This is a genomic window from Mesorhizobium calcicola (assembly GCF_042682105.1).
Classification (GTDB): Bacteria; Pseudomonadota; Alphaproteobacteria; order Rhizobiales; family Rhizobiaceae; genus Mesorhizobium; species Mesorhizobium calcicola.
Genome location: NZ_JBHUGY010000009.1, coordinates 1 through 56146, shown reverse-complemented (window position 1 = coordinate 56146; position 56146 = coordinate 1). Strand labels below are relative to the sequence as shown.

Here is a 56146-nt window from a genome sequence, read left to right as displayed (position 1 = left end):
CCCGTCACTATACGGGGAGAAGTGCCCGGCAGGGCGATGAGGGGCAGCGCTAACTTCGACAATTGGTAGCCTCCGCTACCGGCGGCACGATTATTTTCCTGTAGCGATTGTTTGGTCAGGCCCGTTCGAGCGCGATCGCGATGCCCTGGCCGACGCCAATGCACATGGTCGCCAGCGCATAGCGGCCGCCGCGTTCGCGAAGCTCCAGCGCTGCCGTGCCGGATATGCGGGCGCCCGACATACCCAAGGGATGGCCGAGCGCGATGGCGCCGCCATTCGGGTTGACGTGCTCGGCGTCCTCGGCGATGCCGAGCTGGCGCAGCACGGCGATGCCTTGCGAGGCAAACGCTTCATTGAGCTCGATGACATCGAACTGTTTTGGCGTCAGGCCAAGCCGCGCGCACAGCTTTTGCGTCGCCGGCGCCGGGCCGATGCCCATGATGCGCGGCGCCACACCGGCGGCTGCACCACCGAGGATGCGGGCAATCGGCGTCAGGCCATATTTTTTCACCGCAGCCTCGGAAGCAACGATCAGCGCCGCCGCCCCGTCATTGACGCCGGAGGCATTGCCGGCGGTCACCGTGCCGCCTTGCCGGAACGGCGTCGGCAATTTGGCCAGCGACTCGACCGTGGTGCCGGCACGGGGATGCTCGTCCTTCGAGACGACCACCGCTTCGCCCTTGCGCTGCGGGATCGTCACCGGAGTGATTTCCTTGGCCAGGCGGCCATTGGCCTGTGCCGCGACAGCCTTGTCCTGGCTGCGCACGGCAAAGGCATCCTGGTCGGCGCGGGACACCGAAAAATCCTCGGCGACGTTCTCGCCGGTCTCCGGCATCGAATCGACGCCATACTGCTTCTTCATCAGCGGATTGACGAAGCGCCAGCCGATGGTGGTGTCGTAAATCTCGGCGTTGCGCGAGAACGCGGTGTCGGCCTTGGGCATGACGAAGGGCGCCCGGCTCATCGACTCGACGCCGCCTGATATCATCAGCTCCGCCTCGCCGGCCTTGATGGCCCGCGTAGCGATGGTCAGCGCATCCATGCCCGAGCCGCACAGGCGATTGACGGTCGAACCCGGGACCTCCTTGGGCAGCCCGGCCAGCAACAGCGCCATGCGCGCCACATTGCGGTTGTCCTCGCCGGCCTGGTTGGCGCAGCCATAGACGACATCGTCGACCGCCTGCCAGTCGATGCCGGGATTGCGCTCGACCAGTGCCCTCAGCGGGATGGCGCCGAGATCGTCGGCGCGCACCGAGGACAGCGAGCCGCCAAAGCGGCCGATCGGCGTGCGGATGTAGTCGCAGATATAGGCCCCGGCCATGTCATGCAGCCTTTGCTTTTCCGGTTCCCTCATGCGCCGCCTTGGTGCGGGCCTGGAGGTCGCGCAACGTTGTCAGTTCGAGTTCGCTTGGCGCCGGTGTTTCGTCAAGCGCCTCGGCGAACTTTACGATCCAGCCACAGGTCTCCTGCACCTGCTGGCGCGTGACGCCTGGATGCAGCGACACCACCGTGAATTCCTTGGTCACCGGGTCCGGCTTCCAGATGGCAAGGTCGGTGATCAGCAAGGTTGGACCAGCGGTGTCGATGCCGAGCCGCTGTCGATGATCGCCGCCGTCGCCATGGCCGAAAGAGGTGAAGAAATCGATCTTCTCGACCATGCCGCGCCTGGTCTGCGCCATGGTGATGTAGATCTCCTTCGACGATGTCGCGATCTCCGGCGCGCCGCCGCCGCCGGGCAGCCGGGTCTTGGGATGGAAATAATCGCCGATGACCGTGGTGTTGATGTTGCCGAACTTGTCGAGTTGGGCCGCACCGAGGAAGCCGATCGAAATGCGGCCGCCCTGCAGCCAATAGCGGAACATCTCCGGCACCGCGACGGTGGTGACCGCGGTCTCGCACAATTCGCCGTCGCCGATCGACAGCGGCAGCACGTCAGGAGCGGTTCCGATCGTGCCGCTCTCGTAGATCAAGGTGATATCAGGCGCATGCGTCAGCCGCGCGACATTGCAGGCGGCGGACGGCGCGCCGATGCCGACAAAGCAGACATCCTCATTCCGCAGCGCGCGGCTGGCGGCGATCGTCATCATCTCGTTGGGGGTAAAGCCCAGTGGATTGTCGCTCATGCCGCTTTCCTCAAATGTTCGACACGGGCCGCGAAATCGTCGGCGCTCTTCTCGATGACGTTCGCCTGCATCCACGCCTGGAATTTGTCCCGGTCGGCGGCGATCTCGTCCCATTCCAGATAGGCGGCATTGTCACGCGCATAGTAGCCATGCGCGTAGGACGGATGCGAGCCGCCGGGCACGACGGATATCGCCGCGATCGTCCAGCGCGGCAACACGGTCAAATTGGGGTGCAGATCGTCGAAATTGTCAACCACTTCCTCGACCGTCACCACCGCGCGCTTCGCCGCCAGGACTGCTTCCTTCTGGATGCCGACGATGCCTTCGACCAGCACATTGCCTTTCCGGTCGGCCTTCTGCGCATGGATGAAGGTGACATCGGGCCGGATCGAGGGAACGGCCGCCAGCACCTCGCCGGTGAACGGACAGGTCACCGACTTGATGTTCAGATTGACCGCTGCCAGCCCGGCGCCGCGATAGCCGCGAAACACCGCGCAGGGCAGGCCGGCAGCACCCGCCTCATAGGCGTTGGCCATGCCGGCATGGCTGTGTTCCTCGATCTCGATCGATCTGGGAAAACCGTTCTCGATGGCGTCGCGGGCGCGCCGCAGCAGGCCGACGCCGGGATTTCCGACATAGGAGAAGACGATTTTCTTCGCCATGCCCATGCCGATCATCTGGTCGTAGATCAGGTCCGGCGTCATGCGGATCAGGGTCAGGTCGCGAAAACCCTGGCGGATCGCCTCATGCGCCGCCGCCGTCGGGATCAGATGGGTGAAACCCTCGAAGGCGACCGTATCGCCATTGTTCAGGTTCTCCGCAACGGCCTGTTTGAGTGGCAGGAACTTGACCATCGCATCGGCTCCGCATTGCAAAAAGTTCGTATTGCGAACATATGTTTTCTATGAGATACTTTCTACGCTAAGTGACGGCATTGAGTCAATCCAGGCGACGATGCCGCTCTGCGGAGATGAGATGGACGAAGAGGCTGCTTCCCGTGACCATGTCGGCTCGCTCGAGCGCGGCCTTGCCGTCATGGAGATCCTGGCCCGGCATCCCGCGGGCATGACGCTGACCGAGATGGCCGAGCAAGCGGGCCTGACCCGCGCCGGCGCCCGCCGCTTCCTGCTGACGCTGACCGCGACCGGCTACGCCACGCAGGCCGGCCGCGTGTTTTCGCTGTCGCCCCGCCTGCTGACGGTCGCCCGCACCTGGCTCGGCGGCGCCTCGCTGTGGAGTTTCGCCGCCCCCATCATGCGCGCAGTGGCGGCGCAGCTGAACGAGGCCTGCTCGGCGGCGATCCTGTCGGGGCAGGATGTCGTCTATGTCGCCCGCATTCCCGGCCGCCGCATCCTCAGCGTGTCGCTCGATGTCGGCACCAGGCTGCCGGCCTATTGCACCTCGATGGGACGGATCCTGCTTGCCGGCCTGACGCCCCAGGAATTGGACGCATTTCTCGGCCAGGCGACGATCGAGAGAAGGACGCCGAGGACGATCACCGACAAGCGGTTGCTAGCCGAAGCCGTCGGCAAGGCGAAGGCGGATGGCTTTGCCATCGTCGACGAGGAGTTGGAACTCGGCCTGCGCTCGATCGCCGTGCCGATCCGCGACCGGGCGGACCGCACGGTCGCGGCCATCAACGTCTCGACCCAGTCGGCCCGTTTCACCGTCGAAGAGATGGAACGGCAGATCCTGCCGGCACTGCGTGAGGCCAGGCAGCGCATCGAGGATTTCTTTGTGGTGTAGTCAGGTACTCTACCCGCTAAATCGCAACTGCCGTGGCGGCGTAAATCCATGCGTTGGCGGGACAGCACCCCCCTCTGGCCTGCCGGCCATCTCCCCCGCAAGGAGGGAGATCCGCTTTCATCCCGCCTTTCGCCAAGCTCCACCGTTGCAGGGATGAGCGCAGCGCCGAAACCGCCAATCTCCCCCCTCGCGGGGGAGATGTCCGGCAGGACAGAGGGAGGTGGGAAGGATCGCGACAGAACTATTCTTCATGTTCCATAACGATGGTCCTTTTCCCTCAATGCTTGATCCTATCGCGCATCGCGTACCACAACATGCCGAGCACATAGAGCGGGCCGCGCAGCGCCGTGCCGCCGGGGAACGGCATCGGCGTGAGTGTCGAGAACAGGTCGAGCCGTGAGGCGTCACCGGTGATCGCTTCGGCCAGGAGCTTACCCGACAGCGTCGACAGGATGGCACCCTTGCCGGAATAGCCATGCGCGAAATAGACCTCTCCGTAATGCCCGACATGCGGCAGCCGCGACGTCGTCACCGACACCAATCCGCCCCAGGCGTGATCGATGCGGCAGCCCCGAAGTTGCGGAAAGGTCTTTTCCATGTGCGGCCGCACGAACCCGGCAATGTCGGCCGGCGGCGTCGGCGTGTAGCGCTCGCCGCCGCCGAACAGCAGGCGTCCGTCCGCCGACATCCGGTAATAGTTGACCACGAAGCGGGTGTCGGACACCGCGACATTGGCCGGGATGACATTGCGTTTGCCCTCCAGCGGCTCGGTGGCAACGATATAGTTGCCGACCGGCATGATCCGGCTGTTGACCCGCGGCTCCAGCCCATGAAGCAGCGCATCGCCAGCCAGCACGACATGCTTGGCCCGGACCGAACCCTTTGATGTCGAGACCCGGATCGAAGGCTCGCGCTCGAGCCGCACCGCTACAGAGTTTTCGTGGATGGTGACGCCGGCCGCGACCGCCGCGCGGGCAAGGCCGAGCGTGTAATTCAGCGGATGCATGTGGCCGCCAAGCGGCTCGTACATGGCGCCATGATAGGGCGTGTCGACCTTGCGGCGGGCTTCCGCCGCCGACAGGATTTCGGCATGCGGGAACTTCATCACCCTGGCCAGGCACTCAGCCTCTTCCTCGAGATCTCTGAGATCGGAGCCGTTGACCGCGCCGACCAGATGACCGGTCAGCCGAAGATCGCAATCGATGGCGTGGCGCTCGATGATGTCGAGCACCAGGCCCCGCGCCTCGAAGGCAAGGTCGAACAGCGCCTTCGCCCGTTCGGGCCCGTAGAGCTTGACCAGACCCTTGGCGCCCTTGCGCAGGCCGGGGATCATCTGGCCGCCATTGCGCCCCGATGCGCCCCAACCGATCTTGCCGCCTTCGAGCAGCACCACCTTCAGGCCGCGCTCGGCGGCGTGAAGGGCGGCGGACAGGCCGGTGCAGCCGCCGCCGACCACCACCAGGTCGGCGTCGACGTCGCCCTGCAGGGCGGAATGGTCCGGCGACGGATTTGCCGTCGCGACATAGTAGGATTTGCCGATATCCAGGCCGGAATTGAAGCCCCCAGAATTCAAACTCATTTGTCACACCTTCAGCAGCAGGTGGTCGCGTTCCCAGCTCGTCACCACGCCCTGGAACAGGTCGAGTTCGACGTTCTTGACGCGCAGGTAGGTCTGGAAGAAGTCCTCGCCGAGCAGCGCCCGTACGGCGTCGCATGCGGTGAAACGATCCAGCGCCTCCTCCATGGTTTTCGGCAGCGTGCTCTTGATCTTGTAGGCATTGCCCGACGCCTCGGGCGACCGCGCCAGCTTTTGCTCGACGCCGAGATAGCCCGCCAGAAGCGACCCGGCGATCGCCAGATAAGGGTTGGAATCGGCACCGGGCAAGCGGTTCTCGACCCGCCGCGCGGCGCGGCCACCGGCCGGCACGCGCAGGCCGCAGGAGCGGTTGTCATGCGACCATTCGATATTGGCCGGCGCGCTGTGGTTCGGCCGGATGCGGCGGAACGAGTTCACGTTGGGCGCAAACAGCGGCATGATCTCGGGGACATATTTTTGCAGGCCGCCGATGAAGTGGCCGAACATTGCGGTGTCGGCATCGTCAGTGCCGGCAAACAGCGTCTTGCCGGCTTCGTCGATGACCGACATGTGCAGATGCATCGAGCTGCCCGCCTGTGCCGCGATCGGCTTGGCCATGAAGGTGGCATGCATGCCGCTTTGCTGGGCGGCCTGGCGGGTCAACCGCTTGAACAGCAGCACCTTGTCGGCCAGCGGCAGCGCATCGCCATGCAGGAAGTTGATTTCCAGCTGCGCCGTGCCCGATTCATGGATCAGCGTGTCGAGCGGCAGTCCGGATGCCGCAGCATAGTCATAGATGCGGCGGACCACCGGCTCGAACTCCTCCAGTGCCGCCATGTCATAGGGGTGCTGCACGCTCTCGGCACGGCCATTGCCGCCGACCGGTGCCGTCAACGGCCGGTCGGGGTCGGGATTGGGCGCGGTGAGATAGAATTCGAGCTCCGGCGCCACCACCGCCCGCCAGCCGCGCTGACGGTAGAGATCGAGCACCGCCCGCAGAACATGGCGCGGCGAGGCCATCCATGGCCGGTCGTCCATGTGGAAGGCATCGGAGAAGACATAGGCCTTGCCCGCACCGGCACCGGGCGCCAGGGTGAGCGTCGAAACATCCGGCACCATGCGCATGTCCGGGTCCGAGTAAGCAAAACCCTCGTCGATCGAGCCGGAATAGCGGCCGTCGATGCTGACCAGGAAGGCGCTGCTCGGCAGATAGAGCGCGCGGTCTTCCAGCGCCTTGAGGAATTTGGCCGTCGGCAAGGCCTTGCCGCGCAGGACGCCGTTCAAGTCCGGCACCAGGCATTCGACCTCATTGATGCCATGCTGGGCCAGCCAGGCCTTGGGGTCGTTTCCGTTGAAAAGCGAGGTGTTCGTCGTGTTCATGTCAGGCATTTCGTTCATGTCCGTATCAGAGAGAGTATGGCTTGCGCGGCCACGTCCGTTCCGGGTGTCAGCGCCATATGGGCTGCATTGTCCCTGAGGCGGGCGCGCATTGCGTCATCGGCCAGCAGGCCGAGAATGGCTCTCTCCAATACTCCTTCGGTCCAGCCATCACGGCCGATATGGTTGCCGACGCCGGTCTCCTCGGCGCGTCGGGCATTGTCGTGCCCGTCCCAGCAATAGGGCATGATCAGCGACGGCACGCCGAAGCGAAGCGCTTCGCAAAAGCTGTTGTTGCCGCCATGGTGGATGAACAGGTCCGACTTCGCCACCACCGAGGGCTGCGGAAACCAGGCGTCGAGATAGACATTGTCCGGCACCGCGCGATAGGCGTCGCGCAGCCCGCCGGCATTGACGATGAAGCGCGCCGGCAGCCTGTCGAACACGGCCAGCATGCGCTCGATCAGGCCGACATCCATGGCGCCGAGACTGCCGAAGCTGAGATAGACCAGCGGACCGCCATTGCGCGGAAACACCGGCACTTCGAACGGCCCTTCCGAACGCACGCAGCCTTCGAGATAGACGAAGCGGGCCGGGTCGAGCGGCTCGGCGCGCTCGCGGCGCACGATCGTCGGCGTCAGCAGCAGGTTGAGATCGGGAGAGGTTTCCAGGAACAGGCCCTTCGGCAACGGCGCCAGGCCGGCATCGGTCCGGAAGCGGTTGAAGCGATCATGCGCCGGCGCCGAGGCCCTGAGATAGCGGGCCTCGAACGCCGCGCGTTGCGGGTCATCGGCGCCGAGGCCCGACAGATACGGTGGCACCCGCGCGTCAGGAAGCTCGGTCTCGGCGCAAGAGACGGCACGCACCCACGGGCAGCCGGCGGCAGCTATCGCCGGGAACATGATGACATTGTCGAGCACCACCGCATCCGGCTTCAACCGCGCCAGCAATTGGCGCAGCGGCGCCTCGGCGTTGACCGCGGTATCGACGATCGCTTGCCAGGTCGGCGCGACATAGGTTTCGAGCTGGTCGATCGGGCTCAGCCTGAAATGCGGCAGATGCCTGCGCACGAACGCCTGCCAGTAGCTCTGGCGCTCGCTGTCGGACAGCGGCTCGTCGGTCGGCAATTGGTATTCCTGGAAACCATAGTCGGCAAACACGCCGGAAAAACCGGCATGGCAGATGAAGACCGGCCGGGCGCCTTTGGCACGCAAGGCCTGCGCGATGCCGACGCAATTCAACGCCGCGCCGAAACTGGCTTCGGGAAACAGCGCGATGGTCGGGCTGGCTTTGCGCGTCAATTAATCCTCGTCAATCCGGCCGGCTGATCATGCCGAACAGGGCGGGAGCCCCGCGACTGGCCGCTTGCGGTCGCTGGTTGCGGGAGAGCCGCAGGTGAATGCGAAGCAGATCGGCCGCCACCTCATACTGCCGGCTTTCAAGATGGTCGAGTATATTCAGGTGCTCGCGCAGCGACTGCCGCAACCGGAAGACGTTGACGCCGGCATAGATGCCCGGCAGCCGGCGCAGCCTGAGGTGATCGGCCAGCGCGTCGGTGATGAAGCGGTTGGCGCAGCCTTCCGCCAGCATGCCGTGGAAGTCGATGTCCAGCCGCTGGAACTCGCGCGTGTCGAATGCGGCGTCCGGCAATGCCAACAGCGCTTCCATACCCAGGCGCAACGTCGCCGCGCGTGCACCGTCCAGCCGGAAGCCTGATGTCAGGATAGCGGCGGGCTCCAGCAGCAGGCGAAATTCATAACTTTCGCCTTGCGCCTCCGGATCATCAGGCGTGCGGCGGAAAAGCCAGGACTGGCCGGGCGCGCGATCCAGCAGATTCTCTTCCGTCAGTTTGTTGAGCGCTTTTAGTACCGTCTTTCGTTCGGCACTGTACCGCCGCATCAGTCCCGCGACGGTCACAGTCTGGTCCAGCCGCCGCGCTGAGCGGTCACGCAGGATCGCCTCGGCAAGCTCGTCCTCCTCGGTAAGAGGCAATTCAGCGGCAATAGCCGGCTGGGTCGTGAGGTCGATGGCCAGGTGATAACCGGAATCCGCCTGCCAACGCACGACGCCCTGTTCCGCGAGCAGGCTGAGTGCTGCCCGCACCGGCGTGCGCGAGACATTGCACAGCGAGGCGATCTGCTGCTCCGGAAGGCGTGCGCCGGGCTCGAAGCCGCGCTGCCGCGCCACATCCAGGATGCGCTGCGCCAGATCGAGATGGTTGGTGCGAGGTCGTCGGGCTGCGGCTTGCATGACAATGCTCGTGAACGGACGTGACCTATATGCTTTGACCGATCGGCCTGGCGGACGCAATCGGCCAGATTCCTCTTGCCTGGCAAATTATGGATTGACGTACTTTTTTCTGCAATAGTACTGTCAGGATAATCGGCGATAAAAAGACCGAGGGAACAGGATCGAGGCCAGCGGCATGGGTCGCGGCCGGCGAATGAATTCGACGATCAACCAGAATGGGAACCTGTCATGACCGCCACGACCTTCCTGCGGCACCGTTGCCTGAAGATGCCGTCAATCGCACTCGGCCTGGCCTTGGCGCTGTCGGCGCCGGCGGCCGCAGCCGACCTCGTCATTTCCAACTGGGACGGCTACATGGCGCCCGACGCCATGGCCGCTTTCAAGACCGCCACCCGGGTTTCCGGCGAAGTGGTCGTTCATGCCACCAATGAAGAGATCATGGGCAAGCTCATCGCCGCCGGCGGCAAGGGCTATGACGTGGTCTTCGTTTCGTCGCCCTTCGCCGAGGTGCTGAACAAGCTCGGCCTGACCGAGCCGATCGACCACGCCAAGGTCCCCAACCTCGCCAACCTCTATCCCGAAGCGACCAAGCTGCCGCATGATGTCGGCAACAATTTCTCCGTCCCCTACACCTGGGGCACGACAGGCCTCTGCTACCGCTCCGACCTGGTCAAGGTGGCGCCGACCAGCTGGAGTGACCTTCTCGCCCCCTCCGACGACCTCAAGGGCAAGACCACCATGTTGGCGACCGACCGCTGGCTGCTGGCCGCCGGCCAGCTCGACAAGGGCTTTTCGGTCAACGAGACCGATCCGGCCAAGCTGGCCGAGGTCAAGGACCTGCTGATCTCGGCCAAGAAGACCCTGCTCGCCTATGACGACACCACCTTCTATTCTAAGCTGGTTTCGGGCGAGGCGCTGATGGTGCAGGCCTGGGACGGCTGGTGCAATTACGGCATCGCCGAGAAGCCCGAGATCAAATACGTCATCCCCAAGGAAGGCTCCGACCTGTGGGTCGACACGATGGTGGTGATGAAGGCCTCCGCCAACAAGGACGCCGCCTTCCAGTTCATCAACTTCATGCTCGACGCCAAGAACCACGCCTGGGCGGCGCAGAACATCGACTACAAGGTGCCGAACAAGCCGGCGATGGAAAGCCTGCCTGCCGATTTCCTGGCAAAATTCCCCAATATGGCGATGCCGGTGGCCGACCTCGTCAAGTTCGAGCAATTGCGTGACGTCGGCGACGCCCAGCGCGACTATTCGAAGATCGTCAGCGAGATCAAGGCCGCGCAGTAAACGGCGTCAAACCAGACATCACGGCCGGCGGCGCTTCTGCTGTCGGCCTTGAGTGGTCCCCGAAAACATTGTCCCAGACCCGACTTCGCTCCTCACTCCTGATGGCCCCGGCGCTGGTCTGGCTGACCGCGCTGATGGTGGTGCCGTGCGCGCTGGTGCTGGCGCTCGCCTTCTTCCGGCGCGGCATCTATGGCGGCATCGAATACACCTTCACGCTGGAGAATTTCGGGCTGGTGTTCGATCCACTCTATGCCGGCATCTTCCTCAACTCGGCACGTATCGCCAGCACGGCGACGCTGATCGCGGTGGTGATCGGCTATGCCGCCGCCTATGCCATATCAGCCACGCCACGCCGTCTGCAGCCGGTGTTCCTGTTCTTCGCCGTGTTGCCGTTCTGGTCCAACTACCTGATCCGCACCTATGCCTGGATCGTGCTGCTCAACCGCGAGGGCCTGATCACCCAGCTGTTGCGCTGGTTCGGCTACGCCGGCGAGCCGCCATCGATGCTCTACACCGAAGGCGCGGTCATCGCCGGCCTGGTCTACAACTACCTGCCCTTCGTCATCCTCGCCTGCTACGCGCCGCTGTCGCGGCTCAATCCGGAACTCGCCGAAGCCTCGCGCGACCTCGGCGCGTCCGCCCTCACCACCTTTCGCCGCGTCATCCTGCCGTTGACCGTGCCAGGCATCGCCGCCGGCGCGGTCTTCGTCTTCGTGCTGTCGATCGGCAATTTCGTTACGCCTGCGCTGCTCGGCGGCGGCCGCTTCCAGATGATCGGCAATCTCGTCTACGACCAGTTCCTGACCGCCAATGACTGGCCGTTCGGCGCGGCACTGGCGATGGCGCTGATCGCTATCATGCTGCTGGTGCTGATGGCACAGGCGCTGGCCGCCGACCGCGCCGCGGGCCGCGCCGCACAGACCGCAGGAGGCGCCGATGGCTGAGCGCTCTCCCGCCACGCGGCGCACGCTCTGGCTCGTGTTGAGCCTCGTCTTCGCCTTCCTCTATATCCCGATCGCCGTGCTGGTGGCGCTGTCGTTCAACGAAGGCGGGCTGCCGACGGCATGGTCCGGCTTTTCGCTGAAATGGTATGTCTCGCTGGCCGGCAATTCCGCGATCCTGTCCGCCGCGCTCAACACGCTGATCGTGGCGCTGGTCTCGACCGCCATCGCCACGCTGCTCGGCACGCTGCTGGCGATCGGCGTCGAGATGCGCCGGCACCATGGCAAGGGCCTCGAGGCGCTGATCTTCGCGCCGATGATCATCCCCGACATCGTGCTGGCGATCGCGCTGCTCTCGTTCTTCTCCATGCTCAACCTGACCATGGGCCTGCACACCATCATCCTGGCCCATGTCGTCTTCAATCTCGCCTTCGTCTGTTCGGTGGTGCGTGCCCGGCTGAAGAGTTTCGACTGGTCGATCGTCGAGGCCTCCGCCGACCTTGGCGCCTCCGCGCTCACCACCTTCCGGCGGGTGACATTGCCGGTCATCGCGCCGGCGGTGATCGCCGGCGCGCTGCTTGCCTTCACGCTCTCCGTCGACGAGTTCATCATCGCCTTCTTCACTGCTGGCGCCGGTCGCGCCTCGACCACGCTGCCGATGCAGATCTACGCGATGATCCGCTTCGGCATCACGCCGGAGATCAATGCGCTGGCAACCATCGTCATGGCGGTCTCGATCACCGCGCTGACCCTGTCGCAGCGGCTTAACAGGGGAATCATCGGCCAATGAGCGAACCGCGCACGCTGCTGGCCATCGATCAAGTGTCGAAGAATTTCGGCCAGGTGACGGCTGTCGACGGCATCTCGCTCGATATCCGCGAGAACGAATTCTTCGCGCTGCTCGGACCGTCCGGCTGCGGCAAGACCACGCTGCTGCGCATGCTGGCCGGCTTCGAGACGCCCAGCGACGGCCGCATCCTGCTCGACGGCCGCGACATCGCCAGGACCCCGCCCAACAAGCGGCCGGTCAATCTGATGTTCCAGTCCTACGCGCTGTTTCCGCATATGAGCGTCAGGGCCAATGTGTCCTACGGCCTGGAAATGGAGCGTTTGCCGGCTAGCGAAATCCGCTCGCGCGTCGATGCCATCCTGGCGACGACCGAACTCGTTTCCTTCGCCGACCGCAAGCCGGAGCAATTGTCGGGCGGCCAGAAGCAGCGCGTCGCGCTAGCTCGCGCGCTGGTCAAGCGGCCGCGCCTGCTGCTGCTCGACGAGCCGCTCGGTGCGCTCGACAAGAAATTGCGCGGCGCCATGCAGCTGGAGCTGAAGCGCCTGCAGCACGAGGTCGGCATCACCTTTGTCATCGTCACCCACGACCAGGAAGAATCGCTTGTCATGGCCGATCGCATGGCGGTGCTGAAAGACGGCAGGCTGCTGCAGTGCGACACGCCGCATGCGATCTACGAGCATCCCGCCGACCGTTTCGTCGCCGACTTCATCGGCGTGATGAATTTCGTCCCGGGCAAGGCCGCCGCCGATGGCGTCATGGCAAGCAATGGCTCTCGGATCGCCGGCAAGATTCGCGCCACGCTGACGCCTGGTGCGGCCGCTGTGGCTTCGGTGCGGCCCGAGCGCATCCGGCTGTTTCCGTCCGCGGAGACCGCCAATCGGACTACCGGCACGGTCGAGGCACTGGCCTATCAGGGTCTCGACCTGCAGCTGCATGTCCGCACCCCCCTGTCGCCGAAACCGTTCCTGGTGCGGGTCACCGCCGACGCCGCCGACCGCCGGCCGGTGTCGTCAGGCGATCAGGTCGAACTCGGCTGGGACGCCGCCGATGTCAGAATTTTCGCAGAGTGAAGGAGACGCCTGATGGCGCAGAAGACGATCGCGTTTTTTCCCGAAGCGGCTTACGGCCCGGCGCTCAATTCCGTCGGCATCGGCCAGGCGGTCGAGGCGCGCGGCCACAAGGCGGTGTTCCTGTCCGATCCCGGCTTCGTCGACGTCTACAAAAGCTACGGCTTCGAAGCCCATCCGGTGAACCTGTCCGAACCGATGCCGCCCGAGCAGATGGCCAAGTTCTGGGAGGACTTCATCAACGGCCACATCCCGAACTTCCGCAAATCACCCTACGACCAGGTCGACAACTACGTCAAGGATTGCTGGACGGCGATCGTCGACAGCGCCAAATGGGCGCAGAAGGACCTGCCGCGCGTTCTGGCCAGCATCAAGCCGGACGTGATCTGCGTCGACAACGTGATCCTGTTCCCGGCAATCAAACAGTTCGGCAAGCCTTGGGTGCGCGTCATCTCCTGCTCGGAAAACGAGATCGAGGACGAGGACATCCCGCCGCATCTCTCCGGTTGCGGCGAGAACGACCATGCCGGCCACGAGCGCTACCGCGACCATTTCAACGCGGTGATCAAGCCGATCCATGACGACTTCAACAGCTTCCTCACCGCCAACGACGAGGCGCCCTATCCGATCGGCCAGTTCTTCGAGGCCTCGCCCTATCTCAACCTGCTGCTTTACCCCGAGGCGGCAAAGTTCAAGCGCCGCCATCCGCTCGACCCGGCAAAGTTCCAGTATCTCGAAGGCTGCGTGCGGCAGGAGAAGCCTTATACGGTGCCGGCCTTCGCGAAAAACAATGACGGGCCGCTGCTCTATGTTTCCTTCGGCAGCCTCGGCGCCGGCGATGTCGATCTGCTGAAGCGCATCATCGCGACATTGGGCAAGACCCGCTACCGCGCGCTGGTCAATGTCGGTGGCTACAAGGACCAGTACACGGACGTGCCGGGCAACGTCATCGTCGAAAGCTGGTTCCCGCAGCCCTCGGTCATCCCGCAGGTCGATGCGGTCATCCACCATGGCGGCAACAACTCGTTCACCGAGTGCCTCTACTTCGGCAAGCCGGCGATCATCATGCCCTATGTCTGGGACGGCCACGACAACGCCACCCGCGTCGAGGAAACCGGCCACGGCTTCGGCATGCCGCGCTACGACTGGAACGATGCCGAGCTGGTCGCCAGGATCGAAGCCTGCCTGACCGATCCGAAGATGAAGGCCAAGCTGGCGAAGACCTCGGCGCAGATGCACGCGCCGAACGGTCCGGAGAAGGCGGCTGGACTGTTGGAGAAGCTGCTATGACCTCCTCCGCACCGCACCTCCACCAGGCCTCGACCCGCACCGACCTCGTCGACTGGGGCGCGCAGCCGGATGCCTTGGAGGGCGCGTCCCACTCCACCGGCAGGCTGGTGCACAAGGGACCGAACAACCAGCCGGAATCCGGCATCTGGGTCTGCACGCCCGGGCGCTGGCGTCTCAGCATCCCGCGCGATGAATTGTGCCATTTCGTCGCCGGCCGCGCGACCTACCGGTCGGATGTCGGCGAAGTGATAGAAATCTCCGCGGGAACCGTGGTCATGTTCCCCGCCGGCTGGACGGGCGAATGCACGGTGCACGAGACCATGCGCAACGTCTACATGCTGGCCTGACACTTCATAGGAGCAAGACATGTCGACACCGCATTGGCCGAAGGCCTCGGCCGTGGAACTGGAGGATTGGGGCGCGGACAGCAACACGCTTGCCGGGGCACCGCGCGCCTCCGGCAAGATCCTGTCGCAAAACCCGGACGGATCGAGTGAATGTGGCCTGTGGTCGTGCACGCCGGGCACCCGCAAGGTCACCTTTGCCGCCGACGAATTCTGCCATTTCCTGTCGGGACGCGGCAGCTATATCCATGAGAACGGCGAGCAGATTCCGGTCGAGGCCGGCACGCTGGTGTTCTTCCCCGCCGGCTGGACCGGCATCTCCATCATCACCGAAACGCTGACCAAGGCCTTCATGTGCCGGTGAGCACCAAGGCCATTCTAAGGAAATCGATATGACAACGCCCATCATGAAATCGCCGCTCGCCATGTCAGACCTCGTCGACTGGGGCGTCATCCCGACGATGATCGAGGGCGAATCCCACACCTCGGGCAAGCTGCTGTACAAAGGGCCTGAGGGTCGTTCCGAATGCGGCCTGTGGGTCTGCACGCCAGGCAAATGGCACTGCCACGTCACCCGCGACGAGTTTTGCCACTTCCTCGAGGGCCGCTGCACCTATGTCCATGAATCCGGCGAGGTCATCGAGATCGAGCCCGACACCGCGGCCTTCTTTCCGCAGGACTGGAAAGGCGTCTGCACCGTCCATGAGACCATCAAGAAGGTCTACATGATCCGCTGAGCCTTTCCGACAATTCTACCCTGCCGGACACCTGACGCGGCTTTCTGCGCTCCGATTCTCGAAATCCGCGCCATTTGGCTCGGCAGGGCGAATTCTCAAAAGGCTCCATCCGTGGAGAGGACAAAAATGCATTTCTCCCCTGACCGGCCGGCGTTCTTCGTCAATCCGGACTACCAACCGATGGCCGGCGCGACGAAGCCGGTGATCGATCCGGCGACGCTCGAAACGGTCGGCGCGATCGCCACAGCAAGTGATGGTGAGATCGATGCCGCGCTGACAGCGGCGACCAAGGCGCAGGCCGCCTGGAAAAAGCTCGACGCCAAGAGCCGGGCAAGGCATCTGCATGCCGTCGCCAACGCCATCGAGGTGGCCGACTTCACGCACTGTGCCGAGCTGATGGTGCGCGAGATGGGCAAGCCCTATCCCGAAGCCATCGGCGAGATCGCCAATTGCGCCCCGATCTTCCGCTACTACGCCGAGATGGCGCGCGACGATGCCGGCAAGATCGCCGGCGCGACGCAGGCCGGCTCGTTCCAATACGCGCGCTACGAGCCTTACGGTGTCTCCGTCCACATCATGCCCTTCAACTTCCCGATCCTGCTGATGTGCTGGACGGTCGCCGCCTCGCTTGCCGCCGGCAATGCCTGCATCATCAAGCCGGCCGAGGCGACGACGCTGTCGACATCAGACTACATGACCGTCTTCCGCTCGCTGCCCGAGGGCCTGGTCTCCTGCCTGCCCGGCGGTGCGGCCACGGCGCAGGCGCTGATCGCTTCCGAACGCACCCATGCCGTCGCCTTCACCGGCTCGGTCGCCGCCGGCAAGGCAGTGGCGGTGGCCTGCGCCGAACGCATGAAGCCGTGCGTCATCGAGGCCGGTGGCAGCGATCCGCTGATCATCAGTCAACATGCCCCGCTCGATGTCGCGGCAGCCGGCAGCGTCACCGCTGCCTTCCACCTCACCGGCCAGGTCTGCACCTCGGCCGAGCGCTTCTTCGTCGTCGACGCCGTGCATGACCGCTTTGTCGACCTGTTCGCCGAAAGGACACGCGCGCTTCGCATCGGCAACGGGCTGGACAAGACCGAGATCGGCCCGCTGGTCAGCGAGGCGGCCCGCGCCAAAGTCATGCGGTTGGTCGACGATGCGATCGCGCATGGCGCCCGGGCGGTTACCGGCGGGCGCATCCCGCCGGCGCACAACACAGGCTGGTTCTACGAGCCGACCATCCTCACCGGCGTCACTCCTGACATGGCGATCGTGCGCGAGGAGTGCTTCGGCCCCGTCGCGGCGATCTGCCGGGTCAGGGACTTCGACGAGGCGATCCGGCTTGCCAATGACAGCCCGTTCGGGCTCGGCGCCTCGGTGTTCACCACCGATCTCGCCGAAGCGCATGAAGCGGCCGAACGGCTCGAGGCCGGCATGGTCTGGGTCAACAATCCGCTGATCGACAATGACGCCCTGCCCTTCGGCGGCTGGAAAGCCTCGGGCCTCGGCCGCGAGCTTGGACGCCAAGGGCTCGATGCGTTTCGCCGCTCGAAGATGGTCATCATCGACCATAGGCCGGCCATCCAAGGATGGTGGTACCCCTACCCCGACAGCTGGTTCCGCGAAACCGGCGGTCGCAAACATGTCTGACAGGAGCGGCGCGCGGCAACGCCGCGCGCTTCACATGCCCTTGTGCTTCGAATGGCGCAATCAGGCTGTTGCGGCACCTTCCCAGGAACCGGTCTCGGCCATTTGCCTGAGCAGCGGAGCCACCTCGAAAACGGGCTTGCCGGTGCGCTGGTGCCAATACTCGAGCCGGTCGATGATCTTGGCCACCCCTTCAAGTCCGGCCCAGAACATCGGGCCGCCCTTGCCGACGGGAAAGCCGTAGCCGTTCACCCAGACGACATCGATGTCTGACGCGCGGGCGGCGATCCCTTCCTCCAGAATCTTGGCGCCCTCGTTGACCAGGGGGTAGAGCGTGCGCTCGATGATTTCTTCCGCGCCGATCGCCCGCGGCGCGATGCCCTTCTCGGCCGCCTTGTCGCGGATCAGCGCCTCGACTTGCGGATCGGCGACCGGCGTGCGCGCGCCAGCCTCGTAGAGATAGAAACCACGGCCGGTTTTCTGGCCGAAACGCCCTTGTTCGCACAGCGTATCGGCGATCACGGCCGTCTGGCCGCGCGCCTTGCGGTTGCGCCAGCCGATGTCGAGGCCGGCGAGATCGCCCATCTGGAACGGACCCATCGGCCAGCCGAAATCGGTGAACGCCTGGTCGATCTGGCGCGGCGTCGCCCCTTCGAGCAGAAGCGCCTCGGATTCGGCGCCACGCGCGGCCAGCATGCGGTTGCCGACGAAGCCGTGGCAGACGCCGACGACGACAGCCACCTTGCCGATCCGCCGCGCCAGGTCGACGACGCTCGCCAGCGCATCGGGCGCGGTCTTGGCGGCGCGGACGATCTCCAAGAGCTTCATGACATTGGCCGGCGAGAAGAAATGCAGGCCGAGCACATCGCGCGGCCGCGAGATCGAGGCGGCGATTTCGTTGATGTCGAGATACGAGGTGTTGGTAGCGAGGATGGCGCCGGGCCTGGCCACCGCGTCGAGCTTGCCGAACACGTCTTTCTTCACCGCCATGTCCTCGAACACCGCCTCGACGATCAAGTCGCAATCGCCGAGATCGGCATAGTCGGTGGAGCCCTTGAACTGGGCGAGCCGCTGGCGCCTGGCAGCTTCGGTCAACGATCCCCGCGTGACGGAAACGGCATAGTTCTTGTCGATGGTCGCCAGCCCGCGCTGCAGCGCTTCCTGGCTGGTTTCCAGCAAGATGACGGAGTAGCCGCCATTGGCGAACGCCATGGCGATGCCGCCGCCCATCGTGCCGGCGCCGATGACGCCGACGCGGGCGATCCTGCGCTTGACGATATCCTTGCCGGGAACCTTTGCCGCCTCACGTTCGGCGAAGAACAGATGGCGCTGCGCGCGCGATTGGTCGCCGGCGACGAGCTTCATGAACAGCGCACGCTCCGCGGCGAGCGCCTCATCGAAGTGCAGCGTGACGGCATTGCGCACCGCCTGCGCGCAGGCGATCGGCGCTTCGAGGCCGCGTGCCTTCCTGGCAAGGTCCGCCGCCTCGGCGTCGAAGGCCGCCAGGTCGGTTGCCTTGAGCCCTTCATCGCGATCGCGCACCGGCGTGAAGGGACCACCCTTGCGGGCTATTTCCCTGGCGAAGTTCACGGCATGCGTGGTCAGAACTCCCTCGAAGACGGCATCGACCAGACCGGTGGCATGCGCCTCTTCAGCACCGATCGGCGAGCCGGACACGATCATCTGGAGCGCCTTCACCGCGCCGACCAGGCGCGGCAGCCGCACCGTGCCGCCACCGCCCGGCAGCAGCCCGAGTTTCACCTCGGGAAGGCCGAGCTTGGCGCCGGCGTCAGTAACGCGAAAATGGCAACCAAGCGCCAGTTCAAGGCCGCCGCCAAGCGCGGTGCCGTGAATGGCGGCGACGGTCGGCTTGGCGATGGTCTCCAGCATGGCAACGAGGGCACGCAGTTCGGGCTGCTGCACCGGCTTGCCGAATTCGGTGATGTCGGCGCCGGCAACGAAAGTCCGGCCGGCGCAAGCGATGATGATTGCCGCGACCGACGCATCATCCCGCAAGTCGAGGAGAGCCTGCATCAGCGGCTCGCGGACGTGGAAGCTCAGCGCGTTGACCGGCGGATTGTCGATGGTGACGATGGCGACATCGCCGTCGCGGCTGACCTGCAGGAAATCGGACAAACAAAAACCTCCCAGCAATGGTGAGCGGCTAGAGCATGATGCCGAAAAAGCGGTTTTCGGACGACATCATGCTCTATGTCTTTGAGTCAGACCGCGCGAACGGGATTTACAGCGCCAGGACACGGATTGGAACCGGATGCTGGCCTGGCACAATGATTACCGACCTCGATGTGCGTGGCGTCAGCGCAGCGCCTTCTGCCCGCCCGCGGCGGTGATGACGCCGACGATGATCAGCCCCGTCAGCAGCAGCCGCACGCCAGCACTGACGCCGAACGTGTTGAGCATGGTCAAAAGCAGCACCAGGAACAGCGCCGCGCCCCAGACACCGGGCACATTGGCCTTGCCGCCGGCCACCGACGTGCCGCCGATGACGACGACCGCGATCGAGGCCAGCAGATATTCGTTGCCGATATCGACATTGGCGCCCCGGAAATAGCCGGCGAGCAGTGCTCCGTCGATGCCGCCGAGCGCGCCCGACAGCGTATAGGTGAGGAAGCGGATGCGGCCGACATTGACGCCGGCGAGCCATGCGGCGCGGATGTTCTGGCCGATGGCCAGCACCGAACGGCCATAGATCATCCGCTGCAGCGCGATGGCCGCACCGATGGTGAACAGCACGGTGAGGATCGCCAGCACCGGAATGCCCAGCAGCTGCCGGTTGGCGAAATCGGCGAAGCCGGGCGGCGGCTTGATCTGCAGCCCGCGTCCGTAGCTGATGTCGATCGACTGGATGATGAAGCTGGCCGACAAAGTGGCGATGATCGGCGGGATGCGCAGTGCCCAGATCAGCAGATAGTTGGCGGCGCCGATCGCCGCACCCGTGGCGAGGGCCGCCAGCAGCCCGACCGCGATCATGGCATCGCTGCCGTCCATCACCTTCATGGCGACGGCGCTGGCAAGGCCGATATTGGCCGGCAAAGACAGGTCGACATTGCCCGGCCCGAGCGTGATGACGAACATCTGGCCGACGCCGACGATGACGGTGAACACCGCAAGCGAGAGCGCTGCCGTGACCATGCCGCCGGCGCCATAGCCGCCGGTGAAGGCGATCGTCGCCAGCCACACCAGCAGCGCGCCGAGGAACGACCAGATCCAGGGTTTGGCAAGCAGTGGTTTCAACGCGGCCATGGCTACCTCTCCCTGCGGCTGATCAGGACGCGGGCCGCCAGCACGATGATCAGGATGGCGCCATTGGCGGCGACCTGCCAGTCGGGCGGAATGTGCATGAAGGTGAGCAGCGGCGAGGCGGCGAGCGCCAGCGTCAGCGCGCCGATCACCGCGCCGATCGGCGACACCCGGCCGCCGACGAACTCGCCGCCGCCGAGGATGACGCCGGCGATCGCCAGCAGCGTATAGCCATTGCCGATATTGGCATCGGCCGAGGTGGTGATGCCGATCAGCGCCATGCCGGACAGCACGCCGAACAGGCCGGCCAGCGAAAACAGCACGATCTTGGTCCTGAGCAGCGACCAGCCGGCGCGCCCGAGCGCCGCCGGATTGCCGCCGGAGCCGCGCAGGATCACGCCATAGGACGTACGCATCAGGCCAAAATGGACGATGAGGCCGATCAGCAGCGCGGCGATGATCGGGAATGGCACGAAAGGCGGCTTGAAGGCCATGAACGCCAGCAGCCAGTCCGGCGCCTTGCCGCCCGGTTTGGGCAGGACGAGGATGGCGAGCCCCTGCCAGACGAAGCTCATGCCCAGCGTCACCACGATCGAAGGCAGGTTGCGCAGATGGATCAGCGCGCCGAGCAGCGCATAGACGCCGATCGACCCCAGCAGGATGACAACACCGACAAGCGGCGCGTCCTTCAGCCATGTCGCGGTGACGCAGCCGACAAAGCCGACGAAGGTGCCGATCGACAGGTCGAGCTCGTTGCCGGCGATGACGAACATCTGCGCGATCGTCGCCAGCGCGATCGGGATCGCCAGGTTCAGCATCAGGTTGAAGCCGAAATAGCTGATGGCGCGCGGGTTGAGCCAGGCGATGGCGAGCAGCACCAGCGCCAGTGACAGCGCCGGCAGCAGGCCGCGCAGCAGGCGGGCACGCGCCAGCGCGCCACGCTCGGCGGAGCTCTTGGCGGCGGTATCGAGGCTGGCGGCCGTCATCTCAGGCCGCATCGCCGAACGAGGACTGGATGATCTTCTCTTCGGTCAGTTCGTCGCGGCGCAGATTGGCGACGATACGGCCGTTCTTGAAGACATAGATATGGTCGCAATTGTCGAGCTCTTCGGTTTCCGTCGTGTACCAGAGGAAGGTGCGGCCGCGGCTGGCCTCTTCGCGGACGAGCTCATAGACCTCGAGCTTGGTGCCGATATCGACGCCGCGCATCGGATCGTCCATCAGCACGATCCCGGCGTCGGAGCCAAGTGCGCGGGCAAACAGCGCCTTCTGCTGGTTGCCGCCCGACAGCGAGAAGATGTTGTTGTTCATGTCCGGCGTGCGGATGCCGATCTTCTTCTGCCAAAATGAAGCAAGCTCGGCCTCGCGCTGCGGCGAGATCAACAGCCCGTTGCGCAAACGCGCCAGCGAGCGGATGCCGATGTTCTCAGTGATCGACCATTGCGGAAAAATGCCATCCGCCTGGCGGTCGCCGGCTACCAGCGCCACCGGCGCGGTGACCTCGATGCCGGCCTTGGCGCGCGATGCAGCGGCGAAGATCGCCAGCAGCAGGTCGGTCTGGCCGTGGCCAGCCAGTCCGGCAAGGCCGATGATCTCGCCGCCACGGGCGACAAGGTCGGTGCCGTCCTTCTGCCCGGCAGGACGCGCCCGAACCCGCAACGGACTGGCCCCAGGCTTGGCGTCGGCGACCTGCGCCGCGATCTTCTGGCGCGCTTCCGCTCCGCCCATTGCTGTCACCAGCCGGTCGCGGTCGAACGCACCGGCAGCGTCGGCGACAACCACCTTGCCGTCGCGCATCACCACGATGCGGTCCGCATTCCGCAGCACCTCGCCCAGCACATGCGAGATCAGGATGCAGCTTTTGCCGCCGGCGACGAAGCGGCGCACGAAGGCCAGCAGCTGGCCGGCCGTATGGGCATCGAGCGACGAGGTCGGCTCGTCGAGGATGACGAGGTCGAGCCGGTCCTGCGTCACCGTGAAGGCGCGCGCCACCTCGACCATCTGGCGGCGGCCGATCGACAGGTCGCCGACAATGTCGGCCGCCGAGATGCTGTGGCCCGGAAAGATCTCGTCGAGCTTGGCGGCGATCAGCTCGGCCGCCTTGCGCCGCCAGCCGAAGCCGCGCAGCGAAGCGTGGTTGATGCGCGTGTTCTCGGCGACGCTGAGATTGGGGCACAGCGACAGTTCCTGGAACACGCAGCGTATGCCGAGCTGTTGCGCCCGCGACACCGAGTAATTGTCCTCGACGGTGCCATGCACGCCGATCTGGCCGCTGTCGGGCATCAGCGTGCCCGCCACCATGTGCATCAGCGTCGACTTGCCGGCGCCATTGTGGCCGACGAGGCCGACGCACTCGCCGGGTCCAACGTGAAAATCCACGCCGCCCAGCGCGCGAACGGCGCCGAAATGTTTTTCGGCGCCGTTCAGTCTGAGGATGTCAGCGTTCCCTGCAGCCATGCTCAACGATATCCGCTCGGCGATATGGACGGCAACGCTTTTGCCACGCTCACTTGATGTTGGCTTTGATGGCCGCGATCGCGTCCTCTTGCGTGTATTCATGGCTGGCGACGCCGCCCTTGGGGATCTTCGGCAGTGCGGCCTCGAAATCGTCCTGGGTGAAGGCCAGATACGGCACCAGCAGATCGTGCGGGATGTCGGTGCGGCCGTCGAGCACCTGCTGCGCCACCCAGAAGGCCAGCGACGACACGCCCGGCGCGATCGACGCCGACCAGGTCTTGTAGCCGTCCTTGTCCTTCTGTTCCTTCCACCACTGCAGCTCATCCTGGCGGTTGCCCATGATGATGGTCGGGCGCGGCTTGCCGGCGGCGGCGAAGGCCTGTGCCGCGCCATAGCCGTCGCCGCCCTGATCGACGATGCCGACGACGTCAGGCAGCGACGGCAGGATGGTCGCGACCGCCTTCTGCGCCGTCGTCTGGTCCCAGTCGCCGGTCACCGAACCGACGATCTTGAACTCGGGATGGGCGGCGACGCCTTCGAGGATGCCGGCATGGATGGCATCGTCGATCGAGGTGCCGGCAAGGCCGCGGATTTCCAGCAGATTGCCGCCCTTGGGCTGGAACTTGGCCATCTGCTCGACTTCCTGCTTGCCCATGTCCTTGAAGTCGACGACGACACGGTAGGCGCAAGGTTCGGTGACGGTGCCGTCGAAGGACACGACGGTGATGCCGGCGTCGCAAGCCTGCTTGATGGCGCCGTTGAGTGCGTCCGGCGACGCGGCGTTGATGACGATGGCGTCATAGCCTTGCAGGATCAGGTTCTGCACCTGTGCTGCCTGCGTCGGCACTTCCTTGTCGGCGGTGGTGAAGATATCGGCCGCTGCGACGACCTTGTCCGCGACCGCTTTCTTGGTGACGATGCCATAGCTGTCGAGCATCGCCTGCCGCCACGAATTGCCGGCATAGTTGTTGGAGAAGGCGATCTTCTTGCCACTGGTGTCGGCAAGTGCGGTGCCCGAGGCGAGCATTGCCGCCAGAGCGCCCAAGACGAACAGTTTCTTCATGTCGTAATCCTCCCAGATGTTGACTGCTGCAAGTTCCTGCCGGCTTTTACCCCGGCCTCAATCTGATTTGAGCACGGACGGTCCCGGACTCAAAACAGTCTCAATCCCGGCACGCGCACCCGGAGCCGGTACAGCGACGTCGATGCGGTGATGTAGAGGCTCCTCAGGTCGTCGTCGCCGAAGGTGAAATTCGCGCAGTCCTCCGGTGTCCGGATGACACCCAGAATGGCACCTGACGCGTCGAAGACATGGATGCCGCCGGGGCCGGTGCAGTAGACATTGCCGCGGCTGTCGATCTTCATGCCGTCCGGCGCTCCCGGCCCGTCGCCCTCGGTCACCGCCCACACCGCACCGCCATTGAGGTCGCCATCCGCCTCGACGCCGAACACCCTGATGTGTCCGCGCTCGGTGTCGTTGATGAACAGCCGCGATTCGTCCAGCGAGAAGCAAAGCCCGTTCGGCTGCACGAAATCGTCGGCGAGCAATGTCAGCCGGGCGCCGTCGCCGTCGATGCGGTAGACGCCCTGGAAAGACAATTCTTGACGACGCGGCACGCCGTAGAATTCCACCCTGCCATAGCCGGGGTCGGTGAAGTAGATCGATCCCCCTGTGGCAACGACGATGTCGTTCGGGCTGTTGAGCTGTTTGTCCTGGTGGTGTGTGGCGAGCACCGTCACGCTGCCATTGGGCTCGGCGCGGGTCACCCGGCTCGTCGCGTGTTCGCAGGTGACCAGCCGCCCCTGGCGATCCAGCGTGTTGCCATTGGCCTTATGGCTGGGCTCGCGGAACAGTTCGATCTCGCCCGCGGCGCTGCGCCGGTACATGCGGCTTTCCGGAATGTCGGAGAAAACCAGCCATTTCTCGTAGGGGTGCCACACCGGCCCTTCGAGGAAGCCGAACCCGCTCGCCAGCGTTTCGATCGTCGCATCGCCGACGACATCGTCGAAGCCGGAATGGCGGGGGCGCGCCGACACCGCCATCACTGGCTCCCGGCAGCGTGAATCCGCATGATGACGAATGGCATGAGCGCTTTTCCCGATATGGTCTTTTTATGCGGTCGAGCGTAGTTGCGGCGCCGGTGCGGCGATACGGGTCAAAGCGCACGGCCGACTGTGCATTTGCACAGTCGGGCAAGACCAAAATTAGAGCGTGCTGACGATCTGATATCTGTTGCGCGGCGACATAGGGATGTTGATCTCGGTCGGTGCCCTTTCGCATCTTTTGCGCTCCTGAAGGCAGACCATGTCGGACTTTAGGTCCCGGCGAAGACCCAGCAAAAGCGCGGTCATCGTCGCGCTCGCGCATGCCACCGCTATCAGCGCGACGACGCCAGCGGAGTTGGACTTTTGCTTCGCGCGAAATGGGACATGTTTTGCAGGCAAATCGCTATGCACCAGCGCGTCCAGATCCGACCGGCTGCCATGTCGAACGGAATAGGCGCGAGTGAACTCGGCACCGAGAAGAAAAATTTCCGATGAGTAGTAGACCCAGAGGAGTATGACGAGCAGTCCACCGGCGGCACCATATGAGGATGCGATGGCGCTGGTGCCGATGTACCAGCCGATAAGTGATTTTCCCAGTGTGAACAGGGCAGCGGTCGCAACAGCACCAATGGCCACATCGCGCCATTCGAGCCTTCGATCGGGCAGAACTTTGTAAATGGCTGCGAACAACAAAGAGATGAGGGCAAACGAAACGACGGCGTTGATCGTGCTGAGGATGATCGTTCCGAACGGCAGATGGGCGTTGATGAGATTACCCAGTGCCGAAATCACAGCACTCGCTATGAGAGAGACCAGCAACAGGAAACCGAGCGCGGCCACCAATCCCAGACTGGCGGCGCGTGCCCGCATCAAACGTGACAAGGAACTGCCATGCGGTTCGACCTTCCAAATTGTATTCAGCGACTGCTGCATTTCACCGAAGACGCCAGACGCGGCCACCAACAAGGTGACGAGCCCGATTACCGCGGCCCAAGTTCCGTATAGCTTGCTCGATGCACTCTCCAGCGCAGCCTGAAGGAGATCGGCGCTTTCTGGTCCCATCAGCCCCGATATCTGGGCAGACAAAGCCAATTGTGCGGCATCGTGACCGAAAGCGAGCCCTGCGATAGCGACCACGATCAGCAAAATCGGCGCAAGCGACGTGGCGGCATAAAAAGCCATCGCGGCGCCATGACTAAGAGCATTATCGTTGATGAAGCCGACTGCGCTTTCTCGCACCAAGTCCCATGAATTTGTGATTGAGGGTCGCACCATGAGTCCGCAGGCCGTGAGATGGAATGGCGTTCACTAGCAATGCGCCAGAACTTCCGATGTTCCGGTGCCATGCCATTGGGTTCAGGAATTGGATCCAAACTCTGGCGCTGAAAACCTCAACAATGAAGCTGAAGGCCCACTAGAGCAATTCCAGGAAAAGTGTGAAATGGTTTTCCGTCCGGAATTGCGTCAAAACGAACAGATAGAGCGGTTCGGCGTTTCCGTGAAACGGTGAACCGCTCTAGTGCTCGGGTGGAACCTGCGCCAGCCATGCATCGAGCCGGTCCTGCTCGCGGCGCAGCGCGTCGATGTTGATCAGGCCGCGCGCCATGGCGAGATAGATCGCCCGCGTCCGCGAGTTGAACACCGAGGCATCGCTGGCGCCGTCCTCCGCCGGCACGATGCCGAGCTTGTCGTAGACATGCTTGATGCGGCTCTGCGCGCCGCGGATCGACAGGCCGCGACGCGCCGCGATCGCGCGGTCGGTCAGGCCGAGCGCGATGTCGATCAGGCTTTCATATTCGCCGTCGGTGATACCCTCGAACTTGTCCTGGACGCGGTGCTGGATACCGCGTATCTCGCGGTCGATGATGCAGTGGCCTTCGCGGAAAACGCCGCGCAGGGCCGAGCGCATGCCTTCCTCCGTCGCCGATTTGAGCACATAGCCATAGACCGAGCCCGGCGGCACGATGCGCGCCACGCCGCGCACATAAGCCTCGTCGGCAAAATTCGACCAGAACAGGATGTGCGTGCCGGCGCGGCGGTTCCAGATCGCCCTGGCAACCTCGATCCCGGTCGCCTTCGGCATCTGCAGGTCGAGAACGACATGCGGCGGCTCGCGCTCGGCCGCCAGGGTGATGGCGTCCTCGCCGTCGCTCGCTTCGATGACCTCGACGTCGCCGGGCCACAATTGCTCGACGGTGCGGCGCGCGAATGTGCGGTGCAGCCCGTCATTCTCGGCGATCATCACGAGCATCACATGGCCTCCGACACGGCAAGCTGGCCGGGCGCCGTTGCGGTTGCCGCAAGCGGCGGTTCCCGGAGCGGCCGGCGGTCGATCTCGACGACGACACGGGTGCCGCCAGTCTTGCGGCCGGCCTGCCCGATGCGCAGCCGCGCGCCGATAAGGGCTGCCCGCGTGTGCATATGGCCGATGCCGCCATGGGCGGCCGGATCGACCGTGCCGCAGCCCTGGCCGTCATCGGTGACGATCACCCGCAGCGCACTGGCGGTCGACGCCAAAAGCACATCGATGCGGCGCGGCGCGGCGTGGCGAACCGCATTGTTGATGGCCTCCTGCACGATCCGGTAGAGCGCGGTGCGGACAGGCTCCGGCAGGCTGTCTGCGCCGCCGTCGCTGGTGTCGGCGATGCGCACCGCGATCGGCGGCTTGGCTCTGGCGACGCTGCGGTTGAGATGCGCTTCGACCGCGTCGCGCAGGCCGAACAGTTCAAGCACGCTTGGCCGCATGTCGTCGACGATGTGGCGCAGTTCCGTCAGGCAGCCGGCAACCTCCTGCTCGAGGTCGGCAAGCTGCGCCGCCCGCGCCACGCCCTGGCCGCGCAGGGCCGACAGCTGGCGCGCGATGCGGGCGAGGTCGGCAAGCGTCTGGTCGTGCAGGTCCATGGCCATGCGCCGGCGTTCGCGCTCCATGCCTTCGGTCAGCTGCGAGGCGCCGACGCGCAGCAATTCGACGCGGTTGCGCGCCTCGCTCTCGGCAAGCATGGCGCGGCGCGCTTCCTCGGTCTGGATCAGCGCGAAGATATAGGGCGCGATCAGATCGGCGCATTGCTGGGCGACCGCGACATCGGCAAGCGTGTAGCAGCCGGCCTCGTGCCGGCTGATGTTCAGCGCCCCGATAATGCCGCCGCGTGCCCTGAGCGGCACGACGATGCGGCTGCGCAGCCTGGCGGCGAAGATCGGTCCGTCGATGGCCGTGGCGAAATGGAAGCGCTGGTCGCGCAGCGCGTCGTCGGCGAGCAGATACGGCACTTCGCCCCACAGCACGGAGCGGATCGGGCTGACTTCGGTCGGCAGCGGATGCTGGGCAAGCTCGCTCCAGCTGGTGTGGAAGCCGGCTTCATAACAGGCATGCCTGCGCCCGTCATGCGACAGCACCGCCAGATCCATGTGGTCGTGCGGGATCAGCGTGCCGATCTCGATGGCTGTCGCGCGGAACGCCGTGCCGGGATCGATATGGCCGGCAAGCGCCCGCGAAATCGCCAGCAACCGGTCGATCAGGACCAGGGACACCTCCGGCATGGTTTTCGCGTTTCCTCCGTGCCGGGAATAGTGGACGCATGCCGGCGCCGCTGTCAACGACGGCTCCGTGGAGCGTAACCGATCAACTTGCGGTGCAATGATTGAAAAGGGTTCGCGTCCTGGTCTAGGGAAGGGGCCAGGAGACCGCAATAGAATGCCAGTGACGCCAACCGTTGCTCCGGGCGCCCCGGGAATTCCGGCCCGCTGGACGTCAAGCGCCAAGAGTGGCGTCGGAACGTCCCTTTCGCCGAGCGGCCAGATCTGGTTCACGATCAGCCACGGCATCCTCAACGAAATCTACTATCCGCGCGTCGACAGCGCCTGCACGCGCGACCTTGGCCTCATCGTCCGCGGTCCCGACGGCTATTTCTCGGAAGAGAAACGCGATGCCGTGCACGCCATCGAACCCTTCGAGGACGGCGTGCCCGCCTACAGGCTGGTCAACACCGCCGCTGATGGCGCCTACCGGATCGAAAAGCGCATCCTTGCAGACCCGGCGCGGCCCGCGCTGCTGCAGGAGATCACCTTCACGCCGCTCAGAGGTGCACCCGGCGACTACCGCGTCTACGCCTTGCTGGCGCCGCATCTGGTCAATGCCGGCATGGGCAACACCGCCTGGGTCGGCGACCACAAGGGAAAGCCAGTGCTGTTCGCCTCGGGGCGCGGCACCTGCCTGGCGCTGGCCTCGTCGCTGCCCTGGCGAAGCTGTTCGGCCGGCTATGTCGGTGTCACCGACGGCTGGCAGCAACTCCACAATACCGGCGCGCTCGATCAGGCTTGCCAGCGGGCCGAGGACGGCAATGTCGCGCTGACCGGCGAGATCGGTTTTTCCGCTTCGAAGACGAAAGCCTTGCTGGCGCTGGGCTTTGGCGCGACATCAGACGAGGCTGCTGAAAATGCCTTCGCCGGCCTGAAGCGAGGCTTTGAGCCAGCCGCGAAATCCTACGTCGAGACATGGCGCGAGTGGCAAAGGGGCCTGCTGCCGCTGGATCGGCATGGCACGTCCGGGATCAACTTCTATCGCGTCTCGACAGCCGTTCTGGCGACGCACCGGTCGATCGCCCTGCCGGGCGCCGCTGTCGCCAGCCTGTCGATCCCGTGGGGCTTCAACAAGGGCGACGACGACCTCGGCGGCTACCATCTGGTCTGGCCACGCGATCTGGTCGAGACGGCGGGCGGCTTTCTGGCAGCCGGCGATGCCGCCTCGGCCCTGCAAATCCTCGACTATCTCAGCTCCATCCAGCAGCCGGACGGCCACTGGCCGCAGAACGCCTGGCTCGACGGGTCGGCCTATTGGCCCGGCATCCAGATGGACGAATGCGCCTTCCCGTTGCTGCTGGCCGATGCTTTGCGTCGCGCCGGCCATCTGCCGCGCGCCAGGCTCGCCGCCTTCCAGCCGATGATCGAGCGCGCCGCCAGCTATGTCGTGCGCAACGGACCCGTCACCGGCGAGGACCGCTGGGAAGAGGATGCCGGCTACAGCCCGTTCACGCTGGCCGTCGAAATCGCGGCACTGCTCGCCGCGGCCGACCTGCTCGACGCCTGCGGCAGGCAAGCCGCGGCGGCCTATCTGCGCGAGACATCAGATGTCTGGAACGACCAGGTCGAGCGCTGGACCTATGTCACCGGCACGGCGATCTGCAAGGCGGCAAGCGTCGAAGGCTACTACGTCCGCATCGCGCCGCCCGGCAGCGCCGAGGCCGGCTCGCCGAAGGACGGCTATGTCCCGATCAAGAACCGGCCGCCCGGCGACAACGACCGGCCCGCCGAGGCAATCGTCAGCCCGGACGCGCTGGCGCTCGTTCGCTTCGGCCTCAGGGCCGCCGACGATCCGCGCATCGTCGACACGATCAAGGTCATCGACGCGCAATTGCGCCGCGAGTTGCCGCAAGGACCGCTCTGGTATCGTTACAATGGCGACGGCTATGGCGAGCACGAAGATGGCGCGCCCTTCGACGGCACCGGCCAGGGCCGGCCGTGGCCATTGCTGGCCGGCGAGCGTGCCCATTACGAGCTGGCGGCGGGGCGCAAGGACAAGGCGTTGAGCCTGCTCAAGGCGCTGGAAGGATCGAGCGGACCAGGCGGCCTGTTGCCCGAACAGGTCTGGGACGGCCCCGACCTGGCCGAGCGCGAACTGCTGCACGGTCGCCCCTCGGGCAGCGCCATGCCGCTGGTCTGGGCGCATTCGGAGCATATCAAGCTGTTGCGCTCGCTGCGCGACGGCGCGGTCTTCGACATGCCGCCGCAAGGCGTAATGCGCTACATCGAGGACAAGACGGTATCGCCGCTCAGGACATGGCGGTTCAACAACAAGATCCGCACCTTGCCGTCCGGCAAGACGCTGCGCGTCGAGCTGTTGGCTTCGGCGACGATTCGCTGGAGCACCGACAACTGGGCGACCGCCGTCGACACCCAAACGGAAGAGAACGCTTTCGGCATTCATCTTGCCGATCTGCCCACGGCCGGCCTCCCCCGGGGAAGCGCGCTGATCTTCACTTTTTTCTGGCCGGGGACCGGCGATTGGGAGAATGTCGATTTCTCCGTCATATCGGACGATCCGGATAGCCAGTAGATCCTCCTCGATAAACCCAGCAAATCTCTCGGAAACAGGACGAAGCCATGCAGATCGGAATGATGGGACTGGGCCGGATGGGCGCCAACATGGTTCGGCGCCTGATTCGCGACGGCCACCAATGCGTCGTCTACGACATCAACCCCGCCAGCGTCGCCGCGCTGGTGACCGACGGCGCTCTGGGTGCGGCATCTATGGACGAATTCGTCGGCAAGCTGGCCAAGCCGCGTTGCGTGTGGCTGATGCTGCCGGCGGCGATCACCGGCAAGATCGTCGACCAGGTGGCGGCCCTGATGGAACCCGGCGACATCATCATCGACGGCGGCAATTCCTACTACCATGACGATGTCGACCGGGCGGCGAAGCTCGGGGACAAGGGCCTCAGCTATGTCGATGTCGGCACCAGCGGCGGCGTCTGGGGTCTCGATCGCGGCTACTGCCTGATGATCGGCGGGCCTGACGAGGCGGTCCGGCATCTCGATTCGGTCTTCGCCACGCTGGCGCCCGGCGCCGATGCCGGCGCGCCCGCCCCGGACAAGGCCGCCGGCACGGCACCCTACGGCTACTTGCATTGCGGTCCAAGTGGTGCTGGCCATTTCGTCAAGATGATCCACAACGGCATCGAATACGGCGTCATGGCCGCCTATGCCGAGGGCATGAACATCCTCAAGGCCGGCAATGCCGGCAAGGTCAAGCGCGCCGCCGACGCCGAGACCAGCCCGTTGCAGAACCCGGAATATTATCAGTTCGACATCGACCTCGCCAACGTCGCCGAGGTCTGGCGGCACGGCAGCGTCATCGGCTCCTGGCTGCTCGACCTGACCGCCGGCGCGCTCAAATCCAACGCCTCGCTGGCGAATTTCGGCGGCCGGGTCTCGGATTCCGGCGAAGGCCGCTGGACGCTGAAGGCGGCGATCGACACCGGCGTGCCGGCGCCGGTGCTGTCGTCTGCCCTGTTCGACCGATTCTCTTCGCAAGGCGAATCCGAATTCGCCGACAAGCTGCTCTCTGCCATGCGCTATGCCTTTGGCGGCCATGTCGAAAAGCCGAAGGCCGGCTCGTGACGGCGACAGGGGAGACACGCCGATGAGCCAGGAACGGTCCGACACGCTGGTGCTCTTCGGCGCCACCGGCGACCTCGCCCACAAGAAGATATTTCCAGCGCTTTACCAGATGGTCGCCAAGGGCACGCTGACCGAACCGGTGATCGGCGTCGCGTTCGACGCCTGGGACCTCAAGCAATTGCAGGCGCGCGCCCGCGACGGCATCGTCAATGCGCTCGGCAAGATCGACGAGCAGGTGTTCGCCAAGTTCGCCTCGCTGCTGCGCTACGTCAGCGGCGACTACCGCGATCCGGCGACGTTCGAGAAACTGAAGAGCGCGCTCGGCACGGCGCAGCGGCCGCTGCACTACATGGCGGTGCCGCCGACCATGTTCGAGACCGTCGTTCAGGGGCTGGAGCAATCGGGCACGGCGCATGGCGCGCGGCTGATGGTGGAAAAGCCCTTCGGCCACGATCTGCAGTCGGCGCGCTGGCTCAACCGGGTGCTTCACCTGGTTTTCGACGAACAGTCGATCTTCCGCATCGACCATTATCTCGGCAAGGAAGCGATCCAGAACCTGCTCTATTTCCGCTTCGCTAATTCCCTCCTCGAACCGATCTGGAACCGCAACTTCGTCGAGAGCGTGCAGATCACCATGGCCGAGGATTTCGGCGTCGAGGGCCGTGGCCGCTTCTATGACGATGTCGGCTGCATCAGGGACGTCATCGAGAACCATCTGCTCAACATCCTGCTGCTGCTTGCCATGGAGCCGCCCGTCGGCCGCTCGGCCGACGACCTGATCGACGAGAAGGTGCAGGTGCTGCGCGCGATCCGCACCTTGACCAGGGACGATGTTGTGCGCGGCCAGTTCACCGGCTATCTCGCGGAACCCGGCGTGGCGCCGAACTCGCCGGTCGAGACCTTCGCGGCGGTGCGTTTCTTCGTCGACACCTGGCGCTGGCAGGACGTGCCGTTCTTCATCCGCGCCGGCAAGAACATGCCCGTGCATGTCACCGAAGTGGTGGTGCGGCTGAAGCGGCCGCCGCTCGACGTCTTCGACCCGATCAAGCCCACCGACCAGAACTACGTCCGCTTCCGCATCGATCCGCAAGTGGTGATCGCCATCGGCGCCCAGCGCAAGGCGCCGGGCGACGACATGATCGGTGAGCAGGTCGAACTGACGGCGCTCGACGACAGCAAGGGCGACATGCCACCCTATGAGCGGCTGATCGGCGATGCCATGAACGGCAACGGCCAGCTGTTCACCCGCCAGGATGCCAGCGAACTGGCCTGGCGCATCGTCGGCCCGGTGCTTGGCGACACCACGCCACCGCACCTCTATGAACCGCTCACATGGGGTCCGGCCGACGTGATGGCCGGGTTCGGACCGCCCAACGGCTGGATCGATCCGGTAAAGTGAGTGGAGGTGACGCGATGGCCAAGGCGGCGAAGCAACCGGCATTGGACGCCGAGAAGATCGTGCTTTCGGTCGATATCGGCGGCTCGCATGTCAAGATCCTCACCAGCGCCGGCGGCGCGGAGCGCCGCGCCGACTCCGGGCCTGGCCTGACGCCGCAGCAGATGGCCGAGGCGGTGAAGAAGCTCGCCGAGGACCTGTCCTACGACGTCATCTCGATAGGCTACCCCGGCCCGGTCACCCACAACCGGCCGCTCACCGACCCTGCCAACCTCGGCAAGGGCTGGGCCGGCTACGATTTCGCCGCGCAATTCGGCAAGCCGGTGAAGGTGGTCAACGACGCACTGATGCAGGCCATCGGCAGCTATGAGGGCGGCCGTATGCTGTTCATCGGACTGGGAACCGGACTTGGCGCCGCGATGATCGTCGACAATGTCGCCCAACCGATGGAACTCGCCCATCTTCCCTACAAGAAGGGCAAGAGCTTCGAGGACTATGTCGGCGAACGCGGCCTGGAAAAGCGCGGCAAGAAGAAATGGCGCAAATATGTTTTCGACGTCGTCGACCGGCTCCGCGCCGCCATGCAGCCTGACTATGTCGTCATCGGCGGCGGCAACGTCGACAAGCTCGATGAATTGCCCGCCAACAGCCGGCGCGGCGACAACACGCGCGCCTTCGAAGGCGGGTTTCGTTTGTGGCGCGACAAGGCGCTGATAGTCTGATATTATTATTGTTAAATATAGTTGTTCAAAATAACGTGTGACTTGACCCAAAGTCATTGCATTGCGCAGATTTGCCGACTAGGAATTTCACGCTGCAACAGCGCCGCTCGTCCGCTGGATGCACAGAGGACGCCGTAGCATTTTGATTTTGCGCATGAACCTTTTCGAAAATCGCATCCGATTTTCAGGTCATTCGCTTTAGACGGAGAAATAGATTGACCGACGATAACGACAGCGCCCGTAAAGACATCGACCTGCTCGAGCTGACCGCTCACATCGTGTCCGCTTATGTCGAGAAGAACCGCTTGCCCGTTTCCGGCCTGGCCGACCTCATCGCCAGCGTCAGCGCTTCAATAAGCGGGCTCGGCCAGCCGGCGGTTCCGGTGGCGGCACCGCTGGTCCCGGCGGTCAACCCCAAGAAATCGGTGACGCCGGACTTCATCATCTGCCTCGAGGACGGCAAGAAGTTCAAATCGCTGAAGCGTCACCTCGGCGTGCATTTCGGCCTGACGCCGGACGCCTACCGCGCCAAATGGGGCCTGGCTGCCGACTATCCGATGGTCGCCCCCAACTATGCCGCCTCGCGCTCGCTGCTGGCGAAGTCGATCGGCCTCGGCCGCAAGGCCGCCCCGAAGCCGGTCACCAAGGGCAGGAAGGCCAAGGTTTCGGCATGAACAATTCAGTCCTGACCCAATAGTTAGGACGACTGGAACAGAAGCCTGCCGGCGAATCCGCCTTGGCAGGCTTCATGTTTTTGTGGCTTGGATGAATCGGACGGATTCTTGGGGGAAGCCATGAACTACACCAGGATGGTGATCGAGAAAGAGGCGCCGGAAGAGTACGGCTACGACCGGATCCGCTACAATCTTTCCGAAAGTTCGATCGCCGACCAGAAACTCTCCGACATCCGCCTGTCCTTGCCCGATCTCACGCTTTTCTACGGCGAGCATCGCGGCGACAAGGAATTGCGTGCGCTGATCGCGGCGCAGGACGCCGGCGTCTCGCCTGACGATGTCCTGGTCACCGCCGGCGCTGCCGGTGCGCTGTTCATCATCTCGACTTCGCTGTTGTCGGCGGACGATCATCTGGTCGTCATCAGGCCCAACTACGCCACCAACATCGAGACACCAAGGGCCATCGGCTGCGCCATCGGCTTTGTCGACCTGGCCTTCGAGGACGGCTTCGCCATCGATGTCGGCCAGGTCGCGGCGGCGATCCAGCCGAACACCCGGCTGATCAGCGTCACCTGCCCGCACAACCCAACCGGCACCATGATGGGCCGAGCAGAACTCGACGCGCTGATCGCGCTCGCCGAAAGCCGCAACTGCCATTTGCTGGTCGACGAAACCTACCGCGACCTCTCCTATGGCAAACGCCTGCCGTCAGCGGCCTCGCTGAGCCCACGGGCGATCAGCGTCTCGTCGCTGTCCAAGGCCTTCGGCATTCCCGGCATCCGCATCGGCTGGCTGATCACCAGGGATGCGGAACTTCAAGAAAAATTCCTCGCCGCCAAGGAGCAGATCGGCATCTGCGGCAGCGTCATCGACGAAGGCATTGCGCGCGGCATGCTGCAGCGCCGGGACGCCTTCCTGGCGGCGCTGCTGCCCGAAATGGCGAAACGCCGCGACATCGTCCAGGCCTGGATCGACCGCGAGCCGCTGGTCGACTGGGTGCGGCCCGAAGGCGGCGTCGTCGGCTTCCCGCGCCTGAATGTCGATCCCGGTTTCGACCTCGACCGGTTCTATGTGAACCTGCTGGAAAACCATGGCGCCTATGTCGGACCCGGCCACTGGTTCGAAATGCCTAAACGCTTCTTCCGCGTCGGCTTCGGCTGGCCGACGGAAGCCGAGCTGAGAGGCGGCCTCGACGCCATCTCCGCGGCGCTGAGAGGGTAGATTTCCCGTGCGGCCGGCCAGCCAAGGCCGGAAATTTCTTGATCCGGTGCCGTTTTTGGCGCACATGCCGCACCGAACTGAGCTGAAATTCCGCCAGCAGGACCAGCGCCCAAAGTGGAAGTGCCCCGCCAGCTGATGCCATCGCAACGGGGCCTCTTGAATCCATGACAGCTGAACAGATATCACCGGACCAGCGCTATGCCGCGTTCCGCCACCGCTCCTTCCTGAGCTATTGGGCGGCGCGTTTCCTCACCACCTTCGCCACCATGATCGTGTCCGTCGCGGTCGGCTGGCAGATGTATGACCTGACACGGAAGCCGCTCGATCTCGGCCTGGTCGGCATCGTCCAGTTCCTGCCGTCGCTGCTGCTGGTGCTGGTCACCGGCGTCGTCGCCGACCGCTTCGGCCGCCGCCTGATCATGGCGCTGGCCGTTGTAGTGGAGGCGGTCTGCGCACTCACGCTGCTGCTTCTGACGCTGCATGGCATCAGCGGACCGCTGCCGATCTTCGCCGTGCTCGCCATGTTCGGCGTCGCCCGCGCCTTCTTCGGCCCGGCCTCGGCCTCGTTGTTCGCCAATCTGGTGCCGCCTGAGGATTTCGCCAACGCCATCGCCTGGAATTCGTCGGCCTGGCAGACGGCGACCATCGTCGGTCCGGTCGCCGGCGGCCTGCTCTACGGCGTGTCGGCGGAGGTGGCTTACGGCACCGCCGCCGTGCTTATGCTTGCGTCCGGGTTGCTGATCTTCACCATCCCGAAGCCTGCGCAACGCACGGAGACCGAAAAGCCGACGCTGCAGAACCTGTTTGGCGGGTTCAGCTACATCTGGAACGAGAAGATCGTGCTCGGCGCCATCTCGCTCGATCTGTTCGCAGTGCTCCTGTCGGGCGCCTCGGCGCTGCTGCCGGTCTACGCGCGCGACATCCTGCAACTCGGCCCCTGGGGCCTCGGCCTGCTGCGTTCGGCGCCGGCCGTCGGCGCTATCTGCGTCGCCATCTGGCTGGCCGGTCATCCGATCCGCAACCACGCCGGCATGATCATGCTTGGCGCCGCCGCGTCGGCGCCTGCACCGTGCTGTTCGGCCTGTCGACCATCACCTGGCTGTCGATTGCAGCGCTCATCCTGCTTGGCGCCACCGACATGTTCAGCGTCTACATCAGGGAGACCTTGATCCAGCTGTGGACGCCCGACCACGTGCGCGGTCGCGTCAACGCCGTCAACCAGGTCTTCGTCGGCGCCTCCAACGAGGTCGGCGAATTCCGCGCCGGCACGATGGCGGCGTTGATCGGCACGGTGCCGGCGGTCGTGGTCGGCGGCGTCGGTGCGATCGCCGTCGCCGGGCTTTGGGTGGTGCTGTTCCCGCAGCTGCGCAAGGTGCGCCATCTCAACGGGCGAAACTGACGCTTATCGCACCACCGGCTTGCCGAAGATGGTGCGCAGGAACTCGTCCAGCCAGCGCTTCAAGTGCATGTCCCAGATCAGCCGGCCGCCGAGATGATCGCGGCCGGGCTGCGCGCCCGGCAATTCGAAGCGCTGCGCGCCGCGCACCACCCAGCGCTGCATCATCACCCTGGTCAGTTCGCCATGGAACTGGATGCCCCAGGCATTGTCGCCATAGCGGAAGGCCTGGTTGGGATAGGTCTCGGCCGTCGCCAGCAGCGTCGCGTCCCTGGGCAGCGAAAAGCCCTCGCGGTGGAATTGATAGACCATCTCCGGCCAGTGCATCAGTTTCTTGCCGGCTTCGGTCGCCTTCAGCGGATACCAGCCGATCTCGACCAGCCCTTCACCGTGACCCTCGACCTTGCCGCCGAGATGGTTGACCAGCATCTGCGCACCAAGGCAGATGCCGAGGAACGGCCGGTTCTCCCTGAGCGGGATTTCCAGCCAGTTGGTCTCGCGGCGGACGAACTCGTCCTCATCATTGGCGCTCATCGGACCGCCGAACACCACGGTGCCGGCGTGGCCGTCCAGCGTTTCCGGCAATGTGTCGCCGAGCGGCGGGCGACGGATGTCGAGCTCGAAACCCTCTTCCAGGAGCATGTGGCCGACGCGTCCGGGGCTCGAACTCTCCTGATGCAGAACGATCAGGATCTTTGGCTTCGAACTCGTTCTGCGCGGCATGGGCAGGCGAAATCCCGTCTATTCGTCGCTCGATGTTCCGGTGGCGCCGGGTGCTTGCGCCGCCGCCTTGCGGCGCGCCTCGACGCGATCGCGGCGTTCGACGCCGATCAGCTCGGCGACGCGCCAGACCGTGTTGTCCTCCAGCTCGTGCAACTCGCCATCGGCATAGACAATCTCCCACATCAGGCCGATGAAGCCCTTGCGTGCGTCGGCGTCGAGGTGGCGCTTCAAGACGCTGGTGAAGGCATAGAGATCGATCGCCTCATTGTCGGCCCGCTCGCCGGCGGCGGCGAGCGCTTCCAGTTCGGCGCCGCCGATCGAGTAGCTCTCGGCCAGCACCGCCTTGAACCGCTCCCACTCGACATCCTGGCGCACGCCATCGGCGTTCATGACGTGATAGAGGAGCGCCGAAGCCGCGATGCGCGGATCGTCGGTGCTGGCACGCGCGCCGGACCCTGTCGGCAAATCCCTGAGAAATGACAGAACGCGTTCAAACATAAGTCCATTCCTTAGAGCATGATGCAGAAAAGTGTGAAGCGGTTTTCTCGGACAAACGGGAACCGTCTGTCCAGACATCATTGAGTTAGAGGGGCCCGACGGCCTGCCAATTCAAAACAGCCGGAACCGGCGCGGCGCCTTCTCCGCTTCCTCGTCCGGATCGACGCCGGGATCGTCCGGCAGCCGCGCATGCTCCCCGGCCGGCTCGACGGCTTCCGCGTCGGTCGGCACCGCGGCGAAGGCAGCCGCCGTGACCGGCCGGACATCATCCTCGTGGCTCTCGGCGTCCTTGCCTGCGGGCACGCCTGGGGCGGTGTCATCGATCGCCTCGACCGGCCTGTCGCTGGCCGGCTTTGCCAGCGCTTCGATGACCGGCACGGCAACGGCCGGGGTATCGTCATCGCTGTCGATCAGCTGGCCGAGCCGCTCCATCGGCGCCCGCCATTCGAAGGCGTCGAGCCGGCCAGTGACCGGCGATACCGGCGCCCAGCGCTCGGAAACGACGCCGTCGGCGACCCAGGCCGGATCGCGCGGTGCCCGCACCGCCCTCGACAGCAGCTGCCGCACCTTGCCCTGGTCGCCCGTCTCGGCCTCCTCGATATCGGCCAAAAGCAGATAGGCGCCCTCGCGGCGGTCCATCCGGATCGCGGCCTCGGCCTCGCGGCGCGCGGTCGAAAAATCCAGAGCGTCGAGTGCCGCGCGCGCCACCGTCATCGATGACTCGGGGTGGTTCTTCTTCATTTCCTGCAGTTTCTTCGCCCGGTTGAGGCGGTCGAGCACCGCGTCGCCCGGCCGTGCATGGGTATAGAGCTCGGCGATCTCCGGATGCGGCTCGGCCCTCCACGCCGCCTCGAGGATTTTGGAGCCCTTGCGCACGTCGTTCTGCTTGAACAGCGCCGCGGCGGCGGCAACGGCCGCAGGTGCGAAGTCCGGCCGCAGCCGGTTGGCCTCGATCGCCGCGGTTCTGGCGGCAGTCGGATCGCTGCCGGCGAGTGCCTGCGCCTTGGCCGTCAGCAGCACGGCGCGGCGGCGGTTGGCCGCGTCGCGCTCGATCTGCCGTGTCGACTTCTGCGCGTCAACGAGTTTCAGCGCCCCGTCCCAGTCGCCGCGCGCGGTCAATTCTTCCAGCGTCGATTCGGCGGCCCAGGCCAGTTGCGGCGCCATCACGGCGGCGCGGCCGGCATAATGCCGGGCGGCATTGCGGTCGCCGAGCCGTTCGGCTTCGAGATAGAGCCCGCGCAGGCCGAGCAGCCGCATTTCGGGGTCGTCGAGCATGCTCTCGAATTTCTGCCGCGCGCCTTCGTGATCACCCTCGAGCAGCGATGCTTGCGCTTCGAGCAGATGGATCAGCGGCTCCTGGTCGGAGCGGATCAGCTTGGCCGCTTCCTTGGTCTTCTTGCGGGCCAGCGCGCCATCACCGGCGCCGGCGGCGATCATGCCGGTCGACAGCGCCTGATAGCCGCGGTCGCGGCGGCGCACTCGGAAATAGCGCGAGATGGTGTAGGGGCTGTTCCACAGCGACTTGACCAGCCACCAGAAGATCATCACCGCCGCGACGACGGCAACGACAGCCACCGCCGCGACCATCAGGCTGACCTGGTACTGGTAGCCGTTGAAGGTGACGACCATGTCGCCCGGCCGGTCGGCCAGCCAGGCAAAGCCCAGCCCGAGCGCGAAAACGACGATGAGGAAGGCCAAGAGGCGGATCATGGTGTTGCCCTCATGCCTTCATCGCGCCGGAGATCAGCGCATCGACCTGGGTTTCGACCTCGATGCGTGCCTTCAGTTTGCCGGCAAAGTCAGCGCCGGCGGCCTTCACGGCTTCGGGCAGCGTGTCAAACTCGCTGAGCGCCTTGGCATAGTCGCCCTGGTTGACCGCCACCTCCATGCGCGCGACGGTTTCCGGTGCACCGGCACCTTCGACGGCGCCGATCGGCCTGACCTTGACCAGCGATTCGGCGCTCGACAAAAGATTCTGCAGGAAGCCGGCATTCTCGTCGACGGGCGTCGCGGCGGCAACCATGGCATTGGCGGCGGCATCCGCTTGCGACGCGATTTCGGCGCGGGTGGGCACGCCCTTTTCGGCATAGGTGCGCAGCGCCGCAAGCTCTGGCGCATTCGGCGAAATCGCGGCAAAGGTCTCGAGTTCGGCCGAAAATGGCGCGCCGCGATCAAGCGCGGACTTGAGCGCCGAGGCGGCGATGGCGAGCGCGATCTTCGGCTGTCCCGCCGCCGCCTCGACCTTGCCGGAAAGCTGCGACACCGACTGCTCGAGTGCGGTGAGCCGGCTATCCTGCGCCGCCGTCGCCTCGCCGGCCGACTTCACCTGCGCATCGAGACCAGCCAGTTTTTCGTTGAGCGGGCCGAGATCGACCGGCGCCGTGCCGCCGGCCTTGCCAAGCGCGGCGACCGCCGTTTCGATCTGCTTGACCTTGTCACCCAAAGCGGCGACCCCGGCATTGTCGCCGGCTCCGCCGGATTCGACCGCCGATTTCAGCGCCGCGACATCCGTCTTGACCTGATCCAGCGCCGACGACAGGCCATCGACCTTGGCCGATGCGTCGGTGCTGCCGCCGGCTTCCTTCAAGCCGGCGATTTCGCTCTTCAGCGCGGCGATCTCGCCGTTGACGCCGTCGAGCGAGACACTGGAACCGGATCCCGGCGCGCCGAGCAGGCCGGCCAATTGCAGGCCACCGGCGCCGACCAGTGCAATGACGCCGCCAATGATGCCGGCGGCGATGCCGTTGAGGCCGCCACGCTTTGCCGGGGGTGTTGGCGCCATTCTTTCGTCCCGCGTCTCGGTGCTTGCCTTGCTCTCGCCGGCTCGGGTGTGCTTGGCCGACGCGTCCTCGAAATTATAGTCGAAGGCTTTGGTTTCGCCTGCCGGCGGATCGGACGGCCTGGGATAGGCAGATTCGGCCTCGCTGCCGCCCTTGGCTGCCGCCGCCGCTGGCTGCTCCGATTCGGCCTGGGCGTCGGCGTGCTCCCAGGGCTCGATATCGGTCTGGTCGGCATGCACCGGTTCTTCGGGAATCTCGGCTTGCGAGGCGGCCTCCACTGGGGCTTCCGCGCCGGTCTGCGGCTTGGCGGCGTCCTCGTCGACGATGCGCGAGACGGCGTCGGGCTCGAGATCGATGGTCACCGGCTCGCGGCGGCCTTTCGAGTGTCGCATCTTCGGCGTCTTGACCATGCCTGGGCTCCGCACAATTCGCTTCGTCTCAACGCCTGGCGGCGCATGATGGTTCAGAAAAGGGTCTAGCACATCACCAAGCGGTGAAAAGGGGCGGTGTGATGACGCGGCTCAGAGCCGCGCCTGCAAAAGTGCCAGCAGCGTTTCCTCATCGGGCTGCGCGGCAGTGCGGATTTTTTCATCGGCGGTATCGTCGAGGGCTGCCGCGATGCGCGCGGAAAGAGCGAAAAACCTTGTTTTTTCAAAAAGTCCTTGCAGAGCGGGCCGCCTGGCCAGGATCTGCATCGCTGCTGCCGCCTTGGCTGAATAAAGCACCACCGCATCGGCGGGCTGGCCGGACAGACGCTCGAGGATGGCTTCGTCCGAATAGCCCACTGCGAGCGTGTCATATGTCTCGACGGCGTCGACCTGAACGCCTGCTGCCCTCAGCCTCTGTTCGAACAGCGCAAACCGCACGCGTCCACAGAGATAGATGATGGTCCTGCCCGGGAGATCGCCAGCAAGACTGTCGGCAAGCGCTTCGGCATTGCCTGGGCCTTCGCTGACCGACAAGAACCCCGCTTTGCGCGCGGCTTCCCCTGTCCTTTTGCCGACGGCATGGCAGGGCAGACCGGCAAGCGGCGCCATGACCTCTTTTGCGGCATGGCGCACGGCGTTGGCGCTGGTGACGGCAACGGCGATGGCAGCGCCTGGAAGCAGTCCGGCATCGACCGGCAAAGCCACCGTTTCGGTCAATGGCAGAAGGATCGGCTGGAACCCTGTCTCCTCAAGCTGCCGCGCCGTGCGCGAGGCGCCCGGTTCCGGTCTCGTCACCAGGACGCGAAGCATGTCAGAGCCAGCCATCGAAGAACTTTTCGCCGGCCTTGGCCCGCACCGTCCGGGCGGCTTCAGCGCCAATGCGGGCGGCATCCTGCGCCGGTCCCTGCAGCTCGACCGTGTGCGACTGCGTGCCGTCGGGCGAGATGATCAGCCCGGCAAAGGAGAGCTTTCCGGCCTCGACCGCTGCGTATCCGGCGATCGGCGTGCGGCAGGAGCCATCGAGCGCCGCCAGGAAGGCACGCTCGCAGGCGAGCGCCTGTCCGGTCGGCGCATCATGGATGGCCGCCAGCATCTTTTCGACATCGCGATCGCCGATGCGGCTTTCGATGCAGATCGCGCCTTGCCCCGGCGCAGGCGGGAAGCCGTCGAGCGGCATCAGGTCGGTGACGACATGGTCGAGCCCGAGCCGCTTCAGCCCGGCATAGGCGAGGATGGTGCCGGCGGCGACCCCTTCGTCGAGCTTGCGTAGGCGCGTCTGCACATTGCCGCGGAACATCACCACGTCGAGATCCGGCCGCATCCGGCGGATCAGCGCCTGTCGCCGCAGTGACGACGAACCGACTTTCGCCCCATGCGGCAGGTCGGCGATGGTCTTCGCCGCCTTGCCGACAAAGGCGTCGCGGGCGTCCTCGCGGGGCAGGAAGGCGCTGAGTTCGAGGCCGTCGGGCAGTTGCGTCGGCATGTCCTTCGACGAATGCACGGCGATGTCGATCCGCCTCGCCAGCAGCGCCTCCTCGATCTCCTTGGTGAACAGGCCCTTGCCGCCGGCTTCCGACAGCGGCCGGTCCTGGATGCGGTCGCCGCTGGTCGAGATGACGACGACCTCGAACGCCTCCGCCGGCATGCCGTGCGCGGCCATCAGCCGCGCCTGCGTTTCATGCGCCTGTGCCAGTGCCAGCGGGCTGCCGCGTGTTCCGATTCTCAAGATTGTTTGCATGGCGTGCGGTCCGTGATAACCCCCGGGGCAGACCGAGGCCTTTCCAGGCTTTCTCCTAATCGGGAAAGCGCTGACAGACAATCTCTGGGGACAGCGACGAATTGATCCGCGTTCTGGGCATTGAGACGAGTTGTGACGAGACCGCCGCCAGCGTCGTGGCGCTGGACGGCGATGCCGCGCCAAGAATCCTGTCCAACATCGTGCTCAGCCAGATCGAGGAGCATGCCGCATTCGGCGGCGTCGTGCCGGAGATCGCCGCGCGCGCCCATGTCGAGGCGCTGGACGGCATCGTCGAGGCAGCCCTTGCCGATTCGGGCACAACACTCGCCGATATCGACGCCATCGCCGCCACCGCCGGCCCCGGCCTCGTCGGCGGGCTCATCGTCGGGCTGATGACGGCCAAGGCGATCGCCGCGGCGGCGAACAAGCCGCTGATCGCCATCAACCACCTCGAAGGCCATGCCTTGACCGCCCGGCTCACCGATGGGCTCGATTTTCCCTATCTGCTGCTGCTGGTCTCCGGCGGCCACACGCAGATCCTGGCCGTGCGCGGCGTCGGCGATTATCAGCGCTGGGCAACCACCATCGACGACGCGCTCGGAGAAGCCTTTGACAAGACAGCGAAGATGCTCGGCCTGCCCTATCCCGGCGGACCGAATGTCGAGAGGGCGGCGCAAATCGGTGACGCGTCGCGCTTTGCCTTTCCGCGTCCGATGAAAGGCTCGGCCCAGCCCGACTTCTCCTTCTCCGGTTTGAAGACCGCCGTGCGCCAGGCGGCGACAGCCATTGCGCCGCTGAGCGAGCAGGATGTCGCCGACATCTGCGCCTCGTTCCAGGCAGCGGTGGCCGATGCGCTGGCCGACCGTGTCGCGCGCGCGCTGGCGCGCTTTCGCGAAACCTTTCCCGGCAGCAAAAATCCGGCGCTGGTGGTTGCCGGCGGCGTCGCCGCCAACCGCACCATCAAGACGACGCTGGAGCGACAGTGCGACGAGGCCGGCTTCACCTTCGTCGCGCCGCCGCTCAAACTGTGCACCGACAATGCGGCGATGATCGCCTGGGCCGGCATCGAACGGTTGCGCGAAGGCATGGCGCAGGAGAACGGCTTCGACTTCGTGCCGCGCTCGCGCTGGCCGCTGGACAGCATTTCGACGCCGATGGTCGGCTCCGGCCGGCGCGGAGCCAAGGCATGACTGATCAAGCCAGAAGCGGCTGGCGGGTCATCGTGCTGGGCGGCGGCGCCTGGGGCACGGCGCTGGCGCTGGCGATGCTGCGCGCCGGCCATTCGGTGCGGTTGTTCGCGCGCGACCCGGAAACCGTCGCCTTTATTCGTGGCGGCGAGAACCCGCGCTATCTGCCCGGCATCGCCATCGCGCCCGGCATCGAGGCGACGAGCGACATCAAGGCAGCACTCGCTGGCGCCGATTGCGTGCTGGCGGTGACGCCGGCGCAATCGCTGCGGGCAACGCTGGGGGTCGCCAAGGCCTATATGCCGGCCGGCATTCCGCTCGTCCTCTGCGCCAAGGGCATCGAGCGCGACACCGGCGCCTTGCTGTCGGCGATCGTCGAGGAGATCCTGCCGCGAAATCCGGTCGCCGCTCTGTCGGGCCCAAGTTTCGCCACCGATGTCGCCCGCGGCCTGCCGACGGCCGTGGTGGTCGCCGCCCGCGACGAGGCATTGGCGGCCGAGCTCGCCGCACGCTTTTCGGCGGAGAACCTGCGCTGCTATTCGAGTGACGACCTCATCGGCGTCGAGATCGGCGGCGCCTTGAAGAACGTCTTCGCCATTGCCGCCGGCGCGGTCACCGGCGCCGGGCTCGGCGCCAGTGCCCAGGCCGCCATGGTGACGCGCGGTTTTGTCGAACTGCGGCGCATCGGTGCCGCCTTCGGCGCCAGGCCGGAAACGCTGATGGGGCTTTCCGGCCTTGGCGACCTGCTGCTCACCTGCTCATCGGCCCAGTCGCGCAACTTCGCCTATGGGCTGGCGCTCGGGCAAGGCAAGCCGCTTGCCGGATTGCCGCTGGCCGAGGGCGTGCCGACGGCGGCGATCGCCGCCCGCATCGCCGCCGAGCGCAACATCGATGCGCCGATCATCGCCGCCGTCGCCGCCATACTGGACGGCACCATCACCATCCGGCAGGCTGTGACGGCCTTGATGACCCGGCCGCTGAAGACCGAAACCAACGATTGATCCCCACACCATTGATCCCACGACCAGGAGAAAGACCATGCTGTTTGCTTTGATCTGCAAGGACAAGCCCGGAAGCCTGCAGGTGCGCCTCGACACGCGGCCCGAGCATATCGCCTTTCTCGAAGGGCTGAATGGCGCCAAGAAGCTGGCTTTCGCCGGTCCGTTCCTCGATGCCGAAGGCAAGCCCAATGGCAGCCTCGTGGTCGTCGAGGCGCCGGACCTGGCCGGGGCACAGGCCTTGTCGGCCGCCGATCCGTACGCCATGGCCGGGCTGTTCGAAAGCGTCGAAATCCGCCAGTGGAACTGGACGTTCAACAAGCCGGCGGCTAGTTAAATCCGGGTCGTTGGCGAGCGAGCGCAAGGAGGAGCAAAAGCATGAACTACTGGCTGTTCAAATCCGAACCCTCGGTCTTCTCCTTCGAGGCGCTGAAGGCGAAGGGCAAGGCCGGCACGCAATGGGATGGCGTGCGCAACTACGCCGCGCGCAACAACATGAAGGCGATGCAGATCGGCGATCTCGGCTTCTTCTACCATTCCAATGAGGGATTGAACGTGGTCGGCATTGCCGAAGTCTGCGCGCTCGCCCATCCCGACACCACCACCGACGATCCGCGCTGGGAATGCGTCGACATCCGCGCTTTCAAGGATGTGCCGAACCCGCCGACGCTGGAAGAGGTCAAGGCCAATCCGAAGCTTGCCGACATGGCGCTGGTGCGGCTCGGGCGGCTTTCCGTGCAGCCGGTGACGCCGGCCGAATGGAAGGAAGTCTGCCGCATGGGCGGCCTGACACCAGCTCCGTGACGGCGCTCACGCCACACAGCGCGAAACAATTCATCCTCGACAACACGGCGCTGATGGCGCCACCGCATGTGCCTGAGATTTTTCTGCGCCTCGCCGATGAAGCGCATGATTTGTGGCAGCGCACGGAAGATGAACTGATCGAGATCGGCCTGCCGCCGCCTTTCTGGGCCTTTGCCTGGGCCGGCGGCCAGGGCCTTGCCCGCTATGTCATCGACAATCCGGCTACGGTGCGGGGAAAGCGCGTGCTCGACTTCGCTTCCGGTTCCGGCCTTGTCGCCATTGCTGCCGCCAAGGCAGGTGCTGCCAGGGTGGTCGCCGCCGACATCGATCCGTTCTGCGCGACGGCGATCCATCTCAATGCGCAAGCCAACGATGTCGGGATCGAGTTCCTCGGCACAGATTGCATCGGCACCGATGCGGGCTGGGACGTGATCCTGGCCGGCGATGTTTTCTACGACAAATCCTTCGCCGACCGGCTGATGCCGTGGTTCAAAACACTGAAGGCGCGCGGCGCCGACATCCTCGTCGGCGATCCCGGCCGGTCGTATATGCCGAAGGCGGGACTGGAGCCGCTCGCGGTCTATGAAGTGGCGGTCACGCGGGCACTTGAGGATTCACTGGTCAAGCGCACCACGGTCTGGAGGCTTGCTTGACGCCATCGCCGAACAGGCGTTCCATCAGATCGGCATCGGAGGGGGGATTCATGGATTTTGAAGCAGTAAACTGGCTGGCGGTGATCGCCGCCGCCGTCGTGGCATGGCTGTTCGGCGCCGCCTGGTACAGGGGCCTGAGCAAGCCGTGGCTGAAGGCCGCCAGGCTCGATCCGGCAACGATGAAAAAATCGCCGCTGCCGTTCGTCATCAGCTTCATCGCCGAACTGGTCATGGCCTACATAATGGCCCTGGTCGTCGGCGCGATGACCGGCGGCGAGCCGACATTGCTCGCCGGACTTGTCTTCGGTTTCGTGCTTTGGCTGGGGTTCGTCGCCACGACACTCTCGGTCAACCATCGCTACCAGAATTTCGGCTGGGACCTGACCCTCATCGACGGCGGCCACTGGCTCGGCGCGCTGCTGATCATCGGCGCGGTGATCGGCTGGTTCGGCGCGGCGGCAGCCTGATTACATGCCGCGTTCGTCAGGTCTGCGTCCTGGCGACTTCCTCAAGAATCCAGTCGCGAAAGGCAACGATGCGCGGATCGTCGGCAGTGCTCTCGGGATAGACTAGGAAATAGGCGAACTCGGCCCCTACCCGCAGGCCGAGCTCGAAAGGCTGGACCAGCCTGCCTTCCGAGAGGTCGTTTGCCACCATGGCGAAATCGGCGAGCGCGACGGCATTGCCCTCGATCGCCGCCTGAACCGCGTCGGTTGAATTTCTGAACACGATGGTCCGGCTGTCGTCGAAATCGTTGATGCCTGCCGCCGCCATCCACATCCGCCAGTTCGGCCATGTCACGCCCTGGCGCGCCCATTCGATATGGGCAAGCGTGTGATTGAAGAGGTCACGCGGCTCGCGCAGAGGCGGACCGGAGGCGAGCAGGCCCGGGCTGCAGACAGGAATGATGACGTTGTCGAACAGCCGATGCGCGCGCAGGCCCGGGTACTTCCCGACGCCGAACCGGATGCCGACATCGACGTCGTCGAGGTCGAAATCCCGTACTTCGTAGGCGATGTCGAACCTGAGCTCGATATTGGGCTGACGCCTGCGAAAATCGTCGACGCGCCGCATCAGCCATTTTGACGCGAACTGCGCGTCGAGCGTTGCCTTCAGCAGTGCCGTGCCGCGCGCCAGCTTGCGCGCCCGCGAGACGGCCCGGCCAAGCAGGTCGAGCGCATCGATCGAGGCCTCGAACAGCACCGTGCCCGCCGCCGTCAGCCGGATGGTGCGGCTGGTGCGCGTGAACAGCACGATGCCCAGCTGGTCCTCGATTTCCTTGATCTGATGGCTGACCGCGGCCGGCGTCAGGCCGAGCTCGTCGGCGGCACGCGTGAAGTTGAGGTGCCGGGCGGCGGCTTCCAGCGTCCTCAGCGCTCGAGTACCAGGCAGCAGGCGGGACATACCATCCTCAAATAAAACTTGACGATCTTGAAAGAACTACTCGTTTCTCATTTAAATTTCAATGAAGCATGATGTGTCCATCGAAACACCATCAAGCCGGATTTGATATCCGGAGGAACTGGAGCACATCATGTCCATCATCGTTTTGAATTCGCCAGCCGCCCGTCCGGCCTGGTTGCTCGCCGTGACCGACTGGCTTCGCCACGCAAGAGTTGCGATCAACTTGCCACGCCAGGATATCGAGGATCTGTCGGATCGCCAGTTGCGCGACATCGGCGCCAGACGCAAGGACATCGCGCGCGCAATGGATCGGGAGATGGGCCGGTTGGGCCTTCTCGACATCGGTTGGCAGCGGCCAAGGCAGGAGGGGAATAGGGGAGTACGGCAGTAGGGCAGTATGTGAATAGGAAAAATCAACGCTGCACCGAGACTTATCCCTACTCCCCTACCTAACCACCTTCATCACCGTCCGATCCGACAGCAGCGGCAGCAACCGCGCCATGGTTTGTGCCGTCACAGCCACGCACCCTTGCGTCGGCGTGAAGCCGGGGCGCGCCAGGTGGAAGAAAATGGCGCTGCCGCGCCCGCGGCGGCGCGGCGACAGGTTCCAGTCGAGCACCAGGCAGGCGTCGTAGAGCCGGTCGGCGCGCCGCATGCGTTCGTGGCTGGCGCCATAGGGGATCTTGACCGGCCTGTTGTAGTTGCGGTCGTCAGGCACTTCGCACCAGCCCAGATCAGGCCCGATCGGCCTCATCGCCAAACGGGTCTTGCGGCCGCTGGAGAACTGATCTCCGCGGAAATAACCCGACAGGATCCGCATGCGGCCAAGCGGCGTGGCGCCGTCGCCTTCGCGCTTGTCGGCCGAGATGCCACCCCGCCCCAGCGCACACGCAAACACCGTTCCGCCGGCCTGCAGCAGGCCCTGGCTTGGATTGCCGGGCCTCGCCCGCACGGTCAGCACGCGCAGCCCTTTTCGCAAAATTGCGCCGGCTGCATTGCGATCGCGTTTTTTCTTGTATGATCGTGCCACGGAACAAATCACTGTGATCGGCTGTTGTGTCGGTCAGCTTCCGCATAAACAGGCAGCGGTCAACTGAATTTTCTTTTCAAAACAACGGATTGATCCATGACTTCACGCACCATTCTTATCGTCGACGACGATGACGACCTGCGCGGCACACTGGTCGAGCAATTGTCCCTCTACGAGGAATTCGACGTGCTGCAGGAATCGACTGCGGCAAAAGGCGTCGCCACGGCACGCGGCGGCCTCATCGATCTGCTCATCATGGATGTCGGCCTTCCCGACATGGACGGCCGCGAAGCGGTGAAGATCCTGCGCAAGGGCGGCTACAAGGCGCCCATCATCATGCTGACCGGCCACGACACCGATTCCGATACTATCCTTGGTCTCGAAGCCGGCGCCAACGACTATGTGACGAAGCCGTTCCGCTTCGCCGTGCTGCTGGCGCGCATCCGTGCGCAATTGCGCCAGCATGAGCAGAGCGAAGACGCCACCTTCTCGGTCGGGCCCTACACCTTCAAGCCCAGCCAGAAACTGCTGATCGACCCGCGCGGCGGCAAGGTGCGGCTGACGGAGAAGGAGGCCTCGATCATCAAATATCTCTATCGCGCCGACCAGAAGGTGGTGACGCGCGACGTGCTGCTCGAGGAAGTGTGGGGCTACAATTCCGGCGTCACCACGCACACGCTGGAAACCCATGTTTACCGGCTGCGCCAGAAGATCGAGCGCGATCCTTCCAATGCGGAAATTCTTGTGACAGAAAGCGGCGGCTACAAGCTGGTTCCTTAAACATTTCATTATCCAATGAGCGATCGGGCGGGGCCGCTTTCGGGTACGATCCAGTTGGAGGGGGTTTGGATCGTACCGCAGGGGAGGGATTGGACTGACCGTTTCGGGGACACCGCTAGATGCCGCTGGATGACGACATCCGCATCCTGTCCGCCGTGAGGCTCTTCGAGGGCTTCACGCAGGAACAGTTGCGCCTGCTCGCCTTCGGCGCCGAGAACACAACACTGCTTGCCAACCACAAGCTTTACCGCGAGGACGACGAGGCCGATTCGGCCTATATCGTGGTCAGCGGGCGCATCGTGCTCTATCGAGAGCAGAATGGCGAACGCATCCCGATCGGCACGGCCGGCCCGGGCACGATCCTGAGCGAACTGGCATTGATCGCCGACAGCAACCGGCTGACCAGCGCGTCGGCCGAAATCGATTCGGAAGTGATCCGGCTCAGCCGCAAGATGTTCCGCCGCATCCTGGAAGAATATCCGGAAATCGCGGTGAACCTGCACCAGCGCATCTCCGAGGAATTCCAGGCGATGATCCGCCGCATCGAGGCACTGGCGCCACGCTTCTCCGGCTAGGGCATGATGCCGAAAAGTGTGAAGCGGTTTTCTGACGACATCATGCTCTGTCTCTTTGAGTTAGAGCCCGGAAGTACGCAGCGGTTTGGCACAGCGCGACGCGTTGGTCGTCCCGCGAGGTTTCGTTGACAGGCAAGAGGTGAAATCCTACAGAACCTCGACGGCGGGCGGAATAGCAGGCATCGCCACCACCAAGCTACTTGGGGGAGTGGGGTATGCTGCCAGCTCGGTACGAGACGATTATTCTGTATTCCCGCAATGACGCGTTCGGCGACGGACTGGTCCGGATCCCGGCTTTGCGCGCCGCCAGAACGGCATTCCCTGATAGTTTTATCGTATACGGAACCAGCGGGGCATCGACCCTTGAACATGTCCTCAATCGCCATGTCGACCATTTGGTCGATGCGATCCATGCACGCACACCCCTGGCGCGTCTGGCGGCCGGCCACCGCAACGGCAAGGGGCGGGTAGCCATCGTCGATTTCCGTATGGTGGCGCCCTGGCTGATTCAGACCTGGGCCTCGCTGGTCGGGCGCGGGATTGCCTATGAAGCGAACTTTCCGGCTTTCGCTCTGTCCTGGCCCCCTGGCCGAAAACCAGAAGCACGCCCCGAACACAATGCATGGCGCTACCACCGCCTTGTCGAGCGTCTTGCGGGGAGGCGGTTGCCTTTCGATCATCGGCTGGAGCCGACCCCGGCCGCGCGGGTGGCCGCGAGGAGCCTCGCGGACGGCAAGCAAGCTCCGTTGATCGTTATCGCGGCACATGGCGATGGCGACAAACGACTGACCGCGGATCAGGTTGTCGCAATATCCGAGAGCATGATCGCCGACGGGGCAAACGTCATCTATGTGAAAACGCCCGGTGATGGCCCTGACGTGGTTGAACTGGTTCGGCGCGTGCCGAAGTTGCAGTCTATCGATTCCGGCACGGTGGAGGATGTCGACGTCAGCGACATTCTGCTGGCGCTCGGAGAGTTTGCCGATCTCTACATTGGCGCCGAAGGCGGTACGGCGCATCTGATGGCCACGGTGATGACGCCGATGGTTATCGTCAGTGGCGGTGCCAACATGAGCCGATGGCGGCCACTTTCGAACAGCGTCGACGTGGTCGAGACACGCCATGCACGCCCAACCGGCGGCCTAGTCGCCAATGTCCGGGCGCCGAAAATCATCGAAGCGGCCCGTAGGATGCTGGCGGCCCGCCGCCGCGACCATCCCCATCTGCTGGATCGCGCTGGCAAGACAGGGTCTGCGCAGCTTCGGGACAACGACATGCACAAGGACAAAGAGCTGAAGCGCGTCGTTTGAATCCGTCTGGTCGCGACGCAGCTAATCGAGATCGAACCGCGCGATGACCGGCACATGGTCTGACGGCCGCTCCCAGCCGCGCGCCGGGCGCAGGATTTCGTAGCCGGCAAAATCCGCCACCAGGTTTGGCGACGACCAGACATGGTCGAGCCGCCGGCCGCGATCGGAGGCTTCCCAGTCCTGTGCGCGGTAACTCCACCAAGTATAAAGCTTCTGCTCATGCGGCACGTTGAGCCGCATCAGGTCGACCCAGTTGCCGGCGAGCCGCATGGCCTCGAAACTTTCCGTCTCGACCGGCGTGTGGCTGACCACGTTGAGCAGCTGCTTGTGCGACCAGACGTCGTGTTCGAGCGGGGCGATGTTGAGGTCCCCGACCAGGACGGAGCCTGACACCTCGTCGTGCTCGGCCCGGATGGCATTCATCTCGGCGACGAAATCGAGCTTGTGCTTGAACTTCCTGTTGATGACAGGGTCCGGTTCGTCACCGCCCGCCGGAACGTAGAAATTGTGCAGCAGGATCGCCTTGCCGCCGGCTCGCACCGTCACCGACAAATGGCGGCTGTCCTCGATCTCGCAGAAGCGGCGCCTCTCGACCACATCGATCGGCCGCCGTGCGACGGTCGCGACGCCGTGATAGCCCTTCTGGCCGTGGAAGGCGATGTGCTCGTAGCCGAGCTTGCGGAATGCCTTTTCGGGAAACAGCTCGTCCGGAACCTTCGTCTCCTGCAGGCAGAGTACATCAGGCGCATGCTCGACAAGCAGGCGCTCGACGATCGGCATGCGCAGGCGGACAGAGTTGATGTTCCAGGTGGCGATGGAAAAGGGCATTCGGCAATCCAGGACAGGGTACAGCCAGCCAGAACCGACGGGCCCTGACGGAGAAGACGCCTTTTGACGGAGTCAGTCCGGGAAACTGCCAGCCGCAAGCCGCAAAGACAAGCCGAGCCGCGAGGCGCGACCCAGTACTTTCCACAGCTATTGAAGCGATTGGCTTAGCGCGACTTGGTGTTGGTGTTGAGTTCGCGATTCGCGGCGTAGTCGATGGCGAAGGTGTCGGCGGCGAAGCTGACGCCTTCCTTGACGTTGAAGATCATCACCGTCGTGTCCTTGCCCTGTGCGTCGGTGATCGTCCACTGGCGCAGCTCGTAGGATTTGGGATCAAACATCATCGTGATCTTCGAATTGCCGAACACCGTTTTGTCGGCGAGCTGGATGGTGGTGAGGTCATCCTCTTGCTTGACGCTTTTGACGCGGTCGCCGGAAAGGTCGATCCTGTCGTCGAGCAGCAGCTTCAGCGGCGTCTTCGACAGCGGATAGAGATCGGACGTGTTGAGCTTCTTGTTCAGGATGACCACCGACTTGCCGTCCGAGATTACCTTGAAGTTCGACGCCCCGTCATAGTTGAAGCGGATCTTGCCCGGCCGTTCGAGGAAGAACTTGCCGCCGGTCTGCTCGCCCTTGGGGCCGAACTGCACGAATTCGCCGCTCATCGATTTGACCGAGGAGAAATGGTCGGCGATCTTCTGTGCGGCAGGCGGCACGGCGGCCTGCGCCGACGCCAGCAGCTGGAAGCCGGGCATGACGTTGAAGGCTGCCGCCCCTGCGAACGCCAGACCAAGGCCGAGCAACTGGCGCCGCGTGGGAGCAAAACTGCTGAGCGCTGAAGGATCGTTTTTCATGTCGGTCACTCTCATCTGATTCCTGAGTTGCTCTCGTGCTTGGACCCCCAGTTGGGCTGAAGTTTGGCAGGCCAGGCGCGCCCTCGGTCGCTTCAACGCCTTGAACGGTTCAAGGTTGCCACTGGAGATGTCACAAGGTCATGGTCAGAACTTGTCCTCATCGGTCGGCACCAGGATCTCGCGCTTGCCGGCATGGTTGGCCGGGCCGACTATCCCTTCCTTCTCCATCTTCTCGATGATCGAGGCGGCGCGGTTGTAGCCGATGCCCAGCCGGCGCTGGATATAGCTCGTGGAAGCCTTGCCGTCGCGCAGCACCACGGAAACCGCCTGATCGTAAGGATCATCGGAATCCTCGAAATTGCTGTTGCCGCCACCACCGCCGGAACCGCCCTTGCCCGACGGCTCGTCATCGTCCTCGCCGTCGTCGTCGGTGATGGCATCGAGATATTCCGGCACGCCCTGCAGTTTCAGATGCGCGACGATCTTCTCGACCTCTTCATCGGCGACGAACGGGCCGTGCACGCGCTGGATACGGCCGCCGCCGGCCATGTAGAGCATGTCGCCCATGCCGAGCAACTGCTCGGCGCCCTGCTCGCCCAGAATGGTGCGGCTGTCGATCTTCGACGTCACCTGGAAGGAGATGCGGGTCGGGAAATTGGCCTTGATGGTGCCGGTGATGACGTCGACCGACGGGCGTTGCGTCGCCATGATGACATGGATGCCGGCAGCGCGCGCCATCTGCGCCAGGCGTTGCACCGCACCCTCGATGTCCTTGCCGGCGACCATCATCAGGTCGGCCATTTCGTCGATGATGACGACGATATAGGGCATCGGCTCGAGATCGAGGTTCTCGGTCTCGTAGATCGCCTCGCCGGTCTGGCGATCGAAGCCGGTCTGCACGGTCCGTGAAATCTTCTCGCCCTTCTTGTCGGCTTGGCTGACGCGGGCATTGAAGCCGTCGATGTTGCGCACGCCGACCTTCGACATTTTGCGGTAGCGGTCCTCCATCTCGCGCACGGTCCATTTCAGCGCCACCACCGCCTTCTTCGGATCGGTGACCACCGGCGTGAGCAGATGCGGGATGCCGTCATAGACCGACAGTTCCAGCATTTTCGGATCGATCATGATCAGCCGGCAATCCTGCGGCGTCAGCCTGTAGAGCAACGACAGGATCATGGTGTTGATGGCGACCGACTTGCCCGAGCCGGTGGTGCCGGCGACCAGCACGTGCGGCATCTTGGCGATGTCGACGATGACCGCCTCGCCATTGATGGTCTTGCCCAGCGCCAGCGCCAGCTTGGCCTTGGTGGTCTCGAAGTCGCGGCTGGCGAGGATTTCTCGCAGATAGACCGTTTCGCGCTTGGCGTTCGGCAGTTCGATGCCGATAGCGTTGCGGCCGGGCACCACGGCGACGCGGCAGGCGATCGCGCTCATCGAGCGGGCGATGTCGTCGGAAAGACCGATGACCCGCGACGACTTGATGCCGGGCGCCGGTTCGAGCTCGTAGAGCGTGACGACCGGACCGGGGCGGACAGCGATGATCTCGCCCTTGACGCCGAAATCCTCCAGCACGCCCTCGAGCAGGCGGGCATTCTGCTCCAGTGCATCCTTGGACAGGCTGGCGTCGCGCACCACGTTCTTTGGTTCGGACAGGAAATGCAGCGACGGCATCTCGAATTTCTCGGAGCCGATCAGCGACGTCTGCGCCTCGCGCTGGACGCGGGCGCCCGGAGCCGGACGCGGCGCCGGCGCCTCGACGCGGGTGGCGGCATCGGAGCGGAACTGCTGGACCCTGGTCGTCGGCGCCGCGCGCCGCTGGCTGGCGGGCTCGAAATCCATGTCGTCGTCGGCTTCGAAGATATCGTCGTCGTCCGGATCGACGGAAACGCTGCGGTCGTTGACCATGGCGGCGAAGAATTCGGGTTCGACGCGGGCGCGGCCATCCTGGCTCATCCGCGATTCGGCGAACTCGGCCGATTCGACCCGTTCGGCGGCGCGGCGCCAGGCGCTGGGGCGCGGCTCCATCTCCGGCTCGTACTCGTCC

Annotated in this window: 53 protein-coding genes and 1 pseudogene; 27 read left to right on the top strand and 27 right to left on the bottom strand. The window is 64.8% G+C overall.

Translation table 11 applies throughout. The annotated features are described in order from the left end of the window. Positions 1 to 115 precede the first annotated feature (115 nt). From pcaF to ACFSQT_RS05075, 3 genes are read right to left on the bottom strand one after another with little or no spacing between them, the layout of a single operon-like run. A complete protein-coding gene (gene pcaF, locus ACFSQT_RS05085) occupies positions 116 to 1321 on the bottom strand; it encodes a 3-oxoadipyl-CoA thiolase (protein WP_379017259.1) in 1206 nt (401 codons plus the stop codon). Position 1322: 1 nt separating this feature from the next. After that, the gene (locus ACFSQT_RS05080) at positions 1323 to 2123 is read right to left on the bottom strand and encodes a CoA-transferase subunit beta (RefSeq protein ID WP_379017258.1); all 801 of its coding nucleotides are present in this window, start codon (positions 2121 to 2123) and stop codon (positions 1323 to 1325) included. Further along, positions 2120 to 2977, bottom strand: coding sequence for a CoA transferase subunit A (locus ACFSQT_RS05075; RefSeq protein WP_379017256.1), 858 nt, complete (start codon positions 2975 to 2977; stop codon positions 2120 to 2122). Before ACFSQT_RS05075 ends, ACFSQT_RS05080 begins: the two co-directional genes overlap by 4 nt. 121 nt (positions 2978 to 3098) lie before the next feature. Between ACFSQT_RS05075 and ACFSQT_RS05070 the strand changes: the two genes are divergently transcribed. Continuing rightward, positions 3099 to 3869 carry an IclR family transcriptional regulator domain-containing protein gene (locus ACFSQT_RS05070; protein ID WP_379017254.1) on the top strand — a complete coding sequence of 257 codons (771 nt, stop codon included), beginning with the start codon at positions 3099 to 3101 and terminating at the stop codon, positions 3867 to 3869. A 277-nt stretch (positions 3870 to 4146) separates the two neighbouring features. Here ACFSQT_RS05070 and ACFSQT_RS05065 read toward each other — a convergent pair whose 3' ends face one another. The 4 genes from ACFSQT_RS05065 to ACFSQT_RS05050 are packed head-to-tail and all read right to left on the bottom strand — an operon-like array spanning position 4147 to position 9132. Then, complete coding sequence (locus tag ACFSQT_RS05065) at positions 4147 to 5448, bottom strand: NAD(P)/FAD-dependent oxidoreductase (protein WP_379017252.1); 1302 nt, start codon at positions 5446 to 5448, stop codon at positions 4147 to 4149. Positions 5449 to 5451: 3 nt separating this feature from the next. Beyond that, positions 5452 to 6834, bottom strand: a complete 1383-nt coding sequence (locus ACFSQT_RS05060) for a glutamine synthetase family protein (protein WP_379017354.1) — start codon at positions 6832 to 6834, stop codon at positions 5452 to 5454. Between the two features lie 5 nt (positions 6835 to 6839). After that, positions 6840 to 8123 (bottom strand): nucleotide disphospho-sugar-binding domain-containing protein, encoded by a 1284-nt coding sequence (locus ACFSQT_RS05055; protein WP_379017250.1) that lies wholly within the window; start codon positions 8121 to 8123, stop codon positions 6840 to 6842. Positions 8124 to 8133: 10 nt separating this feature from the next. Continuing rightward, positions 8134 to 9132 carry a GntR family transcriptional regulator gene (locus ACFSQT_RS05050; RefSeq protein ID WP_379017249.1) on the bottom strand — a complete coding sequence of 333 codons (999 nt, stop codon included), beginning with the start codon at positions 9130 to 9132 and terminating at the stop codon, positions 8134 to 8136. A gap of 168 nt (positions 9133 to 9300) precedes the next feature. Here ACFSQT_RS05050 and ACFSQT_RS05045 point away from each other — a divergent pair, with 168 nt between their 5' ends. From ACFSQT_RS05045 to ACFSQT_RS05005, 9 genes are all read left to right on the top strand, one after another. Beyond that, positions 9301 to 10368, top strand: coding sequence for a polyamine ABC transporter substrate-binding protein (locus tag ACFSQT_RS05045; protein ID WP_379017247.1), 1068 nt, complete (start codon positions 9301 to 9303; stop codon positions 10366 to 10368). A 101-nt stretch (positions 10369 to 10469) separates the two neighbouring features. Further along, positions 10470 to 11312: an ABC transporter permease gene (locus ACFSQT_RS05040; protein WP_379017353.1), complete on the top strand. Its 843-nt coding sequence runs from the start codon at positions 10470 to 10472 to the stop codon at positions 11310 to 11312. After that, positions 11305 to 12099 (top strand): ABC transporter permease, encoded by a 795-nt coding sequence (locus tag ACFSQT_RS05035; RefSeq protein ID WP_379017245.1) that lies wholly within the window; start codon positions 11305 to 11307, stop codon positions 12097 to 12099. Before ACFSQT_RS05040 ends, ACFSQT_RS05035 begins: the two co-directional genes overlap by 8 nt. Beyond that, complete coding sequence (locus ACFSQT_RS05030) at positions 12096 to 13169, top strand: ABC transporter ATP-binding protein (protein WP_379017243.1); 1074 nt, start codon at positions 12096 to 12098, stop codon at positions 13167 to 13169. The genes ACFSQT_RS05035 and ACFSQT_RS05030 overlap by 4 nt, the downstream gene beginning before the upstream one ends. 12 nt (positions 13170 to 13181) lie before the next feature. Next, positions 13182 to 14456 (top strand): glycosyltransferase, encoded by a 1275-nt coding sequence (locus ACFSQT_RS05025; RefSeq protein WP_379017242.1) that lies wholly within the window; start codon positions 13182 to 13184, stop codon positions 14454 to 14456. Continuing rightward, a complete protein-coding gene (locus ACFSQT_RS05020) occupies positions 14453 to 14803 on the top strand; it encodes a cupin domain-containing protein (protein ID WP_379017241.1) in 351 nt (116 codons plus the stop codon). The genes ACFSQT_RS05025 and ACFSQT_RS05020 overlap by 4 nt, the downstream gene beginning before the upstream one ends. A 19-nt stretch (positions 14804 to 14822) precedes the next feature. Then, positions 14823 to 15164: a cupin domain-containing protein gene (locus ACFSQT_RS05015; RefSeq protein WP_379017240.1), complete on the top strand. Its 342-nt coding sequence runs from the start codon at positions 14823 to 14825 to the stop codon at positions 15162 to 15164. A gap of 28 nt (positions 15165 to 15192) precedes the next feature. Further along, the gene (locus ACFSQT_RS05010) at positions 15193 to 15537 is read left to right on the top strand and encodes a cupin domain-containing protein (RefSeq protein WP_352602840.1); all 345 of its coding nucleotides are present in this window, start codon (positions 15193 to 15195) and stop codon (positions 15535 to 15537) included. 126 nt (positions 15538 to 15663) lie between these two features. Then, complete coding sequence (locus ACFSQT_RS05005; RefSeq protein WP_379017239.1) at positions 15664 to 17172, top strand: aldehyde dehydrogenase family protein; 1509 nt, start codon at positions 15664 to 15666, stop codon at positions 17170 to 17172. 60 nt (positions 17173 to 17232) lie between these two features. Here ACFSQT_RS05005 and ACFSQT_RS05000 read toward each other — a convergent pair whose 3' ends face one another. The 9 genes from ACFSQT_RS05000 to ACFSQT_RS04960 all read right to left on the bottom strand — a co-directional run bounded on the left by ACFSQT_RS05000 (position 17233) and on the right by ACFSQT_RS04960 (position 28470). Then, a complete protein-coding gene (locus ACFSQT_RS05000; RefSeq protein ID WP_379017238.1) occupies positions 17233 to 19305 on the bottom strand; it encodes a 3-hydroxyacyl-CoA dehydrogenase NAD-binding domain-containing protein in 2073 nt (690 codons plus the stop codon). A gap of 180 nt (positions 19306 to 19485) precedes the next feature. Continuing rightward, a complete protein-coding gene (locus ACFSQT_RS04995) occupies positions 19486 to 20433 on the bottom strand; it encodes an ABC transporter permease (protein WP_379017236.1) in 948 nt (315 codons plus the stop codon). A gap of 2 nt (positions 20434 to 20435) precedes the next feature. Continuing rightward, on the bottom strand, positions 20436 to 21416 hold the full coding sequence (locus tag ACFSQT_RS04990) for an ABC transporter permease (RefSeq protein WP_379017234.1): 981 nt from the start codon (positions 21414 to 21416) through the stop codon (positions 20436 to 20438). A gap of 1 nt (position 21417) precedes the next feature. Then, positions 21418 to 22887 (bottom strand): sugar ABC transporter ATP-binding protein, encoded by a 1470-nt coding sequence (locus ACFSQT_RS04985; protein WP_379017233.1) that lies wholly within the window; start codon positions 22885 to 22887, stop codon positions 21418 to 21420. A gap of 49 nt (positions 22888 to 22936) precedes the next feature. Continuing rightward, a complete protein-coding gene (locus ACFSQT_RS04980; protein ID WP_379017232.1) occupies positions 22937 to 23950 on the bottom strand; it encodes a substrate-binding domain-containing protein in 1014 nt (337 codons plus the stop codon). 89 nt (positions 23951 to 24039) lie between these two features. Further along, on the bottom strand, positions 24040 to 24930 hold the full coding sequence (locus ACFSQT_RS04975) for an SMP-30/gluconolactonase/LRE family protein (RefSeq protein WP_379017230.1): 891 nt from the start codon (positions 24928 to 24930) through the stop codon (positions 24040 to 24042). Between the two features lie 162 nt (positions 24931 to 25092). After that, on the bottom strand, positions 25093 to 26115 hold the full coding sequence (locus ACFSQT_RS04970) for a YihY/virulence factor BrkB family protein (RefSeq protein ID WP_379017229.1): 1023 nt from the start codon (positions 26113 to 26115) through the stop codon (positions 25093 to 25095). A 334-nt stretch (positions 26116 to 26449) separates the two neighbouring features. Then, the gene (locus tag ACFSQT_RS04965; protein WP_379017228.1) at positions 26450 to 27184 is read right to left on the bottom strand and encodes a response regulator transcription factor; all 735 of its coding nucleotides are present in this window, start codon (positions 27182 to 27184) and stop codon (positions 26450 to 26452) included. After that, positions 27184 to 28470, bottom strand: coding sequence for a sensor histidine kinase (locus tag ACFSQT_RS04960; RefSeq protein WP_379017227.1), 1287 nt, complete (start codon positions 28468 to 28470; stop codon positions 27184 to 27186). Before ACFSQT_RS04960 ends, ACFSQT_RS04965 begins: the two co-directional genes overlap by 1 nt. Before the next feature lie 154 nt (positions 28471 to 28624). On the opposite strand from ACFSQT_RS04960, the gene ACFSQT_RS04955 reads away from it, so the two are divergent. The 7 genes and pseudogenes from ACFSQT_RS04955 (at position 28625) to ACFSQT_RS04925 (ending at position 37518) form a co-directional block, all read left to right on the top strand. Further along, a complete protein-coding gene (locus ACFSQT_RS04955) occupies positions 28625 to 31042 on the top strand; it encodes a glucan 1,4-alpha-glucosidase (RefSeq protein WP_379017226.1) in 2418 nt (805 codons plus the stop codon). Positions 31043 to 31089: 47 nt separating this feature from the next. Further along, positions 31090 to 32106 (top strand): phosphogluconate dehydrogenase (NAD(+)-dependent, decarboxylating), encoded by a 1017-nt coding sequence (gene gnd, locus ACFSQT_RS04950; RefSeq protein ID WP_379017225.1) that lies wholly within the window; start codon positions 31090 to 31092, stop codon positions 32104 to 32106. A gap of 22 nt (positions 32107 to 32128) precedes the next feature. After that, positions 32129 to 33505, top strand: coding sequence for a glucose-6-phosphate dehydrogenase (gene zwf / locus ACFSQT_RS04945; protein WP_379017223.1), 1377 nt, complete (start codon positions 32129 to 32131; stop codon positions 33503 to 33505). Between the two features lie 14 nt (positions 33506 to 33519). Beyond that, entirely contained in the window at positions 33520 to 34224 is a 705-nt protein-coding gene (locus ACFSQT_RS04940; RefSeq protein ID WP_379017222.1) for an ROK family protein, read from the top strand. 215 nt (positions 34225 to 34439) lie between these two features. Further along, entirely contained in the window at positions 34440 to 34898 is a 459-nt protein-coding gene (locus tag ACFSQT_RS04935) for a Ros/MucR family transcriptional regulator (RefSeq protein ID WP_379017221.1), read from the top strand. Positions 34899 to 35018: 120 nt separating this feature from the next. Beyond that, positions 35019 to 36119 carry an aminotransferase class I/II-fold pyridoxal phosphate-dependent enzyme gene (locus ACFSQT_RS04930; RefSeq protein ID WP_379017220.1) on the top strand — a complete coding sequence of 367 codons (1101 nt, stop codon included), beginning with the start codon at positions 35019 to 35021 and terminating at the stop codon, positions 36117 to 36119. Positions 36120 to 36283: 164 nt separating this feature from the next. After that, a pseudogene (locus tag ACFSQT_RS04925) lies at positions 36284 to 37518 on the top strand (MFS transporter). A gap of 3 nt (positions 37519 to 37521) precedes the next feature. Here the strand turns inward: ACFSQT_RS04925 and ACFSQT_RS04920 are convergent. The 6 genes from ACFSQT_RS04920 to hemC all read right to left on the bottom strand — a co-directional run bounded on the left by ACFSQT_RS04920 (position 37522) and on the right by hemC (position 43682). After that, on the bottom strand, positions 37522 to 38238 hold the full coding sequence (locus tag ACFSQT_RS04920) for a glutamine amidotransferase (protein ID WP_379017218.1): 717 nt from the start codon (positions 38236 to 38238) through the stop codon (positions 37522 to 37524). Positions 38239 to 38256: 18 nt separating this feature from the next. Beyond that, positions 38257 to 38736 (bottom strand): tellurite resistance TerB family protein, encoded by a 480-nt coding sequence (locus tag ACFSQT_RS04915; protein WP_379017217.1) that lies wholly within the window; start codon positions 38734 to 38736, stop codon positions 38257 to 38259. Between the two features lie 111 nt (positions 38737 to 38847). Beyond that, positions 38848 to 40446 (bottom strand): heme biosynthesis protein HemY, encoded by a 1599-nt coding sequence (locus tag ACFSQT_RS04910; protein WP_379017215.1) that lies wholly within the window; start codon positions 40444 to 40446, stop codon positions 38848 to 38850. 10 nt (positions 40447 to 40456) lie between these two features. Beyond that, positions 40457 to 41926, bottom strand: a complete 1470-nt coding sequence (locus ACFSQT_RS04905; RefSeq protein WP_379017214.1) for a COG4223 family protein — start codon at positions 41924 to 41926, stop codon at positions 40457 to 40459. Positions 41927 to 42037: 111 nt separating this feature from the next. Next, a complete protein-coding gene (locus tag ACFSQT_RS04900) occupies positions 42038 to 42754 on the bottom strand; it encodes a uroporphyrinogen-III synthase (RefSeq protein ID WP_379017213.1) in 717 nt (238 codons plus the stop codon). 1 nt (position 42755) lies between these two features. Beyond that, positions 42756 to 43682, bottom strand: coding sequence for a hydroxymethylbilane synthase (gene hemC, locus ACFSQT_RS04895; protein WP_379017212.1), 927 nt, complete (start codon positions 43680 to 43682; stop codon positions 42756 to 42758). Positions 43683 to 43783: 101 nt separating this feature from the next. Here hemC and tsaD point away from each other — a divergent pair, with 101 nt between their 5' ends. Genes tsaD through ACFSQT_RS04865 form a run of 6 tightly spaced genes read left to right on the top strand, consistent with a single transcriptional unit; the run spans position 43784 to position 47791 of the window. Next, on the top strand, positions 43784 to 44872 hold the full coding sequence (tsaD, locus tag ACFSQT_RS04890; RefSeq protein WP_379017211.1) for a tRNA (adenosine(37)-N6)-threonylcarbamoyltransferase complex transferase subunit TsaD: 1089 nt from the start codon (positions 43784 to 43786) through the stop codon (positions 44870 to 44872). Beyond that, positions 44869 to 45870, top strand: a complete 1002-nt coding sequence (locus ACFSQT_RS04885) for an NAD(P)H-dependent glycerol-3-phosphate dehydrogenase (protein WP_379017210.1) — start codon at positions 44869 to 44871, stop codon at positions 45868 to 45870. Before tsaD ends, ACFSQT_RS04885 begins: the two co-directional genes overlap by 4 nt. A 37-nt stretch (positions 45871 to 45907) precedes the next feature. Then, positions 45908 to 46204, top strand: coding sequence for a YciI-like protein (locus tag ACFSQT_RS04880; protein WP_379017209.1), 297 nt, complete (start codon positions 45908 to 45910; stop codon positions 46202 to 46204). 41 nt (positions 46205 to 46245) lie between these two features. Further along, on the top strand, positions 46246 to 46671 hold the full coding sequence (locus ACFSQT_RS04875) for an EVE domain-containing protein (RefSeq protein ID WP_379017207.1): 426 nt from the start codon (positions 46246 to 46248) through the stop codon (positions 46669 to 46671). A 53-nt stretch (positions 46672 to 46724) separates the two neighbouring features. Then, positions 46725 to 47324, top strand: a complete 600-nt coding sequence (locus ACFSQT_RS04870; RefSeq protein WP_379017351.1) for a class I SAM-dependent methyltransferase — start codon at positions 46725 to 46727, stop codon at positions 47322 to 47324. 50 nt (positions 47325 to 47374) lie between these two features. After that, positions 47375 to 47791 carry a DUF1761 domain-containing protein gene (locus tag ACFSQT_RS04865; protein ID WP_379017206.1) on the top strand — a complete coding sequence of 139 codons (417 nt, stop codon included), beginning with the start codon at positions 47375 to 47377 and terminating at the stop codon, positions 47789 to 47791. Positions 47792 to 47807: 16 nt separating this feature from the next. On the opposite strand, the gene gcvA is transcribed toward ACFSQT_RS04865, so the two are convergent. Beyond that, positions 47808 to 48728, bottom strand: coding sequence for a transcriptional regulator GcvA (gene gcvA, locus ACFSQT_RS04860; protein ID WP_379017205.1), 921 nt, complete (start codon positions 48726 to 48728; stop codon positions 47808 to 47810). Positions 48729 to 48858: 130 nt separating this feature from the next. Here gcvA and ACFSQT_RS04855 point away from each other — a divergent pair, with 130 nt between their 5' ends. Further along, complete coding sequence (locus ACFSQT_RS04855; RefSeq protein ID WP_379017204.1) at positions 48859 to 49119, top strand: hypothetical protein; 261 nt, start codon at positions 48859 to 48861, stop codon at positions 49117 to 49119. 54 nt (positions 49120 to 49173) lie between these two features. On the opposite strand, the gene ACFSQT_RS04850 is transcribed toward ACFSQT_RS04855, so the two are convergent. Then, entirely contained in the window at positions 49174 to 49710 is a 537-nt protein-coding gene (locus ACFSQT_RS04850) for a L,D-transpeptidase family protein (protein WP_379017349.1), read from the bottom strand. A 144-nt stretch (positions 49711 to 49854) separates the two neighbouring features. On the opposite strand from ACFSQT_RS04850, the gene ACFSQT_RS04845 reads away from it, so the two are divergent. The 3 genes from ACFSQT_RS04845 to ACFSQT_RS04835 all read left to right on the top strand — a co-directional run bounded on the left by ACFSQT_RS04845 (position 49855) and on the right by ACFSQT_RS04835 (position 52423). After that, positions 49855 to 50538, top strand: a complete 684-nt coding sequence (locus ACFSQT_RS04845; RefSeq protein ID WP_023760937.1) for a response regulator transcription factor — start codon at positions 49855 to 49857, stop codon at positions 50536 to 50538. Between the two features lie 119 nt (positions 50539 to 50657). Further along, a complete protein-coding gene (locus ACFSQT_RS04840; RefSeq protein ID WP_379017203.1) occupies positions 50658 to 51113 on the top strand; it encodes a Crp/Fnr family transcriptional regulator in 456 nt (151 codons plus the stop codon). 215 nt (positions 51114 to 51328) lie between these two features. Next, the gene (locus ACFSQT_RS04835) at positions 51329 to 52423 is read left to right on the top strand and encodes a glycosyltransferase family 9 protein (protein WP_379017202.1); all 1095 of its coding nucleotides are present in this window, start codon (positions 51329 to 51331) and stop codon (positions 52421 to 52423) included. A gap of 21 nt (positions 52424 to 52444) precedes the next feature. On the opposite strand, the gene ACFSQT_RS04830 is transcribed toward ACFSQT_RS04835, so the two are convergent. The 3 genes from ACFSQT_RS04830 to ACFSQT_RS04820 form a co-directional block, all read right to left on the bottom strand. Continuing rightward, a complete protein-coding gene (locus tag ACFSQT_RS04830) occupies positions 52445 to 53251 on the bottom strand; it encodes an exodeoxyribonuclease III (RefSeq protein ID WP_379017201.1) in 807 nt (268 codons plus the stop codon). A gap of 164 nt (positions 53252 to 53415) precedes the next feature. Beyond that, positions 53416 to 54102 carry an outer membrane lipoprotein carrier protein LolA gene (locus tag ACFSQT_RS04825; RefSeq protein ID WP_379017347.1) on the bottom strand — a complete coding sequence of 229 codons (687 nt, stop codon included), beginning with the start codon at positions 54100 to 54102 and terminating at the stop codon, positions 53416 to 53418. A gap of 144 nt (positions 54103 to 54246) precedes the next feature. Continuing rightward, a partial coding sequence (locus ACFSQT_RS04820) for a DNA translocase FtsK (RefSeq protein ID WP_379017200.1) occupies positions 54247 to 56146 on the bottom strand: 1900 nt, incomplete at its 5' end.

Bases quoted from the DNA above. Each gene is read 5' to 3' on its own strand.
- ACFSQT_RS04980 (WP_379017232.1), bottom strand. From the start codon at position 23,950: ATGAAGAAACTGTTCGTCTTGGGCGCTCTGGCGGCAATGCTCGCCTCG.
- gcvA (WP_379017205.1), bottom strand. From the start codon at position 48,728: ATGTCCCGCCTGCTGCCTGGTACTCGAGCGCTGAGGACGCTGGAAGCC.
- ACFSQT_RS04970 (WP_379017229.1), bottom strand. From the start codon at position 26,115: ATGGCTTTTTATGCCGCCACGTCGCTTGCGCCGATTTTGCTGATCGTG.
- ACFSQT_RS05070 (WP_379017254.1), top strand. From the start codon at position 3,099: ATGGACGAAGAGGCTGCTTCCCGTGACCATGTCGGCTCGCTCGAGCGC.
- ACFSQT_RS05045 (WP_379017247.1), top strand. From the start codon at position 9,301: ATGACCGCCACGACCTTCCTGCGGCACCGTTGCCTGAAGATGCCGTCA.
- ACFSQT_RS04845 (WP_023760937.1), top strand. From the start codon at position 49,855: ATGACTTCACGCACCATTCTTATCGTCGACGACGATGACGACCTGCGC.
- ACFSQT_RS04965 (WP_379017228.1), bottom strand. From the start codon at position 27,184: ATGCTCGTGATGATCGCCGAGAATGACGGGCTGCACCGCACATTCGCG.
- ACFSQT_RS05005 (WP_379017239.1), top strand. From the start codon at position 15,664: ATGCATTTCTCCCCTGACCGGCCGGCGTTCTTCGTCAATCCGGACTAC.
- ACFSQT_RS04830 (WP_379017201.1), bottom strand. From the start codon at position 53,251: ATGCCCTTTTCCATCGCCACCTGGAACATCAACTCTGTCCGCCTGCGC.
- ACFSQT_RS04880 (WP_379017209.1), top strand. From the start codon at position 45,908: ATGCTGTTTGCTTTGATCTGCAAGGACAAGCCCGGAAGCCTGCAGGTG.
- ACFSQT_RS05040 (WP_379017353.1), top strand. From the start codon at position 10,470: ATGGCCCCGGCGCTGGTCTGGCTGACCGCGCTGATGGTGGTGCCGTGC.
- ACFSQT_RS04985 (WP_379017233.1), bottom strand. From the start codon at position 22,887: ATGGCTGCAGGGAACGCTGACATCCTCAGACTGAACGGCGCCGAAAAA.
- ACFSQT_RS04865 (WP_379017206.1), top strand. From the start codon at position 47,375: ATGGATTTTGAAGCAGTAAACTGGCTGGCGGTGATCGCCGCCGCCGTC.
- ACFSQT_RS04825 (WP_379017347.1), bottom strand. From the start codon at position 54,102: ATGAAAAACGATCCTTCAGCGCTCAGCAGTTTTGCTCCCACGCGGCGC.
- hemC (WP_379017212.1), bottom strand. From the start codon at position 43,682: ATGCAAACAATCTTGAGAATCGGAACACGCGGCAGCCCGCTGGCACTG.
- ACFSQT_RS05025 (WP_379017242.1), top strand. From the start codon at position 13,182: ATGGCGCAGAAGACGATCGCGTTTTTTCCCGAAGCGGCTTACGGCCCG.
- ACFSQT_RS04975 (WP_379017230.1), bottom strand. From the start codon at position 24,930: ATGGCGGTGTCGGCGCGCCCCCGCCATTCCGGCTTCGACGATGTCGTC.
- ACFSQT_RS04930 (WP_379017220.1), top strand. From the start codon at position 35,019: ATGAACTACACCAGGATGGTGATCGAGAAAGAGGCGCCGGAAGAGTAC.
- ACFSQT_RS04940 (WP_379017222.1), top strand. From the start codon at position 33,520: ATGGCCAAGGCGGCGAAGCAACCGGCATTGGACGCCGAGAAGATCGTG.
- ACFSQT_RS05080 (WP_379017258.1), bottom strand. From the start codon at position 2,123: ATGAGCGACAATCCACTGGGCTTTACCCCCAACGAGATGATGACGATC.
- ACFSQT_RS05030 (WP_379017243.1), top strand. From the start codon at position 12,096: ATGAGCGAACCGCGCACGCTGCTGGCCATCGATCAAGTGTCGAAGAAT.
- ACFSQT_RS04885 (WP_379017210.1), top strand. From the start codon at position 44,869: ATGACTGATCAAGCCAGAAGCGGCTGGCGGGTCATCGTGCTGGGCGGC.
- ACFSQT_RS04855 (WP_379017204.1), top strand. From the start codon at position 48,859: ATGTCCATCATCGTTTTGAATTCGCCAGCCGCCCGTCCGGCCTGGTTG.
- ACFSQT_RS05035 (WP_379017245.1), top strand. From the start codon at position 11,305: ATGGCTGAGCGCTCTCCCGCCACGCGGCGCACGCTCTGGCTCGTGTTG.
- ACFSQT_RS04875 (WP_379017207.1), top strand. From the start codon at position 46,246: ATGAACTACTGGCTGTTCAAATCCGAACCCTCGGTCTTCTCCTTCGAG.
- ACFSQT_RS04990 (WP_379017234.1), bottom strand. From the start codon at position 21,416: ATGACGGCCGCCAGCCTCGATACCGCCGCCAAGAGCTCCGCCGAGCGT.
- ACFSQT_RS04905 (WP_379017214.1), bottom strand. From the start codon at position 41,926: ATGGTCAAGACGCCGAAGATGCGACACTCGAAAGGCCGCCGCGAGCCG.
- ACFSQT_RS04955 (WP_379017226.1), top strand. From the start codon at position 28,625: ATGCCAGTGACGCCAACCGTTGCTCCGGGCGCCCCGGGAATTCCGGCC.
- ACFSQT_RS05075 (WP_379017256.1), bottom strand. From the start codon at position 2,977: ATGGTCAAGTTCCTGCCACTCAAACAGGCCGTTGCGGAGAACCTGAAC.
- ACFSQT_RS05010 (WP_352602840.1), top strand. From the start codon at position 15,193: ATGACAACGCCCATCATGAAATCGCCGCTCGCCATGTCAGACCTCGTC.
- ACFSQT_RS04920 (WP_379017218.1), bottom strand. From the start codon at position 38,238: ATGCCGCGCAGAACGAGTTCGAAGCCAAAGATCCTGATCGTTCTGCAT.
- ACFSQT_RS04840 (WP_379017203.1), top strand. From the start codon at position 50,658: ATGCCGCTGGATGACGACATCCGCATCCTGTCCGCCGTGAGGCTCTTC.
- ACFSQT_RS04900 (WP_379017213.1), bottom strand. From the start codon at position 42,754: ATGCTTCGCGTCCTGGTGACGAGACCGGAACCGGGCGCCTCGCGCACG.
- zwf (WP_379017223.1), top strand. From the start codon at position 32,129: ATGAGCCAGGAACGGTCCGACACGCTGGTGCTCTTCGGCGCCACCGGC.
- ACFSQT_RS04910 (WP_379017215.1), bottom strand. From the start codon at position 40,446: ATGATCCGCCTCTTGGCCTTCCTCATCGTCGTTTTCGCGCTCGGGCTG.
- ACFSQT_RS05065 (WP_379017252.1), bottom strand. From the start codon at position 5,448: ATGAGTTTGAATTCTGGGGGCTTCAATTCCGGCCTGGATATCGGCAAA.
- gnd (WP_379017225.1), top strand. From the start codon at position 31,090: ATGCAGATCGGAATGATGGGACTGGGCCGGATGGGCGCCAACATGGTT.
- ACFSQT_RS04835 (WP_379017202.1), top strand. From the start codon at position 51,329: ATGCTGCCAGCTCGGTACGAGACGATTATTCTGTATTCCCGCAATGAC.
- ACFSQT_RS04995 (WP_379017236.1), bottom strand. From the start codon at position 20,433: ATGGCCGCGTTGAAACCACTGCTTGCCAAACCCTGGATCTGGTCGTTC.
- pcaF (WP_379017259.1), bottom strand. From the start codon at position 1,321: ATGGCCGGGGCCTATATCTGCGACTACATCCGCACGCCGATCGGCCGC.
- ACFSQT_RS05060 (WP_379017354.1), bottom strand. From the start codon at position 6,834: ATGCCTGACATGAACACGACGAACACCTCGCTTTTCAACGGAAACGAC.
- ACFSQT_RS05020 (WP_379017241.1), top strand. From the start codon at position 14,453: ATGACCTCCTCCGCACCGCACCTCCACCAGGCCTCGACCCGCACCGAC.
- ACFSQT_RS04870 (WP_379017351.1), top strand. From the start codon at position 46,725: ATGGCGCCACCGCATGTGCCTGAGATTTTTCTGCGCCTCGCCGATGAA.
- ACFSQT_RS05015 (WP_379017240.1), top strand. From the start codon at position 14,823: ATGTCGACACCGCATTGGCCGAAGGCCTCGGCCGTGGAACTGGAGGAT.
- ACFSQT_RS04960 (WP_379017227.1), bottom strand. From the start codon at position 28,470: ATGCCGGAGGTGTCCCTGGTCCTGATCGACCGGTTGCTGGCGATTTCG.
- ACFSQT_RS04915 (WP_379017217.1), bottom strand. From the start codon at position 38,736: ATGTTTGAACGCGTTCTGTCATTTCTCAGGGATTTGCCGACAGGGTCC.